Genomic DNA, 57671 nt, shown 5'->3' on the forward strand with positions numbered 1-57671 from the left:
ATCCAGTTCTAGTAACAACTCCTTTGGGCAATGTATATCAAAAAGGTTCGGCACCGACACTTTTGCTAAGATAAGGAATAGACTGCTCAAAGAAATGGATGATCATCCAGAACGATTTGAGGGCTATCAAGAGATACAGTTAGTTCATGTATACCATCACTTACGGCATTCTTTTGGTACGGACATTTTCTACAATTTATGTCGTAGTGAAAATAAGAGCTATGAATCAATTACCACTACATCAAGCGTTTACTTAACAACAGCGGTGCGATTAGGGCATAAGGTTGATGCACGTTCGGCTAATGATGTCACAAAAGAATATATACATAGTTGTGGATTGCGAGAAAAACTATTAAGAGAGTCTGCTAATGAGTAATGAAAGGCATGATTTAATCGGTGATTCTAATTATTTTGAAGATAAAATTACAGAAGAACTGATAAAAAGTAGAAAAGTGAGTAATTTACGATTTCCTTTGACTGCGAAATCACTCATGATTCCAGCTCTGAAATACGAAAAACAGCCAGAACGACATATAGTATTTCTTGATAGTAATAACCCAGATAAGCAGTTGCTCTACAAGGTGGTAATAGCTGCCTATAATTATGCTTTCTTGGATGATAGTGCTCCTCTATCGGCCAAAGGAATAGTCAGTCAGTCGGTTTATAAATTCATTGACTGGCTAAATAGTGCAAAGGTGTCTAATCCCTATAAAATTTTAAAGGAATATGAATCCTATCGCTTTGATTTGTTAAATAATCATGGCGGATATAGTGCGCTGATTTCTTTAAGAACTATTTTCTATTATTCATTAGAGCGAAGTAATGAACTTAGATTAAATATTGCTCCTGAACAACTCCAATATCTTCAAGTTTTGAAAGATACTAAAATAAGCCCTAACCTGAATAAAAAACAAGATTCGTTAGCTAGTTACTTTGGAGGGTTAGACTGGCTTAGAAGAGATGACGTTGGTGTGGGAAATCAGCTATATCAAGTTTTAGCATCACCAAAGTTAACTATGAGTTCATTTAAGATTACAGTATCTACGATTATGACGGAGCTGTATAAAAGCAAGACAATACTAAAGAAATTTTTGCTAGAGAATGACTTCGCAAAGTATTCATATGAACCTGAACTATTTAAAAGGGAAAGTAAGTTTTTTCGAGCTAATTATGTTGGTGAATGTATCTATTACCTTATTTGTAAATATCATGAAAATAATGACAACAGCAGACAACTTCGTAGTGCGCTGGAGATTGTATTACTATCAAATTTGACTAATAAGGATAATTTATTAAAGGTACTTCCAGCACTTGAAAGTAAAGAGAAAATGGAAGAGCTTTTTCACCCAAAGAGAAATAACGGAAATAAGATCAGTACTGATTTTACTTCAAAAGTGTGTGTGCGAAGTAGTTCTGGGTCATTGTTTAGTTTAGATTATTTAATGAGTTTAGTTACTCCAGATTCTGAAATGTCAGTTACGAAGCTTGATGCATTGATGTTCTCATGGCTGATGGCTAGCCTATCTGTCCAGCCTTCTGATATTGGTAAGCTGACAAAAAATTCATTTCGTTTTTTAAAGGTAGGAGGGAGAGTAACTCATATAGAGTGTGAATACTTCAAGTCGCGATCTGGTGCTATACATCATACACGTTCCTTATCTACAAGGAAGAAGGAAGGGAAAGCTCTGTATCTTTATCTTAAACAACACAAAGGGGAAGAACTGGAATCCTTCAAAGGCGGCTCTCCTGTCATTTCAACTGGTTGTTCATCCGTATCTGGATTGTTATTTGAGCTATTAAGTTTAAATTCAGTCAGTGAACGTATTATCTTAGCTCACAGGGGGCAAGGGGGTGTACCGCCTTCTATCTATGCAGTATTAAAAGCTCTTAGCAATGGGAAACATACAGGAAATATAGTTTTCGCCGTAAAAAAAACACCGATTGAAGAGAGAAGAAAGCTGGTTGAGGAGTCTGAAACGCCATGTCCTACAAATTTATTTGGTTTTCAAGCGATCAAAAATTCGTCAGTTCATGCTCATAGTGATCCTTATACATTGCACTTTCTTATTAATAGAAATTCACACACGAACCAAACTGAAAAGCAACATTATTTAAATGCAGATAATGAAGAATGGATTAACGCTTCAGGAAGAATTACTCGCAACGTTATGCTGGATTTAATTAATAATGTGTTTGATTTAGGCTTTGAAAACCTAGGGAAAGGTCGAGCAGATGAACTTAAAGCAGAATTCAATAACGAGTTCACAAGCCTTGCAGATAGCTTATCTTATAAAAGTGGTGAAATGATATCTCGTATCAAAGTAGTCACAGGGCAGAATAAAGGTAAAGTGAATGAAATCGGGGTTTTATCACTTTCAGAACAAGGTGATGACCAATGTTTTTCACCAATTTATGTATTAGACAGCCCAGTAACAGTGTTCAAAATTATGAATTACCAGCATGAATTCAGTAAAAGCTATAAGAAATTATTAAGCAAGAATCCAGATTTTTTGTTTAGGACGGCAATGCCAACAATAGAATGGATGGAACATGTATTGGATAAACTTAGTATTAATTCATTGAAGCAAGGAAAAGCCCTTTTTAATAAAATGAAAGACAATGAGGTTTCCATCAGCGTGTTTCACTCAATATAGCCAAAAGAGAAAATATTATGTCTTTACATGTTTTATCTAATGAGTTTGAGAGTTTTTGGCATGACCAAAACCAAAGGTTGCTAGCCCACCCTGCTTTTATAAGTGAGGGTGGTGATCTGTTTGAAGATACACTTTGCTTTAAGGATACTAAAGGTTATATTTCGCGTTTAGACTTGTCTGCATTCGACTCTCCCCATATACAATTGGTGGGCGTTGCTTTTCTCAATATAAAGGGAAATATTTACCCTTTGTCGTTAAAGGAATACGTTAAGCTATTTATTTTAAGTGCGATGTCCCCTAGAACCCCATACCCCGCAGTCCCTGTATATAAGTTTATGATGCATGTCAGTGCTTTCTTGAATTCTCGAAAGGAATTGAGACTTACGAAGAATAACATGGAAGATTTTCATGTTAGCTTCTTAACTCAGTCTGTGAATAAAGTAGGCTTCCATAGGCAGTTGAGTCCACCTAGTTTTAGGGGTAGTTATGGAGCAGTGAATCTTTCAAGTGTGAGAAATAAGCTTAACAACATTGGAATTACAGGATTTATAGGTGATGATTTAACTCAAAAAAACATTGAAAGTACATTAAGTAATGCTTGCCAGCCTCTGTTAGGTATTGGATTAAACGAATATAAAGATGGGGGGAGTTATAATTTTCTTGGGTTAGAGTTAGGACAGTATTACATCGACTATATGAGGCAAGTATATGAGCAGGATTACTTCTATACATTGGTTTGTCGTAGGACTATAGAGAAAATAACTAATCAATTTGCATTTGAGCGGTCAAATAAATACTGGAATAGAGTGTTTATAGATACCATTCAAGGAACTTATAGTGCGAACAAGCATGATAAGTCAACGCTTGTTAGGACAAGATCTGCGGTACATCATGCGATTGATGCGGAGTTGTTTTCCCAATATAACGCGCATTTAGAGAAAACACTTTCGTTTAATGAAGAATATATTCATGAACTTGTGCAGGAACTAGGGCTTGAAATGAGATTCGATGCTGTAGAAATTGTTCGAATCTTAATGCTTAAAAAGTACTACCCATTAGCTACAAATAAAACAGCGGAACAGGTGTGGCAGAATTATCTCAGTTCACTTGATAGAACATTTATTGATAGTGTTGCAGTTGCGAGCCTGACATCAAAAGATGTATATACGAAAATGACTCAATTAATCTTGAAGAAAAAATTGGATAAAGAGTCATTCATGAAGTCATTGAAGGATTGGGTATTCAAGCTATTAGGTGGCTCACTAGCGGAGAACTTCAGTCATCTATTGGGAGAGATGGAGCGGGTTACTCATGCCATGACTTCCCTTGTCGTGTCTTGGCTCGGCTATCGTAAATCTGAATTTGGGTTTCCTTTACACGCAATTAGTGCAGAACCCAACATGGATATCCTTGATAACTCGCATGTTCCATTCAGGTTTAAGCTAAAGTGGTTCGTTCCTAAAACCAATGGCACAACCAAGTTAGATAGAGAAATAACCTCTCAATGTTATCAATTGGCGGCACAGCTAAATGATTTGTTTCAAGCTACAGGGGACATGCCTTGTTTGTATGAGAGCTTAGGGAGTTCATTGCACAATACCGCTTCAAACTATTCAACTGCGGCAATTGAGTTTCGTGTCAGTGCAAACTGGATTTCATTTGTGAACTTCTATCAACCGTTTGAAGATGTAGCAACATTATATCGGTTATCAAAAGTGGATATGGAAAGACTGTCTTCTACCGAGGTGGTTAATCTGAAGCTGTTGCAGGATAAGTACGATCTAAGCAGCTCTCGTGCTAATCATATTCTTGATGCATGTAATGAAGTTCGAGGGGATCTATTTCGGTTACGTTGTTCCACTATTGTTGGAGGTAGCCGCTCTAAAATACAGAATCAGTTCAAAGCATCGTTGGTTGAGCTTAATGAGACAGGTAGAATTGAAGATAAGAGATATGCAGAGGTCGTAGAGAATTACCTTTCTGTTGAAACCAACGAGTGGCTCATGTCTGGTAATATTAACTTGGACAGGAAGATGATGGCGGATATTTCAAAAGAGTTATTGCAAGGTGTGCGTTATCCTTCACCTCATGCCTTCCGTCATATCTGGGCGGAAGCAGTACTTACCCGCTACCAAGGAGATGTTGGTGCGGTAATTCGTCACCAGTTTTGTCACCTTGATGATTCATTTTTTATGGCATACCTGAAAGGTAAAGAGCCACAACATCTTATGAAGGCAGCACGTATAACAGTTTTGAATTCAATAGTAGACACCTTACTTATTGATTCAAAGTCTATAGGTCAAGCTTACCTTGGTGGTTTTTCTCGCTATGTGAAGAAAGTCTCTCAGCTTACAAAAGCGGTTAGTAGTACCGAACTGCTCGTACTCCGAGAGAAAATATCAGGAAGAGTTATATCAATACAACCCTCTCATTTTGCGACTTGCATACCACGAGAAGGTGCTGAAAGCCGAGCAAAATGTGCTGAGTTTGGAGATATAAACCCTCATAATGCAAGGCCAGAATTCTGTCTTAATTGCACACACGCAATGATTGTAGAAGGTAACCTGAAAGGTATTTGGATGACAATTCAACCCTTTGTAAAAGAAGCTTTAAATGCGGATATTATGGGGTTCATGTTAGAACAACACTTACCGATTCTTCGTTCAGGTTACAAAAGGATTAAAGAGTTAAAGTCGGGTGAAAATTTGGGAAATGTCATGAAAATTTTGCATGTAATTGAAGAGGCAATAGCAAGTATCGAAAGTAAACTACAAGAGGATCCCCCTTATGCCTGTTGATGACTTAGATGAAATGATGTCCGATGATTTCCTTAATGCAATTGACGTTGGTGTTTCAATAAACACAGAACCATGTAATACAGATCGACCAAGTTGGGTTTGCGACGATACTAATCACACCACATTTAAAGCCTGGGATGCCATTGTAAAACTCAAGTTAGAGAAAGAGGATTCTATCAAATCATTTGGTAGAGTTGCGGATAAAAAAACACTTAAAGGTTTGTATCAGATAAAGAAATCTGAAGTGGCAGCTTTAGTTGGGATTAGTTCGCAAAGCATATTTAGAACATCAAATTTTAGCGAAGGTATCTTAATGTTCTTTGATGAAATGAATGTTGAGTTATTGGAAGTACATAGAAAAGAGCAGAAAAAGCAGGAATTACGTTATAGAAAAAGTGGTGTGCGAGTTAAGAAGAAAGATGAGCTTGTAGATGACATTCAATCATTAAGGAAGAGAGTACAAGAGCTTGAGGCTATAAATGTAAAGGAGACATTGGATTTACTCCTTCGAGAAATGCCAATTGATTTAAGGCGTAAGCTTAGGATGTGATCTAATTAGTCAATTGTTAATAATGGTACGCATCTACTCTAGATCCACTAGCTCTCCTATAAAATATTCTGCGATCTTATCCCTAAAAGTACGTCCACCGCCTGTAGCATTTATCCAGAAAGTATTACTGGCATCTTTTTTGAGCGCTTTGGATCTACTCCAATGGGAAGCTCTCTTATCGTAGTCTAATTGTCCTAAAGTTTGGCCAGCGGTAAATAGTTCAGCCTCTGTGAAACCATGATTACACGTAAAATAGTTTGCAACAACACCTAGAGCTTGCCAAATCTGCATAGAGCGATGAAACCCACTACTGTCTTGTTTAAATTTAGTTTCCAAACATGATATCCAACCTTTCATGAGCGGAATCACGGTTTTTAAAGCATCATTGACTAGCTGCTCTGTGATGAGGGTTTTGTTAGGTAGGTGGGTCGGTAATTGCTTTTCAATTCTTGCACTTTTCCCTCCTAAACTAGCTAGTAGGATATGAATAAGTGTATTTCTAGTAGTAACGTAACTATCTGATTTAGTAATCTTGTTAAGTTCAGAAACTCCCCCAAGTGCATTCAGGTTAAGAGCAAGGGCAAGCTTTTCCGCACCAACACTAAGAGGTGACTCATGGATATGTGTATTTATAGTTTGTGAATACACTCTAGAGTCTATTGCATTGATACTAAAAAATAATTTTGACAAAGATTCTTCATCAACTCTTTCATTAGGTCGATAATAAATACTCAAAAGCACATCAATAGAAGCGAGAGCTTGTTTTTGTTTCGTTGTTAAAGCACTGTTATCTGCTTTCTTACCTGTAAATGGATCAACTCGATCCAAAAGTTTACTGAGTGCGCTTAGTACTAGAAAACCATCCACGATTGCCGAATCATTTTTACCAAAGTGTAGATTTGCTAGCTTATTGTGTTGCATCTCGACGTATGCATTTCGATAAGCAACCAAGGAAATTTTAGGGACATCTAGTGGGGTGTCATTGATAACGCTCTCTAGAAAATAATTTTCCAGTTTGCTTAGTCTTTCCTTGTTCACCGAACGTTCGTAGTTTGCGGAAAATTGTTCTAACAACAGATGTTCTTGAGGAAGGGAAGTCAGCAACTCCTCAACACTTATACAGCTTTGAAGTAGTGATAAGCCGCCAAGCAAGTTGGCACTTTGAATTCCATTTATGATCAGCTCGCCTGAATTTCTCATTTATTTTTTATTTTTAACACTTTGATTTTCCTAAATCATAAAGAAAAAATGAAAAAAACTCTTGATTGGGGCGTCGCCCCGATCAATTATGCGCTCTATAAAATAATTTAAAGAGACACTTTTGATGAACAAACCTACTAATGAAAAACGAAGATTTGGAGCGACGACAAAGCAAGTATTTGGTTGTATCACACACACGTCGTTCAATGGTGTATATACAATGTCCACGGTTATGTCTGTGGCCGAGCTTTTACGTGCTTGCTCATTTGATCTAATTCCTGCTCACCTAAAAGTTCTTTATAAAGAGATTCAGCGAGTCGCTAGTCCAAGTAGAAGGCAGGGGTTTGAAGACTATTGCTATAAACATTTAACTGAATCAACTGACATTAGTGGTGTTATCCCGCCTGTTCTAATCGGTTGCATGTCTGAGGTGGATATCGAGTTCAGTGATGATCCGCGATTTAATGACATCTTGGAGATGCAACCAGATGAAAATTTTGTTGTTGATGGTGTTAACAGGCTCTCTACTGCTGCAACGATCTTAGGGGGATATGATCAATCACTTCTCAAAAATATTAAAGAATCGGATGCTCGGCTAAAACGTAGGGTAGAACTTTCTGTTTTACTTCAAGAACTCAGTGTTCAGGTCTTGTTCATTTTCCGTAAAGACAAAGCCCTCTCTGAGGCTGACTTTTCTCAAATTTTCGCAGATGTGAATGGACAAGCTACCCCGATGAGTACCAACAAACTCATGAAATTAGCAAGAACAGATGATGTGGTCATGTTTGCTCGTGAGATTAGCGAGCTACCGATAGTAGCCTCTCATGGTGGTATGAGCTTTGACGCCAACACAGTCACTGTCAAAAGTGAATTTGTACTAACTTTAAATACTGTTACCCGATTCATCCTTGGTGCTTTAGGTGGTGAACGTATGCAAGGTAAAGTACGGGGAGTTCGAGAGATGAATGATGGGGCGATTCTTTCCAAGAAACACCTCGATCCAATTAGAAGTGACTTAGTATTGTTCCTTGAAACATGGATAGATTGCCAAGGTGATGCTTATTCACAAGATAGAACAGGTTTTCAGTTAGTTGCGACACTCATTCAAGGTCTAGGGTTAGTATTTCATAACCTTTGGGTTACGTATGAAAGTCTGGCTCCCGTAGAACGAACCAATCATATTTACCAAGCCGCAAGGAAACTTGGACAGCTTGACTACTCACGTATGGCAGCGCACTGGTCAGATTGTAGCTGCGTCAGTTTAAATGATAACGGAACTTATATTGTTAATACTGGTGGCTCGACGAGCAGAAAGGGGTTTGCAATACACTTGTCGAGCAGGCTTGGTATTCACTATCGATCAAGGTAGTGCTATTCGAAGTTGTGTTTAAATGGTTTTACATTGAGCATGACTATTGATTGAGTTTTTAGAGAACAAATTGCTTATACGAGGGGAGGGGATGAAAAAAGACGATGAGGTGAGAAAAGTTCTTCTTGAGTTGTTTGAGCAAGAAGAGTTGGTGGATGAGTGGCTGAGTAAGCCGAAATGGTTTTTCTATGGTTTAACACCGCTAGAAATGCTCCAGAAGCCAGAAGGAATAGAAGTGGTTCTGAAGATCCTAAACAAAATCCGTTATGGCGATTTTTCATAAAAAATTCGAAAGAACATGAGCAAGATAGAGTGCTAGACAGGTTGAAAAAAACTAAGGATAAGCATGTGTCATCTATTTAAGTTATTTATAAGAGATTTTCGATAAATTTGAATGCGTGATTTTAGGCAGGCATAAAGATGGATATAGAGCCGAAGATAGTACTAATATTGCTAGTAAGTATCATGAATCTACTCATCAAAACTACGGTGGTTTTTATACTCTTTAACTCTTTTTTAAGCGATATAACAGATATGACAATCTCATACACCCAAATGATGGTCATTATGCTTTGTTTTAGCTTGGTAAAATGGCGACCGATAACTCTTTAGCCTTATGTAGATGACTTTTTTGACTAATTTAGGTATATCCCATTTCGTGTAACTAACTTATTGATTATAAATTGAATTGCTAAACGAAAGACGGCATCATAGAAGTATAGAGGGTGAATTATGCAGCATAACCAATGTTAACCCTCTTTTTGATTTCGAGGTAAGAATGAGCTTTGAGTTTGATATAGCTTCTTTATTCATAGGTATTTTACTTACGACTGTGACTGGATGGTTAGGTGCTTTTTTTGCTTTAAGAAAAGATGAAAAATCTGTGCATATCGAGCAGATTACGAAAGAAAGAGCTAAATGGCGTACTGAAATGCGTACCGTGACATAGGAGGTCGTCGCTTTGATTTCAAATGAAAAAACAATTCCCGATCCTGCAAAACTAGCAAGCTTACGGGCTAAGTTAGCTACATCTCTTAATCCCAAATGTAATGAAGATAAAAAGGTTTTATCTGCGTTTGATGAGCTTAAACACAATTCTGAAACCAAGGTATTTTCTATACATATGGCTTTACTCCTAAAGCATGATTGGGAGCGAGTTAAGTGGGAATGTATGCCTATCTATCTTAAAATCTGGTGCTTTATAAAAAGTGTTTTTTTGAAAATCTTTGCAAATTGTTGTGCTAAAGAATTAGAGTGGAAATGTAGCAACTATCGTGAGTTACCAGAGAAAGATAGCATTCGGGTTGATAGTTAACATTAGGCTAAATATGGACTTATTTAAGTTAGAAGTTAAAGAAAAAAGGTTACATCCACTATTCAGAAAGGTAATTTCTGAAGACTCTTATAAATTGACAACTGAAGTTATAAACCTATGGTCTAAAGGTCTTTGTGGAAGAAAAAAAGAATCGAAGAAATTTGTTCAAGATTTTCAAATCTCCTTTAACTCATCGCTATGGGAATTATATCTAAACAGAGCATTTATAGAATTGGGCTTTGATATAGATTATTCAAAAGAAAGCCCAGATTTTAACCTTATACACAAATCAGGCCGAGTTGTTAATGTTGAAGCTGTTACGGCTAACAATAAAGATCACGAGAGTGAAGAATACTACTCATCTGAATCATTTCTAACAGCCCGTGACCTCAATAATTCAAAATTTCTTGATCAATCAACTATTAAATTAGCGGGTAAAATAAAGGATAAAAGAGACTTATTTATTGGTATTAACGATAAAAAATACCCTTATCAAACCTTGGAGCATGTGAAAGGTAACCCATTTGTTATCGCTGTTGCTCCATTTGATAATCACTTATCCTATTTACAAAACAATATGGCAATCAATAGGGTGCTTTATGGAATAAATCCACCAGCCTCTGATGGTAAAGGTGGCATGTGGGTTGAGAGTATCGATCATATTCTAAATCACAATAATCAACCTGTTGAATTAGGTATCTTCACAAATGACAGTTATAAAGAAATTAGCGCAGTAATTTTTTCAACAACAGGCACGTTTGGGAAAGCGGTAGTGCAAGCTGGGATTCCTAATGTGGTTAGAGCAACTCGCTATCGTCAGATGGGCGTTGTTGAATTTATGGCTAAAGAAGGTATTGAGATGCTAGGTCGTTCTCATAAAAAAATTAGAGAGGGTTACGACATCTTTTCAATGAGATTCTTCGACGGAAATCTTGTTTGTGGTTCTGATATGTACCTTTATGAGTCAAACGACCATAAAGAATCTCATCTAGATGGTTTACATATTTATTATAACCCCTACGCTTCTACTCCCTTGGAAGCTGACTTGTTTTCGGCGTATGAAATAACTCAAAATAATTATGATGTTGAATCTAAAAATATGATTTGTAATCATAAAGATGGCTCGTTGGTATCGCGTCAAACCTACACATCATTTAGCTAATCATTAACTGTATCTCTAGTTTCGAGGAAATAATGAATAAAAAACGGCAGAACAAAATAGCAACAGATCGAAGTCTGAGAAGACGGTTGGCTAGAAAACAAAAGGAACATCAGGGAAAACGAACTCGTAAATTTGAAAAAATTGAAGTGCCGATCGTAAAGCATATCACTGATTTTAAACTAGAAACTTTTAAGTCTTACTATTCTCGTTGGCCCAAGGCACTGAAAAACATACCAAAAAATGTGGTAGAGCAATAGGTATATAGGCATAACGAGACTTTTTTGGAAATGTGGGTACAGATGAAACCTGAAAAATGGTCATTCCGACGGAAATCCCTTTCAACAGGTGAGTGTTGCTCGATAACTCATATACCTAAAGAAATTGAGCATTACGAATATGTAGGTAATCGTTATATTAAGTATGAGCATGAGCGAGATTTTGTTGCTAAATATATGCTTGAACAAGGTAGTTTCCCACAGCCTATTGTTATGAAGTGGTCAAGAATAATTGGCCACGATGTCGGAGTTTAACCAGAATAATCGTTCCGATTCATTCGGTGTTAATCCTCCATTATATTGATGGGGCCTAAGCTGGCTGTAATATCCAATAATGTACCGAACAATCGTGAGCGCCCCATAAACCCACAGGCGCATTATTAGTGAAGGAAGTTCCAAGGAAGAAGTGAATCGATATCTGGCTCTGGTTTGGCCAACTCTTTCATGCACTGAACCAGATAATCGTAAAGGATAAGCCCATTCGCTTTCGCAGTTTCGATGATGCTGTAAAGCATCGCGCTAGCACCTGCACCTTTCGGTGTATCGGAGAATAACCAATTTTTTCTCCCAATAACCAGAGACTTAATTGCACGTTCCGCTCGGTTATTATCGATAGATAAGTGGCCATCTTCCACATACCGAACAAGTTTAGGCCACTGACCAACCGTGTATTTTATCGCTTTACCTAACTGGCTCGATTCTATTACCTTTTGCGATGTCAGCCATTTATGTAAGTCATCCAGCATTGGCTTCGCCAACTTTTGCCGCTCAGTTAATCGCTGCTCTGCGGTTTGGCCTTTCAGGCGAGTTTCCAGTGCATACAGCTTTTGGATTTTCGCCAGCGCGATATCCGCTTTGCCCGCCTTTCCTTTGCCTTGCAGTTTTTTGGCATCCATAAATTTGCGACGTGCGTGAGCAAGGCAGCCAAGGTGTTTCACCTTTGGCAGCCCGTCATAAGCTTTGTAGCCATCCGTTTGTAAATAACCATCGTACTCACCAAGGAAGGCGATAGGACATGCCCTTGAACGACCATTTTGATAATCGAACAAGACGATATTTTTGACCCCTTTCAGACTCGCATCGGGTGAATCCGCACCTGATGCGTAAACCCACATGTAGCATTTCTTGTCTTCTTTAAGGACATTGAGCGGCGTTTCATCCGCTTGCACCACTACTTGCTCCAGAAGGTGTTTTTGCAGAGCTTGATAGAGCGGAGTAAAGTGCTCGCTGACCTGCATGACCCAACGTGCCATGGTCGTTCGGGACAGTTCAATGCCTGATTGCTCGAACAGGCTTTCCTGACGATAAAGTGGCAGTGCGTACTGATATTTGCCTAAAATGATGTTGCTTAGCAGGCTTTCTGTGGCAAAGCTTTTTGGGATAAGACTGGCAGGGGCAGGCTTTTGAACGATGCTGACTTTATCTGCGTCTTTTTCGCACTGGCGACAGCCGTACTTAGGGCGAACATATTCCAGCACCTTCAATACCGCAGGGGTAAACTCAAGCTTTTCGCTGCTGTCTTCACCGATTTTATGCAACGGGTGCTGGCAACACGAGCAGACTTTCTCTTTATCATCCAAGTCCAGCACGATTTGCTCACGCGGTAGGTCTTTAGGAAGAGGTTTGCGTTTACCACGCACTTTTTTGATTGTAGTGGTCGTAACCACTTCTTCTTGCTCATCAGCAGGGGCTTCACATTCCACCTCATTGAACAGGTCACCCTGCGCTTCATCATAAGGTTTGAGTGTTTCGGCACGTTTGGCGAACTGGCGGTCGATAGCCAGTTTGAACTGCTCAAGAAGGGATTCTTTTTCAGCCATCAGGGCTTTCACCATCGCTTGAAGCTCGGCGACATCTTGGCTGTCAGGGTTAATATCAGGCGTCTTTTTCATGGCATTTATTATACTAAAAAGACCATAGGAATACCTGATATATCTGACTTTTATCGTGATTAACTCATTGTAAAATCGTGTATTTCAACCGATTTATGGCCGATTATCGTAAAGCCTGCAAGGAGTCTTTCTAACTCAAATTGGCTTAAAGTAAACACTTGGTTTTTCTCCTTGGACGGCCATTTGAACTTGGCTTTTTCAAGGCGTTTGTACCAAAGAGCAAAGCCCGTTTTATCCCAATAGAGCACCTTCATTTTATCGCGCTGCTTATTGGTAAACAGGAAGAGCGCACCAGAGTTCAGGGACAAATCCGTTTCAGACTCAACCAATGCCGCAAGACCGTTAATGGATTTTCTAAAGTCGACGAACTCACGATAAAGGTAAATCGTAGGGGGATTCACTAACCCTTTCATGATTGAAGCGCACAGATGAGTTTTGCCAAATACTGGGTTGGTGTTCCTTGCGGAACGCTCAACTCGACATCATTAAAACTGAGCGTCATATTCGCCAGTTCAGGTTGAGCCACTTGATAACGGGTAGTTTGCTCAACCACTTCTGCGCGAACAAAGCTACTCTGATGGCTTTCACCTGTCAATTGCAGCGAGCGTCGTTTAGTAAAGAAAGTGGAAAGTGCGAGCTTATTCTGTCGGCAAAATTCTTTCTGGGTTAAAGCGCTGCTTTCGTATTGCTGTAAAAGTCCCAACCATTCCTGGTCACTACGTCGATTAACCATGCTCTTATCTCCTTAATTGTTGGAGTTAAGAGCATAAATTGCCAGTCAGCTTATTTGAATGTGGGGTTTATGGGGCGGATACGAACAATCTGTTCTTTAGCTTCAGAAAAAGTACGATAACCATTTTCAGGGATCCATTCACTTTTCAAACTTCTGAAGAAACGTTCCATCGGACTATTATCCCAACAATTTCCTCTGCGTGATAAGCTCTGCTTGATTCGATAACGCCAAAGTAATTGACGATATTTCCTACTTGTATAATGGCTTCCCTGGATGCCCTTCTAAGTGTCAAGAAGTAATTTGGACTGCATTAATCAACATATTTCTCTTTTTAAGAAGATAGTAAATTTCTCTTGCAATATATCTTTTCAAGCATCGCAACGCTTCCATTTTTGATAACCCGTCACCTACGCGCTTTTTAATATATTCTTGTGAACGCTTTTCGATACGAAGTCTGCCAATCGCAATTATATGAAGTGCACTGTTTGCCGCTCTATCTCCACCTCTATTCAATCGGTGTCGGTTAGTTTTACCTGATGAAGCAGGAATAGGGCTAACTCCACAGAGAGCAGCAAAACTCGATTCTGATCGCAGTCTCTCTGGGTTATCACCTAACGTGATCAGTAGCTGCGCCGCCGATTCATATCCCACTGCCGTTTGTTCAATTAATTGTGGTGCTAATGTTTCGACAATTGTTGCAATCATTTTATCTAAATCAGCAATCTCATCATGAAGTTCGATATATCTTCGAGCAAGAGATTTTAAAGTTATTCTATACGCAGTGCTAATGTCTCTGTAATTGGTTAAGTCAGGGCGGGTAGATGCAAGTGTACGGATTAAGCTCATTCGAGTCATATGCCTAAGGGTGTCACGTAACTCATCTGGAGCAGATACAATACTTGTTCTTATCATTTGTAAAGCTACTGTTCGAGCCGATACCGCACTTTTTCGACAACTTTTTAGGACTCTAAGAGATTCTACCATTCCATCTCTTGTTTTTGGTGTAACTGTTCTCAATTTGCTAAAAGCAGCATGTGCCGCATTTTCAGCATCTAATGAGTCATCTTTTCCTCGTTTACGACGGTCAGATTTGTCTGGTGCGGTAACCTCTAACACTTCAATCCCACTGCTTTGCATGTATCGTAGTAAACCAAGGCCATATGTACCTGAGCATTCAATTCCGATCCGTGAAACACGGCCAAATGATGACATCCACATAAGCATTTTTTTATATCCATGCCTAGTTGTTGGAAAGCTTTCGGTAGATAGTACTTGATTTAACTCATTTACAACGGCAGCGACATGTATATCCTTGTGAGTATCGACTCCCCCAACAATACATTCACGATCTATTTTGTTAATTTTATTCATGACTTCTCTCCATTGTTTCATTCGTTATGGACGAGAGCACTGAACCTAACATTTGGACATGACAGTAATGAGGTATTTAGCAGGCCCTTCTTGAGTCACAAATATAGGCGAGGTTGCCCTCACCAAGCAATGATATTAGACAATCGACAGATCCAAGGAATGACACATAATTGGTCGATCAGAGTGAGGGTCAGAAAGCCTAATACATTGTTGGTACCATGTTTCAAGCATGAACCATTAATGAATGATTGCCACCGTGAAACAAAGCAGTGACATTATTACTATCCGAGTGGAACAAAATACCTTCCGGTTGACCTCGTGATTCAAAGGCCATTGAAAGTGCTTTACCTGTTAATTTACTATCAGGTGATAAAGACATCGCCCACCCAATAGGCTTACGTGAAAATAGGTCGATGACTACCGCGAGATATGCCCATCGATTTCCTGTCCACACAAACGTTACATCTCCAACCCAAACTTTGTTTGGAGCCGTCACTGCAAATTGACGATCTAAATAATTAGGGATAGCTATGTGCTCTGAGCCCGATTTTTTATATTTATGTTTTGGTTGTTGGCAACTCACTAACCTTAAGCTCTTCATCAACTTTGAAGCTCGATAACGACTCAATGGTGTACCTTGGTTCGTCACCATATCCGCAATACTCCTCGCCCCCGCTGAGCCATTGCTGGCAGCATGAATTTCTCTAATCAAGCATTGTAATTTAATCTTTTCAGGGTTTACATCGCTGGGCCGATTTCGCCAATATTTATAACTGCTTCGATGAACATTGAACACGTAACATAACGTTTTAACGCTATAGCTCTTCTTGAGTTTCTCGATTATCGAGAATTGTTCAGAGAGTCGGACATCAAGAGAGCGGAAGCCTTTTTTAAAATATCATTGTGTTCTTCAAGACGAGCGAGCTTCTTTTTCAATTCACGGATTTCAATTTGCTCAGGAGTAAGAGGAGCCGCTTGCGGAGCTTTTCCTTCACGCTCTTCCTTTAACTGACGAACCCATTTACCCAAAGCAGATTTACTCACATTCATCGCTTGAGCCGCCTCAACAATCGTATAATTTTGATCGAGAACTAACTGGGCAGCCTCAAGTTTAAATTCGGCACTAAGTAGCCTTCTTTTACGTTTAGTCATAATGTCACCTATTCATTTATGAGGTGATGATATCACCTCTAACTAGGTGGCCAAATTAACTATGCCACTTCAAAGCTCTAGTGCAAGCATCATGTTATCTTTGGATTTTTTTAACAAAGCTTTAGCCAAGCTAGATTTGCATCTATGGCCTAGCTCTTGATAATGCTTACTCTGAGACAAACGCTTTTTGAACTCAATGAAACTCACATCAAGAACGTTTATTGCTTCGTAATTGTTAACTTCAATCTCAGCTAAGAATTGGGTTATCTGGCCTTTTCCATAATATGAATTGAAGGTGCTAGGCTTCCACCCAACATGGTTGATAAGTTCTTCTTTGGTGAAAGTAGAACTTTTTGTTTGATGCATTTGTAGGAATTGGTACAGCAATAACTGCATATCTACTTTTGCCATTTGGGTCTCAATTGTTTACTCGTATTGTTGCAATGTATATTATTGAATACTGGCGAGATAATCAGCGAGCCAAATCATATAATTGGATACGCTTCAAAGTTACCAATGCGTTAGATTTGTCATTTTCTAACTTGCATCTGTCACATTGCGTGCTGGCAACAAGTGAGAGGTGTGCTTACGGGTAGTCTTTATTTTTCATCAGGTTATGATACTTTATGGTAATCGAAAGCCGTCTAAAAAACGAGTGAGATGGTTATTGATAATGTTAACTTGCAATCAGAATACGGAGTTTCAATTGAACGCTAAAGAGACATTAAAAAAACTGCATGAGAATGAGCAAAGTCTTTTTATTGTTCATTACTCATGTCAGAATTTGAATGATAACAATGAGAATTATTCTCCGCGAATAACTTCTATTGCAGTGTTACATGTCGGTAGTTCTACTATGCACAGTTTTTCTATCCACTTAATTGCTGAGGTGAAGAAAATCCCACGTGAGGATATTCACGAGCATTACGATGATTTGGAGAAGGAGATGCTCGCTCAGTTTTTCTCCTTTGTTTCAGAAAATGATGGTGGATTTTGGCTACATTGGAATATGTCTAATATTAACTATGGGTTTGAAGCGTTAATCCATCGTTACAAGGTTCTTTCTGGTGAGGACGGGAAAAGGATTTCAGACTCAAAGAAATTTAATTTGTCTTCACTTATATTGTCCATTTACGGAAAAAACTGTGTAGAACATCCTCGAATGGCTAGTTTCATGAAGCTAAACGATGGCGAGCATCGTGATGGTTTAACTGGTAAAGAAGAAGTTGATGCTTTTGCAGCCAAAGAGTACGTGAAACTTCATAAGTCAACCATGTGCAAAGCTTACTGGTTCCAGCATATGTACTACCTTCTTCAGCGAAATAAAGTGAGTGTTCATAACAGGAACTGGGGAAATAAAGTGAATACGTTTCTTGAGCGTCCAACAGTAAAGGCGCTTGGTTTCGTTGCTGTATTGTTCTCACTTCTTCAGGCTTTGCAATATGGTTATTCTTCAATAGAACTCGAAGAAAAAGGCAAACCTACAACAGCGCATGAGCAAATGAGAAAATCAAGTAACACGGATGGAGAAAACTCCACCAGTTCTTGAAGCATTAGTTTGCTCCGATTAATTTAAACGACTGACAAATCAAAAAATAATCATGGAAGTCCATTATGGTAAGTAGTAATTCAGGTGTAGAGGGTGGGTCTGGGTACTCATTTCAGCGTTGCTGTGTTGTTTCTTTATTATTTGAAGGCTATCAAACAATAAATTTAGAAGATTACTTTATTTGCTTAGAGCACCATGAGGATTTTTTATTTGCATTTTTGGATGAAAATCGCCATCTAAAAAAGATTGATACTTATCAAGCAAAGAAGTCTAGAGATGACTGGAAAACAGACGATGATCTTTGTGAGATAATTGGTAAAATGACGATGGTAGGTAAGGAGTTAACTAATGATCCTTACGAAAAATCTACTGATTATTATCACACATTAAATTTCCTTACCAATCGAAATGTATTATTAACAAGTAAAAGAGTAAACGGTGAAAAACAAGATAAGGTTAAGGTTCAAGTTTCAAATAAACGGAAAAAGTATTCGGATTTGTCATGTGGTATTAAAGAGAACATTGAACCAAGGTTTTGTAAATTTGTTATAGAAAGCACTCAACTAGAAAATGTGTATATTCAATATATTGATTTTGCTCAAAGTTACCAAAGCTGGCTAAGACAATTAAAAGGTTTGTCGATGGAGCACTTTGGTCAAAACGTTAATGACCATGAGGCTGTTATTTCTACTTTAATGCGACTATTAGAAGGTGCAGAGCAAAAGTACAATGATGATAATAAAGTTCTATTGTCTGACCAAAGCAAAAGAGTAAGTAAAAATAAAATAAATGAAACATTCAATATGTTTACTGAAAGCAAGAAATCTTTTGATTTTTGGAGACAGTATTCAGAACAAATTTCAAAAGAACTCAACTTAAAATTACCTATACAGCGAAGAGCAAAAGAGCTGCTAGAGAATTGTTTTGATTACTTTAAAGATATCCAACAAGTTGAGTATCGTAAGATTTACAAATTTGTTGAGATTAGAACAGATATTGATGAGCAGCACACTAATGAAGCGGATTGCATTGTGGATTTGTATGATTGTTATCAAAAGGAATTCCAACCTAGGTTAGAAAGTCACATGGTGTCATTCGCTGTAATTGCGGCATATGTAGAGACAAGAGGAATGTATGTCTAAATTAATTTTAAAAAGTTTATTGGTTTATTCTCCTGATGGCGAGAAAGGCTTTCATACAGAGTTTAGTGATTCAGTAAATATTGTGCATGGACGAAATACTTCTGGGAAAAGTACACTTATTCAATCAATTATCTATGCTATGGGGATAAATGACTCAAAAGATAATTTGAATGACATTAACAGTGGTGATGTTTTTTTTCGGCTTGATTGTACACTCGAAAAGTCTGGCGAAGATTGTAATCTTGTATTTATACGTTCTAATGATACGTTAGTTTTACAAAAAGGACAGGAGCCTCCTGTTAGGTTTGATGGCATTAATAGTAATAATTCTTATGAGTATGCTAGGTATAAAGAGAATTTATCAAAATTAATGGATTTTGATTTGGTTTTACAAAAACAATCAGAACTAATTGGAGCACCATTAGAAGCTGCATTATTGCCATATTATATATCCCAATCTGTAGGGTGGGTATATATACGTGAGTCGATTGGAGATTATAGGTTTTACAAGGACTTTAAGTTTGACTATTTAGATTATTATTGTGGTATCAAAAGTGATAATAGTAGAATCACTAAATACAATCTTGATAAGGAAAAGAAAGAATTAGCTTTTGAATTAAGACAGATTGAATCTTATGAAATTAAAAATGAAGAGTTGAAAATTTCAAAGGTTCTTGATGAGCGCTTTAAAGGTGAGGCTGATAGATATTTAGAAAGTTATCGTTCTTTAAATAAGGAATTATCAGAAAAAGAAGCTGAACATACGAAGCTATGTAATATTATAAGTATGTTGAGAGGCAGGCAAAGGGTATTGTCTCAAGTAATATCAAATATAAAAAATCAAAAGCCAAAAGTTGACCAGTGTCCAACATGTGACCAAAATCTACCTGGTGATTTAAAGGAGTTTTATCAATACAGCCAAGATATCAATGATGCCTTAAAAGAAAAGAGCGCAGTAAAAGAAAAGATAAAGAATAATGCCGCGAAGCTAAACTCAGTTGAAAAATGTATCACTGAATTGAGAGAAAAGGTTCAGGAAGACTATGGGTTTTTACGTCGCTTACAGTCGGATAATATTACATTTGATTCATGGTTGGATCATAATGCGAACTTGAGAGTTTTGAAAAAGATTGGCATTAATAAGTTGGCATGTGAGAAAAGGATTGATGAAATAAATGGTGAAATAGAAAAAATTGGAAATGGTTTTGATATTGACTCCTTGAGAAAAACGAAGGAAAAAGAATTTTTTTCGATATTCAAACGTAAAATGTTGGCGTTAGGTGTTCAGTTACCAAAACAAGCTAAATATCAGGAACTATATTCTTTAAATTCTTTCCCGTACCAAGGTGTAGAGTTACATCAGTTGTTAATGGCTTATAACTTTTCATTCTATGAAATAGTTTTTAACAATACCAGTCTTCATAGCTTTCCATTTCTTCTAGATGCGGTTTTTAAGGAAGATATTGATACAGAGAGTCGAAGTAATATTTTCAAATTTCTTTCTGAAGAAACTAAATCTAGTGGCCAAGTCATTTTTTCTGTCGCTGAATACAAAGGAGATGAAACATCATCTAACCCCCTTTTTAATATTGAAGCAATTAAAAACGAATATTTCACACCAGCGACAAAATTGATCTGCATTGGAGATAGTAAAACCAAGCGATCATTTTTATCCAAGACAACTCTGATAGATAATAGGTTAATTAGCGATACAATGAATTTATTGGAAGTAATCTGATAATTAGTATAAATACGCAGGTTAATCAATAAGGATAGGTGTCGCGTAGTCGATATCTTATTGGGGTATTGAAAATGCCCGAATCCATTCTTTACAATAAATTGCGCGTTGCTTTACCACAACTTTTCCCAAGGTGTGGTAAAGCAACCAATCACAACAATAATTGTCGCAGCCATAACTAGAAGTTTTAGTTGGAAAACTTAAATTAGCCTTTTACTCAAATGGAGTAATAGACTCTTTAGAGTACGAAGGCCTGTGCGTTGTTTAGATTTTCGTTAACTGTTATTATATACAGTAGTTTGGTTTGCTACTTTAGTAGTGAGGCCTGTATTATTTATTAGAAAGTTTAGCCATATGACCAGGAAAATCATACATATAGATCTTGATTGCTACTATGCAGCAGTAGAAGCTCGTGATAATCCACAGTTAAGAGATATTCCATTGGCAATTGGTGGCTCTCAGGATCGTCGAGGTGTGATTTCGACATGTAACTATCCTGCTAGAAAGTACGGTGTGCGTTCAGCAATGGCCACGGCTCATGCCCTCAAGCTTTGTCCGAATCTTACTGTTATTAGTGGAGATATGGAGAAGTATAAGGTTGTATCTAAACAAATTCATGCGATCTTCCATCGTTATACTGATCTTATTGAGCCACTTTCCCTCGATGAAGCTTATTTGGATGTCACGGACTCAAAACTATTCAAGGGATCGGCAACACTCATCGCACAAGATATACGTAAGACAATTGAGGCAGAGTTAAACCTAACGGCTAGCGCTGGTGTTGCTCCTATTAAGTTTGTTGCAAAAGTTGCTTCTGATATTAATAAGCCAAACGGTATTTGTGTCGTAACTCCAGATGAAATAGAAGGTTTCGTTGATAATTTGGAGTTAGGTAAAATTCCTGGAGTTGGAAAGGTCACACTGGGAAAATTGAACAACCTAGGGTTGTACAAAGGTCTTGATGTAAAAAACTATGATCGGCATATGTTACTCAAACAGTTTGGTAAATTTGGCAGCTCTTTATGGGAACGCTGTCAGGGAATTGATAAACGTGAGGTTACATCAACGAGAGAAAGAAAGTCGTTGGGCGTTGAAAGAACGTTCGCTCAAGATATTCTGACAGAAGAAGAGTGCCTTGAAGCTATCGAATTGCTCTATGAAGAATTAGAAAAGAGATTCAGTAAGATTGCTCATGAAAAAAAAATCATACGGCAGGGGCTAAAGCTTAAGTTCGACGATTTTCAACAAACAACGGTTGAGCATAAGCAAATCAGCCTTGATAAAGCCTTTTTTTATGTTTTGTTAAAGGAAGCGTTGGCGCGAGCCAATGGACGTGGAATTCGTCTTATTGGATTGAGTGTAGGGTTAGATAAAAAGGAAACGCAGTTTAATCCCCAGATGACGCTCAAGTGGTAAATGTAGCTAGATTGATGTTGATTAGCCGATATTTTTTGTAAGTTATTTATGTAAGTACTATTTTGTATTTAAGTGGCTATTTTAAATCATTTTAATGATAGTAATACCACCTAGCTTACATAAAGCACCCGTTTCTTTGTTGATGCCGCAGTAGAAATGCGTGATTTCCCTGAGTTTAAAGACGTTGCCTTAGCCGTGGGTGGCAATGAGAGGCAGCGTGGAGTGATCAGTGCTTGTAACTATGAAGCAAGAAAGTTTGGTGTGCGTTCCGCTATGCCCACCGGACAGGCCTTAAAGTTGTGCCCACACCTCACGGTTGTGCCTGGTCGAATGTCAGTTTATAAACAGGTTTCTCAAATTATCCATTCAATTTTTTCCCGATATACCGCTTTGATTGAACCTCTATCTCTTGATGAAGCTTATTTAGATGTTACAGATTGTACAATGCTGCGTGGTTCTGCAACATTGATTGCACAAGCTATTCGGTCGGATATCTGGAATGAACTGCATTTAACGGCATCGGCAGGGGTTGCGCCGTTAAAGTTTCTAGCCAAAGTGGCTTCCGATATGAATAAGCCAAATGGTCAGTTTGTTATTCCACCAGAAGATGTACAGAATGTGGTCGATAAGTTGCCTCTAGAGAAAATTCCGGGGGTTGGAAAAGTCAGCTTAGAAAAACTTCACCAAGCCGGTTTTTTCATTTGCGAAGATATTAAAAATAGCGATTATCGGCAGTTGTTACTCACTTTTGGTAAACTCGGTGCTTCATTGTGGAATCGAAGCCATGGTATCGATAATCGAATGGTCGAGCCGGAAAGGGAAAGAAAATCAGTTGGCGTCGAGCGGACTTTTACGAAAAATATCAAAAGTTATCAACAGTGTTGGGATCTTATTGAAAATAAACTTTATCCCGAATTAGAACAAAGATTACTGAAAGTTACGCCTACTGGTGAAATCACTAAGCAGGGTATAAAACTGAAGTTTGCCGATTTTCAGCAGACGACCATTGAGCATGTGCATAATCAACTTGAGTTGGACTATTTTAAACAATTGCTACAAGAAATTATGCAACGCCAAAATGGTCGAGAAATATGTAATGGTACGATTATCCTGGAGACTAATTAAGCCTTATAATCATATGATAAATGAGGCCAAATTATGAAACGAAAAGAACGAGTAATTATTTCCGACCAACAAAAACTAGAATATGCAAAAATGATGGTTGAAGATGGATATTCTAATCAACAAATACAAGAAATATCGGGGGCATGTTCTTCTGCCGTGGTTAGATGGAAAAGACAATATAAAGCGGAAAAGCAAGGCATTACCCCTCAAAACCAGAAAGCCATAACGCCTGAGCAACAAAAAATACAAGAGCTGGAAAAACAATTAGATAGAGCGAATAGAGACATCGATATATTAAAAAAAGCCAGCGCTTTGTTCATACGAGACAACTAAAACAAGATGCCGTTAGGCAAATGAAGAAAGCGTATCCTAATTATACTGTCTCTGAGTTGTGTCGAGTACTTAAGGTGTCATTGAGCAATTTTTATTACAGAAAGATAAATAAACGGAGTGATATTCAACTTCGTCATCAAATCCGAGTAATATCAAGTGAATCAAATCACACCTATGGTAAACGTAGAATTAGGGAAGAACTTGTAGACAAAGGGATCACAGTAAGCCTGTATAAGGTTGCTAAGTTAATGAAAGAGCAAAACATTTATGTTCGTTATCCGAAAAAGAAACACTATTATCCTGATGCAGGAGTAGAAAAAAGATATGCACCAAACCTGTTAAATCGTCAATTTAATCCAGATACTTACAATACCCATTGGGTCACTGATGTGACTTTTATCCGCTCACACCAAGGATGGAGCTATCTAGCGTGCGTAGTCGATCTAGCAACAAAAGAAGTCGTGGGGCATGCGCTGTCTCGCTCACCTGATACTAAACTAACTCTTGCGGCATTGGATCAGGCGATTATCAGGAAAAAGCCAAATACAACTCAATTAATGGCTCATTCAGATCAAGGATGCCACTACAGTTCCCATGCTTATAGGAATCGTCTAAGTGCTTTAAATATAACGCAAAGTATGAGTCGAAGAGGCAATTGTTGGGATAATTCAATCATGGAGCGATTCTTTAGAACATTAAAGTCGGAGCATTTAAATATGCTGAGCTTTATCAATCACCAAGCGGTGATATCTGAAGTAGAGAGTTATATTGCTTTTTACAATTACAAACGGCGACACAGCGGATTAAACTATATTACTCCGCATGAACAATATGTTCAGATGAAAAAAGCGGCTTAAGAACTCTCCAGTATTAGTGGATCATTACAATACGACTTCTCGGGCTAAATGTGATGTTAAGGCCAGAAGAACAAACAAAACAGCTAAGTTTGGAATTATAGTGGATAAGCAATCACTCATTGATGTCATTATTAAAAAGCTCGAAGCCATACATCAAGTTGCTATTAGCGCTACCCAGAGTGCAATAGAAGCGGCAACCAATGAAGAGACCGTACCGGAAAACAAATATGATACCTTAGCACTGGAGGCGGCTTATCTTGCTCATGGACAAGCTCGTAGAGTACAAGAATGCGAAGCAGATATTCAGCGTTTTAAAGCGTTGCCCACAGTGTCGTTTGATCCAATGTCAGCGGTCGGGCTAACGGCTATTATTCAATTGATAGACGAGAATGATCAAGCGAGTCTTTTTTTTATGGGACCTTGCTCCGGTGGTGTTAAGGTTATCTATCTTAACCAACAAGTGACGATTATTACTCCCGAAGCTCCTTTGGGCAAAGCGATGTTAGGCCAACGAGTGGGGGATGAAATCGTACTAGAGATAGCAGGAAAACAAGTCGGCTATGAAATAACAAGTATAATCTGACTTAATATTGACCCGATAATAATTGTTTTTTGTTATGTTAATGAGCTGTTTAAAGGAATCGAGAAAATGATGAAAAAAGTAGGATTAGCTCTATTGTTCTGTTTTAGTCTGAATGCCCATGCAATCGAACAGTGTAGTGTCGACATAAAAAATGAGGTTCATTTGGATGGTCAACAAGTTGAGATAATGCAAAAAGACACATCCAAAGTGGTAATTGATCAAGATAATAACGTTTATATCAATGGAGAAAAGCTGGATTTAAATGCAATGCAGCAACAAGCGGTAGAAAGTTATAGAGAAAATATGAATAAATACGTTCCGAAAGTGGTAGATATCGCACGGGATGGGCTAGCTTTAGCGCAAAATACTTTAGATGACATTGCTCAGAGTTTTAATAATTCTCAAGCGTTTAATAATGTGAAACAAGCGTTAGAAGAATTTTTTAATAGCATTGAACAACGTTATAAAAAAGATGACCAATTTGTGCTTCAAGAAGCAGCTTTTAGTGATGCAATAAGCACTTGGAGACAAGACTTTTCGGCCGCAAGAGAAACGTTTAATTCTGAATTTTTTTCTAGCGCGTTTACTGCCATATCTGAGCAAATGAAAGCGGAAGATGGTTTAAATCTGACTGAACTAAAAGATAAATTAGGTGAGCTACAAGCCAGTCTTAGAACGAAATTAGAGGCAGAATCCAAAACGATACAACAAGATGCGACTCAGTATTGTGGAGATTTAGAGAAAGTAGCAGAAGAAGAACAAATGCTGCATGAAAAAATTCCTGAACTGAAAGATTATCAAGTGTTTCTAATATAACGTGTTCATAGAGTTTTAATCGTATTTACGTCAAATAAAAAAGGAGCCGTCTAGTTTGAAGTGACCCTTTAAAGGTATACGGTTCCTTTTTTTTCGGTAAGTGAAGCGTGAATGGCTTGCACTTGACCTCAGGGCGTCATTATCTGAATTGTTTTGCTTCAGGTAAAAATTCGAATCCCGCGGTAGCAAGTTTTGTTTCTAATTTTTCACGACTAATATCAAAGAACTTTACTAGTTCATCCAAATCGCCTTCAAAGTCATCACGCAGTTTTAAATTGATGATACTCATTAGCATGATTGTGTCCATGTTTTCAAATTTTGATAGCTCCATAATTAGTCCTCGAAGTCGGAAATAAGTAGGTTGGCAGCGGCAAAAGCTGCTCTTTCTCTTGCTTCTTTAGGCATTGATTCATCTGCCGCAATATCATTAAGAGTTTTAAGTGCGCAAGTAATCGCTTGTGGGATATAACCTTGGTCACCACTACCGATTTGAGCATACAGTTCGCGAACCAGATCGCAACAATCGTATATTTTCATTTTTTATCCAAATTTCATATTAATTTTCATGCTTAACAATATACACAGCAGCACAACAGATGACAAAGGTTGCAGTGGTTTGAGACCGATTATGGTTACATTTTTTGTAGTGTGGTTGACCCGGTCTGAGAGGAGTTAATGGTACTCGTCAATTTATGAGCAATAAAAAGGGCCGCAAACCTTGCAGCCCTTGGTGAGCATCTAATAGTTACTATTAAAATTAGCAGTTACTATTAAAATCAGCAGTTACTATTAAAACCAGCGAACTAGCTCATTTGAGCTTTAATATGTTCGATTATATTATCCATTGTAACGGCAACTTTTTCACCACTACGTCGGTTTTTGTATTCGAAATTGCCTTCATCCATGCTGCGATCGCCAATGACAACGGTATGCGGAATACCGATCAGTTCCATATCTTTAAACATGACACCTGGTCGTTCTTTACGGTCATCAAATAGTACATCAATACCTTGAGCGGTTAAGTCAGCGTAGAGTTTTTCTGCTGCTGCTTTCACTGCTGCTGATTTGTGCATATTCATTGGAACGATAGCGACTTGGTACGGAGCAATAGCATCCGGCCAGATAATGCCAAATTTATCATGGTTTTGTTCGATAGCTGCAGCGACAACACGGGTACAACCAATACCGTAACAACCCATTTCCATTATCTGATTTTTGCCATCAGGTCCAAGCACACCAGCATTCATCGATTTAGAGTAATTGTTGCCGAGTTGGAAAATATGCCCAACTTCGATGCCGCGTTTTAGCAATATTTTACCTTTACCACAAGGGCTTGGGTCACCTTCAACAACGTTACGTAGATCTTCTACTTGTCCAAGTTCGACATCGCGTCCCCAGTTAATGCCAAAGTAATGTTTGTCATCTACATTTGCGCCAGCAGCAAAGTCACTCATAACAGCAACAGTGCGATCAACGATAAATGGCAGCTTGAGGCCTACTGGGCCAAGTGAACCTGGTCCAGCGCCAATTAATGCACGAATTTCCGCTTCTTCAGCAAATTCTAATGGAGAAGCAACTTCGGCTAAATTTTCTGCTTTTACTTCATTTAACTCGTGGTCGCCACGAATTAATAGCGCAACTAAATCGGCGTCAATTTCATCCGATGCTTTTACAAACAGGGTTTTAACGGTTTGTTCTATTGGTAAGTTAAATTGTTCGACAAGCTCGGCAATTGTTTTTGCATTTGGCGTATCTATTAATTCAAGCTCTTGACTGGGTGCAGCAAGTTCTATGTTTGGCGCTAGCGCTTCTGCTTTTTCAATGTTGGCGGCAAAATCTGATCCATCAGAAAAAGCGATGAGATCTTCGCCACTTTCTGCTAATACATGAAATTCGTGTGATCCGCTACCACCAATAGAGCCAGTATCGGCAAGAACTGGACGGAAATTTAAGCCCATACGACTGAATACATTGCAGTAAGCTTTATGCATTTCTGCGTAAGTTTCCACTAAACTTTCTTTATCGATATGGAAAGAATAGGCGTCTTTCATGGTGAATTCGCGCGAACGCATGACACCAAAGCGAGGTCTAACTTCGTCGCGGAATTTAGTTTGAATTTGGAAAAGGTTCAACGGAAGTTGTTTGTAAGACTTCACTTCGTTACGAACCATATCCGTGATGACTTCTTCATGAGTCGGTCCCAATACAAAAGAACGATTATGTCGGTCGGCTATTCTTAGTAATTCTGGGCCAAATTTATCCCAACGTCCGGTCTCTTCCCATAAATCAGCGGGCTGAACCACGGGCATGATCATTTCTACAGAACCGGCATTGTTCATTTCTTCACGAACAATATTTTCGACTTTACGCAGTACACGCAGACCGGTAGGCAGCCAAGTATATAAACCTGAAGCTAGCTTGCGGATCATACCTGCACGTAGCATTAGCTGGTGGCTAACGATTTCAGCGTCGTTTGGAGTTTCCTTCAGAGTTGAAAGAAGCGTTTTACTGGTACGCATTATGGGTATCCGTTCATCATGGTTATCAAAATTAGCTGAATATGATATCAGCCATTTGCTTTTGTCAAAAGCGTTCTATAGCTGTGACCGTCACTAATTGCTCGTTAACCTTAAATTTAACGTTCAAATCGAATAAGTTGACTGCATATTCTTTATTATCAGTACTGTTTTTCTTGTAAGCTGGTCTTGGATCTTGTGCTAGAACTTCGCAAATAACGGCGCGCACTTGCTCTTTGTTGGCATGAAATCGAAGTTGTTGCTCCGCAATAGTAGAAAAGGTGACATCAAGTAGTTTGGGCTCGGTTTGTGCGAAGCCTCCGTTAGCATCAAAGATAGCGTCTGAATACGGAATGTAAGGTTTAATATCAATAATGGGTGTTCCGTCGACTAGATCGACACTGCCTAATTCAAGCCAAACCTGACCTTCGGTTTGCTTTACTTGTTTGAGTTCAACTGCAGACATACCAATTCCATTCGGCCTAAAAGGTGAGCGAGTGGAGAGTACACCGATACGCTCATTACCACCTAGTCTCGGTGGACGAACTGTGGGAGTCCAACCTGCTTGTAGATTTTGGTCGAAAAGAAACAGTAACCAAAGGTGGCTGAATTGTTCAATTCCTCGAATCGCCTCGGGTGAGTTTGCGTTACCAATTAATTGCAGTTTTGCAGTGGCACTAGGCGCTAATCTTGGCTGCCTTGGGACGGCAAACTTCTCTTTGTATGGAGTATGTATCACTCCAATCGGTTCTATCGTGTGATCCATCGGCTTATTATCTAGTGAGTCTGTAGCGTTAAGGTATCACAAATCTGCTCAAATGAGGGAGAGTAGCTATCGTTTGCGTGAGAATAGTTTGACTTAAAATGGCTTGGACTAGAACGATTTTTAAGTAAAAAGGGACGCTTTAATATAGCGTCCCTTTTGCTTCAGTCTAGGTGTTTAGACTTTGCTGCCAAAATGCAATTTCCATTCGAGTGGCCGTTTTAAAAACCTCACATAATTGTTGACCGCGTTGACTATCAATCGTGATATCTGCGAGTAACTCGTTTAAGTAATCACCAGCAGTATTGATCGAGGATTGATATTCTTCTCCGCCGTAAAGTTCTATCCAACTTTGATACGGATTATTTTGCTTAATAGTGGTAGTTGATGCGAGCAAGTTTCGACCTATTTCGGCGTAACCTAAAGCACACGGAGCGAGCGCGGTATAAAGATCGACAAGGTCGCCAGACATACCAGTATCCAGTACATATCGAGTGTATGCGATGGTGCCAAATGCTTCTGGTTCGGCTTCCATGTCGTGTTCACTTAACCCCCATTGTTGGCAATAAGTTAAGTGATGGGATATTTCAGTCGATAGTAACGCTTGTACAGTGGGCAGAGCCATACGCATTTCACTTAACGTTTTGGCCTTATATATCGCCATAGCGTAAGCGCGTGCATACTGTTTTAGAAACAAAAAATCTTGTTTCAAATAATGTAGGTAGGCACTGTTATTCAGTTCGCCAAGAGCCAATTGCTGAACAAATTCATGCTCAGTATAAGTTTGCCACTCTTGCTTGCAGGCATTAATTAGGTCGTTGTAGTTCATTAGGAGTGTTTATTCCATGTTGATTTGCAATGTTTCTTGTGAAAGAGCGCTGTACTTAAAGTGTTGGCACAAAATCAGCTGCTTTTGGTTGTGTAGCGATGATCTTGTTTTTAAACAAAAAGGCACTGAATTCATCGTAACGTTGAAGATCAATGGCTGATGGGCGAAGATCAAATCGAGTAAGTGTATCGTTCCATGCTCGTTGGTTCAGTTCATTGTTTAACGTGTCTGGTGCGTAAGCTACAAATTCTTTCCATGCTTGTTGTGGATGGTTAACAATGTAAGTGGTGGCTTGTTCAATTGCTTTGTTAAAACGTCGAATGGCATCAGCGTCGTAGTTTTCTGCGTTGGCGACGACAACCAATTCATCATACGTTGGGACGCCATGTTCTTCAGGATAAAATGCTTTAGAAGGATAGCCTTCAATCGCGAGTTGATTGGATTCAAAGTTGCGTAATCCACCCCAAATGGCATCGACTTGACCGGAGGCCAGAGAGGCTGATAAGGCCCAACCTACATTAATAATTTCAATGTCAGTAAATTTAAGCCCTGCTGATTTAAGCATGGTACCTATGGTTGCTTCTTCGTTTCCAGCGATAGCAATACCAACTTTTTTTCCTTTCAGGTCGGCTAAGGTGTTTATTTTACCGTTGTCTAAAACCATTAATGTATTTAGCGGGGTTGAGATTAACGTCGACGCTCTAATAAGAGGTAACTTGGCAGCCACATCAATGGTTAAACTGGTTTGGTATGAAATAGCCATGTCTACTTTTCCGGCTGCGACTAATTTAGCAGGTAAACTTGGATCGGCAGGCTCTTGGAGTGTCACATTGAGCCCTTGCCCATTAAAGTAACCTCGTTGATGAGCAATAACAATCGGGCCATGATTTGGGTTGACGAACCAATCCAGCATTAGCGTGATGTTTTTATTTTCAGTGGTATTTTGTTGGGCGAAAGTAGTAACAGAAATAACGCTAAGTACCAGAGCCGTGAGTCCTTTTTTGATGCAACTGTACATTTTTTTTCCTTAAATATAAGTAAGTTTAGGTTTTATCTAGGGTTGAGTTAAAGCGACCAATGAATCGCTCGTTTTAGTAATTTGTCAGTAATGAAATAGAGTGAAATGGAGCACAAGGCTAAAATAAACAGCGCAGCGAACATTTCGTCTATCATCATTCGTGCGTTCGCTTGTAGCATCAAATAGCCTAATCCAGCACTTGAACCAACCCATTCACCCACTACCGCACCTATTGGAGCGACAACAACGGCCACTCGAATACCAGAGGCAAGAGAAGGGAGTGCAGCCGGCAAGCGAATTTTGGTTAAGGTTTGCCATTTGGAAGCGGACATGGTTTTAGCTAAGTCAAGAAAGCCTGTTGGAGTAGAACGAAGACCGTCGTAGCAACAAGTGGTTACTGGGAAAAAGATAATTAGCGCGGCCATGACGATTTTAGATGCGATCCCATAGCCAAGCCAGAGCATTAAAATAGGGGCAATGGCAAAAACAGGGATAGCCTGGCTGGCAATTAAAATCGGCAGTAACCAACGCTTTATTGGTTGAAAAAGTAACATCTGCAGAGCAAAGAATAGTCCCATTGCAAGGCCTAAAATCAGCCCCAATAGGATTTCTTGCATTGTGATCCAACTGTGGAATAACAGTGTATCGGACCGTTTTATTAGAGTGTTAAACACTGCTTGTGGAGAGGGTAAGATAAAAGAAGGTAACTTGAAAATAACAACAATGAAGTGCCATAGTCCTAAGGTAAGCAACACAGTAGTTGCCGCTTGAACTAATTTACTCGTGCTTTTTTTTTGCGCCGATTTGAGCCGCTGATCGTTCGCTGGATTTTGACTCGCTTTATTCTCACTAATTTTACTAGTAACAATATTCATATTAGACATGATCTTTCTCCAATTGCTCGATCAGTTTTTGTTGTAATGCAGCAATTTCGCCATTCAGCATTCGTGGTGGGGGATTACTTGGCGTTGGAAAAGTGCAAGCAGAAGCTGGTTTTCCTTGCATGAGAGCAATGTGATCGCCTAGGCGTAGGGCTTCTTGTGGATCGTGAGTGATGAGCAGAACGGTTTTATTTTTAAGCATATGGGCGGCTAGGTTTTGTAGCTGATAACGAGTGACCGCATCTAATGCTGAAAAGGGCTCGTCCATTAAAACTAATGGTTTGTCTTGCATGAGTGTTCTTGCTAGCGCAACGCGTTGACGCATTCCACCGGAAAGTTGATCAGGAAATTGATGAATATGATCAAGTAAACCGACTTGTTCGATCAGTTTGATGGCTTTTTGTTTGGTTGATTGGCTAAGTTGTCTATTAGCAAATTGAAAACTAAGGCAGACATTATCGACAACATTAAGCCAAGGTAATAGCAAATCTTGTTGCGCCATATAAGCGACATGTTGGCTTATATGGCCTGAAAGGTTGGTGTGCATAGTGCCGGACCAATTAATCTGGTCATCTAGTAATCCTGCTAAAAAACGCAGTAAAGATGTTTTGCCACAGCCACTTTTTCCTAAAATGCAAGTCCATTGGTTTTGTGTAATGGGCATATTCAATTCAGAAAAAACAAGCTGTTGTTCATTTTTATAATTTAGGCTTATGTTGGATAAGTTGATGAGTGTGTTGTCATCCATTTTGCTCTCCTTGTAGCAAGGCAGATGTTATTTGTTGCGAAGATGACGTAATGTGTTTCGAGAAAAAATGGTCTACAGGCCCATGACCCTGGCCAATGTGTAAATTATCAGCATGTAAGATTGCTTGAGTTATGTAATGCTTAGCTAGTGTTACAGCATGCAGTAGCTCGTTGCCTTGTGCTAGATAGCTCGCGATAGCAGAAGATAAAGTGCAGCCGGTACCATGAGTATTGTTGGTTGCTATTCTTGTAGCAGGGATGGCCGTGACGGTATTACTACTGATCAACAGATCGGTGCTGTTTTTGCTGTTGGTTAAATGGCCACCTTTAAGTAAAACCGTGTCAGTATTTAATGCTCTGAGTTTATCGATAAGCGCATTCATTTGTTGCTCTGTGGTGGGAACGGCTTCTCCAGTTAAGGCTGCGGCTTCTGGAAGGTTAGGGGTAATGATATTCGCCAAAGGAAGTAATTGTGATTTAAGCGTGCTAATTGCTGATTTTTCTAATAATAAATCACCACTAGTTGCCACCATTACCGGATCGACAATCAAAAATTTAGGTTGATACTGTTTGAGTTTTGTAACCACTGTTTTGATGACGTTTACGTCACTTAACATGCCGATTTTTACTGCTTGAATATTGAGATCGGTAAATACAGCATCGAGCTGCTGAGCGACAAATTCTGGAGCAATCGGATAAATACCACTTACGCCTTGGGTATTTTGGGCGGTCAGAGCAGTTATAACTGAACAGGCATAGCTACCAGTCGCAGAAATAGCTTTGATATCTGCCTGAATTCCGGCACCGCCGCCACTATCTGATCCGGCAATCGTTAAAACAATAGGCGTTGTATTTTTCGCTGTCATATAGGATTCCTAAACTTGCACGTATAGGAATAACAGCCGCTAACGGAAGGTGGGTATGCGAGCAGAAAATACCAGCATAACATTTCGGTATGGCTACTAGTTCCCTACGGCAGTGTTAACTGCATCAGGTTCAACGGGTCCCATCGAAATGGTCTCAGCTTAGGCCTGTGGCCGTTAGCTCCCCGACTAATATCTAAATTTTATTTGCCGCCAGAGTGTAACAAAACAATGCCTTAAGTCAAAGAAGTTAAAATTGATATAAAAAATGGTCGGGAAAATTGAATGGTATTGGTAATGAAATGGTGAATAGTTAAGGAATATTAAAAATACCAAAGCCGGATGATTTTACTCATCCGGCTTTGGAGTGGTGTTGCTTAGTTAGCGTATCGTTTAAGCTTATTAAGCAATTATGTCGTTAATAACAAGCCTTACCAGCCTTTTACTACGCCACCTTTGAAGATTTCTGAGGCTGCGTTGAATACTTCGTCAGTTTGGTATGCTTTAACAAAGTTTTTCACTTTTTCAGATTCAACATTGTCAGTACGAGCGACGATTAGGTTAACGTATGGAGACTCTTTGTCTTCAACAAAAATTCCGTCTTTTTCTGGAGTAAGATCGATGCTGCTTGCATAAGTTGTATTGATGATAGAAAGCGTTACATCATCTAATGAGCGTGGTAATTGAGCGGCATCAAGTTCGACAATAGTAATGTTTTTAGGGTTTTCTACGATATCACGAACCGTACCTGAAAGACCGACATCTGCACGCAGTTTAAGTAGGCCTTGTTGTTCTAGTAATAGTAGAGAACGGCCGAGGTTTGTTGGGTCATTTGGTACTGCAATACGTGCACCATCGGTAATTTGTTCAACAGAAGTCACTTGTTTTGAATAGCCAGCAATTGGATAAACAAAAGAGTTACCCGCTATTGCTAATTTGTAATCACGATCAGCAATTTGTTGATCAAGATATGGCTTGTGTTGGAAGGCATTGATGTCGACTGAACCATCGTCTAATGCTGCGTTTGGCGTGACATAATCGGTAAACGTAACAAGTTCAACGTCAAGATCATATTTTTCTTTGGCTACTTTTGCTGCAACTTCGGCAACTTGAGCTTCGGCACCAGCCATTACACCAATTTTGATTTTGTTAGCATCGACTTCATTATCACCACAGCCAGCAAGGACAAGTGTAGATGCTGCTGTCGCGGCAATAAGGATATTTTTTAGACTAAATTTCATATTACATCTCCTACAATATTTTGATTTTTTATTATCTATGATCTACTCGGCTAACAAGTGCGTCGCCAATGGATTGAATGATTTGAACCAGTACAATTAGCATCACAACAGTGACAGCCATGATCACTACATCGTAGCGATGGAACCCATAGCGAATAGCAACATCACCCAGTCCGCCACCGCCAACAGTGCCTGCCATGGCCGAATAACTCACCAATGTAACTAATGTAATAGTGACCGCATTAACGATGGTCGGCAGTGCTTCTGGAAGCAGTACTTTAGTAATAATTTGGGTTGGTGTTGCTCCCATTGATTGCGCCGCTTCTACTAAGCCACTCGGTACTTCAAGCAAAGCGCCTTCAATAAGACGAGCAACAAAAGGAATAGCGCCAATGGTTAATGGAACAATAGCGGCTGTGGTGCCGATAAACGTACCGACTAATATTTTCGTAACGGGAATAATAGCAACCATTAGAACTAAAAACGGTACAGAACGACCGATATTGACGATAGCACCAAGGGCTGAATTTAGTTTGGTGTTTTCAGCTAAACCGCCTTTTTTACTGATGTGTAAAATAACGCCCAATGGAATACCAATAGCGAACCCAACGACACCAGAGACGGCAACCATATAGAGAGTGTCCCATGTTGCTCCGATGAGCAGGTTACTATTGAGACTTAACCATTGTGAAATTAAATCAAAGGACATAACCAAGTACCTCTACTTTTACTTTGTGTTCTTTCAGAAATTCGATTGCCGCATTGTCGTTTGCTTCTGAACCATAAAATTCCGCAACCATCATGCCGAACTTAACGCCACCTGCATAATCGAGATCAGAACTTAAAATGCTGACATCAATATTGAATTGGCGTGCAATTTGACTCATCACCGGAGCATCAACGGTTTCACCAGTAAACTCTAAGCGAATCAATGGGTGGCTACCTTGAATGCGGGTTTGGTTTAATCTGGCTTGATAATCTTCCGGAATCGATAAGTCGAGTGTTGAGCGAATGAACTCATGAGCAAGTTCGGTTTTTGGATGAGCGAAAATATCACCAACCGTGCCTTTTTCTACTAACTCACCATCTCCAATAATAGCCACTTGATGACAAATACCTTTCACAACGTCCATTTCGTGGGTGATCAACAACATAGTGATGTTTAACTTGCGATTTATTTCTTTAAGTAACTCTAGAATAGACTGAGTGGTTGCCGGATCTAAAGCACTGGTCGCTTCATCACAGAGCAATACTTTAGGATCAGAAGCCAACGCACGTGCGATAGCAACACGTTGCTTTTGACCACCACTTAAATTGGCAGGGTAGGTGTCACGCTTGTCGGCCAGCCCAACTAATGACAAAAGTTCGGTTACTTTTTGCGAGATTGTCTGTTTGTCCATTCCTGCTAATTCGAGTGGTAATGCAACGTTGTTAAAAACAGAGCGGGACGAAAGCAAGTTAAAATGTTGGAAAATCATACCGATATTACGACGAGCTTTACTGAGCTCCGACTTTGACAACAATGTTAAATCTACACCATCTACGACAACATTACCTTGGGTCGGTGCTTCTAACATGTTTACACAACGTATGAGTGTACTTTTACCGGCACCAGAAGACCCTATAACGCCAAATATGGTTCCTTGCGGGACGGATAAATTGATGTTTTTCAAGGCATGAATCTCTTTTGAGCCTTGGTAGAAAACTTTGTTAACATTGCTGATTTCAATCATTTAATAAAACCTAAGCAGAATAGTTGGAATAAAGTTCTTGTTAACTTTGTATATTGGTTAACTTTATATAATAAGAGACGATGCTATGGTGATCACGTTTTTATGTCAATAGATATTTTTACGTCTAGACGTCTAAAATCTTTTTTTGTCATTTCATTTATTGGTTTGATGATCGATTGCCGCCGTTTTTTACAATCTATTGTGCTGGTTGAGTTATCCATATTAATTGCTAGTAGCACAGAAAAAACCAATAAAGGATAATTAGTGCTTAGCAAGTTAAAGCGTGCAATAATTTCGAAGATATACATTTTGTTTCGATAGATATACATTTTGAGGACGATATTTTGGCTAAACCAGCAGTATTTTTAGATCGCGACGGTGTCATTAATGTGGACCACGGTTATGTTCATGATGAACATGACTTTGAGTTTATCGATGGTGTTTTTGAGGCGACCAAGAAACTGCAACAAATGGGGTACTTGTTGGTTCTTGTGACCAATCAATCTGGTGTTGCCCGTGGTATGTTCAGCGAAGATAGATTTCTTTCGTTAACCGAATGGATGGATTGGAATTTTGTTGATAACGGCGTAGAACTTGATGGTATTTATTATTGCTTGCATCATCCAGAGCATGGCATTGGTGAATATAAACAAGATTGTGATTGCCGTAAGCCTAAGCCTGGAATGTTTATTTCGGCGCGTGATTTCTTGAAAATTGATATGGAAAAATCAATTATGATTGGTGATAAAGCAGAGGATATGATGGCTGCTGAAGCTGCCGGTGTCGGGACTAAAATCTTGGTACGCTCTGGTAAACCGGTGACAGAACAAGGGGAAACGCTTGCAACTACGGTAGTTGACAGTATTAAAGATGTACCCGAGTATTTAGAGGGAAAATAATATCTTGAAGCGCTATTAATGATGGCAACAGCCCCTTAAGTAACAAGCGTGTTTGAATTAGAAATAAGCAAAGACGACAAAAATAAAGGATGATTTGTGAAGATGAAACATTATGGTTTTGGCTTGGTTGTGTTTTTAGTTCTTTGTGGCTGTAGTGCTAAAGATCCTGTAACACCTTGGTATATTTGTGATAACGGCTCCCAATTCAGTTTCTTACAGACTGGTGAACTCTCCGCAGAAATACAGATGTCGAAAAAGCGCATTCCTTTGCAACAAATACCGGCGGCCTCTGGTAGTAAATATGAAAGTACAGATCAAGCATTACAAGTTTGGCTAAAGGGGTCAGATGCTATGCTAACACTTGGCTCGGAAGCCTTTGTTAATTGCACTATGGATTATTAAAAAGCGAGGTCACTCGGTGAGTCGGAACTCGCTTTATTGATCACTTATCTTGAGTCATTATGTAACGTATCTATCAACGATATAAACACATCACTGGCGGTCTTCAATAGTTGATCAGGAAAATCATAATCAGGGTTATGCAGTTCTGGATGGGATTCCCCGCTTCCTATGCAGAATAGAGCCCCGTTCCATTGTTGTAAAAACTCAGCGAAATCTTCCGACCAACGCATGGGTTGTTGTAAATGTTGTACCGACATTCCGATTTTTTTAGCTTGTTGTTCAATAAGTCGTGAATGTCGATTTGAATTAACCGTAGCGTTGAAAGGTTCATCCCAGTTTAAACTTACGTCAATGCCATGATCTTGACTGAGTTCCTTTAGTTTTTTGCTTAGATTTATTTTCATGTTAGCAAAGGTTTGGTTGCAATCACTACGCATGGTCGCCATTACTTTTGCCTCGCCTGGTGATACCCCAAATGCTTGTTCGCCAAGTTGCGCATGTACGATCGTGACTAAAGTGAAAGCTTGAGAATAACTTTCAGGCATTGTTTGTAAATAGTCGATTATTTCCATCATTGCAGCGCATGGGCTGATACCATTTTCTGGCCTTGCTGCGTGTGACGTTTTACCTTCTAGTTTGATTAACACACCAGTAGATGCGCAGGCAAAGGTATTCTCTTTGACTAATATCTGGCCGAGAGGGTAACCAGGAAGATTGTGGTAAGCAAAGACATTATCTACCTTTAAGTTTTTCAGGTTTTTGTCAAGCAGCATTGCTGCTGCTCCCGTGCCAATTTCTTCCGCAGGTTGAAAGAGCAAGATCACTTTGCCTGTTTTTGGTGGATGAGTTGAGAGCTGCTGCGCGACTAAAAGCAGTGAAGTAGTATGACCGTCATGACCACACGCATGCATTACTCCCAAGTTCTGCGATGTGTGATCGTGATGATTATTCTCACAAATTGGTAAAGCATCGAAATCGGCTCGAAATAACGTCGTTTCGCCTTTGGTGCCGCTGTCAATAATACAGATAATACCGTATCCACCGATATGCTCTATTGGTGACAAACCAAATGCTTTTAATTGTGTGGCAATCTGTGTGGATGTTTGCTGTTCTTGTTCAGATAACTCTGGAGTACGATGCAGTTTCTTTCTAAATTCAATCGGATCGAAACAAACAGAGGTTAATACGCTATCCATGCGGTTAATCCTAGTTTATGGCTTGTGGCTATTTACTTTACCTAGAAAAACTAACAGCACAATGATTATTGTGCTGTTGGTTATTTTCAGTATCGTAACTTATATTGTGAGTCGACGGTTCGGTCGTTATTAAATAGAGGTTAATTACCCGTCGAGGACAGACAACCTTAGCTGTAACTCACAATCTTAGTTGTAAGTCACAATCTTAGCTGTAAGTCACAATATAGCGAGAAGGTTTGTGGTTCATACCTAAAACAGAGTTAATGATTATCGCGCCTAATATCGATATGGCAATTATCCATGGTGAGACGAAGAAGAAAGAAGCAAGAACGATAACTAAATCAATAACGACTTGTGTTTTTCCTACTGATATACCCGCTTTATCTTGGATTAATAAGCATAAAATATTAAAGCCGCCAAGACTAGAGCGATGTCTAAATAGCACTAACATGCCTAAACCGATCAGTACACCACCTGCAACCGCACAGTAAATCTCGTTAACGGATTCTATTATCATCACCATATCAAGGTGATCAACAAACACAGAAACCAGCGCACTGGATATCACACTGTTTAGTGCAAATTGGTAACCATAACGCTGCCAAGCTAGCAGGAAAAAGGGAATATTGACGGTAAAATAAAGAAAACCAAATGAAAATGAAGTGACTTGAGATAGCAATAGCGATAATCCGGCAGTTCCTCCTGTAATGAGTTCTGCAGACTGAAGAAAATAAACGCCTTGAGCGGTTAGAAACGTACCAACTAGTATTGCGACCCAGTCTTCCTTGATTGAGTGTTTTTGCATCACTTGCCTATTTAAGTTGTATTAATTAGCTGGAATATTAGATAAAAATTGATCATTTCGGTAGCTTGAAGACAAAATTAATGACTAAAGGGTGTAATCTACAATTTACACACTGTAAATTTTTCTTTTATCTAGCGGTTTTTACTCTTCAGCTTAAGCTAAAAATTTGTTATTAACTTTGTTCAGGTACAATATGAAAAATTTACATGATTATTTTACTTAAGTTACTTTCTGATATAGATCAAATTAGGTAGAATATCGCAACTTAGAATACCAACGAAAACGTTTGCGTTAGTTGGTAGTGTGGTTTTTTTGCAAATTCAGATTATCTGAGTCAGGAGATACAGATGCTAAAGCGTGACATGAACATCGCTGATTATGATGCAGAGTTATATGCTGCAATACAGGAAGAGACTCTTCGTCAAGAAGAGCATATCGAGCTAATCGCTTCAGAAAACTACACCAGCCCACGAGTTATGGAAGCTCAAGGTTCTCAGCTAACGAATAAATATGCCGAAGGTTATCCGGGCAAACGTTACTATGGTGGATGTGAATATGTCGATAAAGCCGAATCACTTGCCATAGATCGTGCATGTCAGCTATTTGAATGTGAATACGCAAACGTGCAACCACACTCTGGCTCTCAAGCAAATAGCGCTGTTTATATGGCCCTACTTAAGCCAGGTGATACAGTTTTAGGTATGAGCTTGGCTCATGGCGGACATCTTACTCACGGTTCACCGGTAAATTTTTCTGGTAAACACTACAACGTTATTCCTTACGGTATTGATGAAGCCGGTCAGATTAATTATGACGAAATGGAACAATTGGCCTTAGAGCATAAACCTAAAATGATTATAGGTGGCTTTTCTGCTTATTCTCAGATCGTTGATTGGGCACGTATGCGTGAAATTGCTGATAAAGCGGATGCTTATTTGTTTGTTGATATGGCTCACGTTGCGGGTCTTATCGCTGCGGGTGTATACCCAACTCCGCTTCCTTATGCGCATGTTGTTACCACAACAACCCATAAAACACTTGCAGGTCCTCGTGGGGGTTTGATTTTATCAAACGCAGGTGAAGACATGTATAAAAAATTAAATTCTGCAGTATTCCCTGGAGGGCAAGGTGGTCCTCTAATGCATGTTATTGCTGGTAAAGCGGTTGCGTTTAAAGAAGCAATGGAACCAGAATTTAAAGAGTACCAAGCACAAGTGGTGGTAAATGCGAAAGCAATGGTGGCTGAATTTATCGCTCGTGGATATAACATTGTTTCTGGTTCAACTGAGAACCATTTATTCCTTGTTGATCTGATTGACAAAGGTATTACAGGTAAAGAAGCCGATGCTGCATTGGGTGCTGCAAATATTACGGTGAATAAAAACTCTGTGCCAAACGATCCTCGCAGCCCATTTGTTACCTCTGGTATTCGTGTCGGTTCACCAGCAATTACTCGTCGTGGCTTCACGCAACAAGATGCGAAGGCATTAGCAGGTTGGATGTGTGATGTTTTAGACGATGTGAATAATGAAGCAACGATTGAAGCGACCAAACAAAAAGTATTAGAAATCTGTAAGCGTTTACCGGTATACGCATAGGTTTTAATTATTATAAAAATAAAAACGCGAACTGAATAAGTTCGCGTTTTTTGTTTTTGTACTTTTTACTATAGCTAATTTGTCGTTCAATTATTTATTAATACTCAGCGTCGTACCTGATTTACATTGAAATGAGTAATAACGACGACTTTCGTTGAACTTAGATAAGCCTTCACCAGTACAATAATCAATATTAATATCGCGCATAATTTCTAGTGTTGCTTCACTGTTCATAGTGAACTTAGAGTCATCTGCGCAGATTATTCTTACACGACCATCATCACTTACAGAATAGGTGCTAACTTCAGTGTTGCACAACTCGAATGAGGCATCCAAATAGTTGTCTTGTTGCGTGTTTTGTGAAGAACAGCCTACAAGGATTAGTGATAACAAACCTAATAAACTTATTTTTTGCATACCGTCATTCCTTTTTCTATTTTCGGTGCTATGTAGTGTTAATAACTAAGCCTAGTATAAAATAGTTCATTTTTACAATGACTTATTCGTAACAACGTTGTTTTGTTTAAGAGCAATGCCTTACCATACCAATGTACTAGGTGAACCTGAAAAAGACCACTCTTTAAGCCAGTCTTTTTCGGAGAATGTCGCAGTTATTTGACTTCTTCACCTTTTGCTTGCATATCTGCATGATATGAAGAACGGACGAATGGTCCGCAGGCTGCATGTGTGAACCCAAGATCTAAGGCAATGTCTTTCAGTTCATCAAACTCTGCTGGTGGCACATAACGTTCAACGGGTAAATGATGACGGCTAGGGGCCAAATATTGACCTAGTGTTAGCATTGTTACGCCGTGAGAGCGAAGATCTTTAAGAACCTCGATGATTTCTTCTTTAGTTTCACCTAGCCCCATCATTACACCCGATTTAGTTGGTATGTCTGGATGTAGCTCTTTGAATTTTTTTAGTAGCGTTAAGGACCATTTATAATTTGCGCCAGGGCGTGCTTTTCTGTACAGACGAGGTGCGGTCTCTAAATTATGGTTAAAAACATCAGGTGGATTGTCTTTTAAGATATCGAGCGCGGTATCCATTCGGCCACGGAAATCAGGAACAAGAGTTTCTATTTTTATTCCTGGATTTTTTTCTCTAATTTCACGAGTACAATCAGCAAAGTGTTGAGCGCCACCATCTCGTAAATCATCGCGATCCACTGACGTAACCACAACATATTTAAGCTTCATATCGCTTATTGTTTGTGCAAGGTGCTGTGGTTCATTACTATCTGGAGTGATAGGCCTACCATGGGCAACATCACAAAACGGGCAACGACGAGTACAAATAGCACCAAGAATCATAAAAGTCGCGGTTCCGTGGTTAAAGCACTCTGCGAGGTTAGGGCAAGAGGCTTCTTCGCATACGGAATGAAGCTTATTTTTACGCATTGCTGATTTTATTTCTTGAATACGCTGGCTATCAGAAGGCAGTTTGATTTTCATCCATTCTGGCTTACGTAAAACTTCTTGTTTCTCAACTGGCATTGTTTTAGTTGGTATCAGTGCCATTTTATCAGCATCTCTATATTTGACGCCTTTTTCCATTTGAATTGGTTTGCTCATGATAGTTTGCTTTCTTTTATTATATCGACATGCTCATAGTTAAGCAGAAGAGTCAGTTCTTCTAGGAGTGAGTTACTAACGGCATTGATACTGCTAGGCCCACCTAATTCACTAACTTGTACCATCTCCATTCCTTGATAGCCACAAGGGTTTATGCGTAAAAATGGTGATAGGTCCATGTTTATATTTAATGCTAGGCCGTGAAAGGAACAGCCTTTACGTATCCTTAAGCCAAGCGAACATATTTTTTTTCCGTCGGTATACACACCAGGGGCATCAGATCGAGCGGAAGATTCGATGTTAAAATTTGATAATGTGTTGATGACTAAATTTTCAATATGAGTAACCAACTCTCGGACGCCGATTTTTTTTCTGCGCAGATTAATCAAAAAGTAGGCAACTAATTGACCAGGACCATGATAAGTAACTTGCCCGCCACGATCGCTTTTTACCACAGGAATGTCTCCTGTATTTAGAAGGTGCTCCGCTTTTCCGGCTTGTCCTTGAGTGAAAACTGGGTTGTGTTCAACTAGCCATATTTCGTCTACTGTATCTGCATCGCGATGGTCAGTAAACGCGTGCATTGCTTTCCATACTGGTTCATAGTCTTGAAGGCCAAGATCTCGTACAACTAATTGATCTTCTATTTTAGACAAACTGGTATCTCGTTAAGCAATTAATAAAGTAAATGGATTATAAACTTCTTTTGTCGCTTCTACTATTATATTTTGCGGTTAGAGGAATGTGCAAACAGCGGCATTCGCCGCTGTTTTAGTATTCATTCTGTTTAAAAGTCATGCTTGTTTTATTACTCAAGCGTTGTTGCTTTTTAGTCGTCCATTTATCTAAATAGCGAGTGTTGAAAATAATCTGTTTTTTTAAAGCACCATACGAACAATCTCTATTTCACCGAGTTCTTTATAGAGCGTTTCTACCTGCTCTATTGATGTTGCAGTAATAGTAATAGAGATAGCGTTATAGGTCCCTTTACCACTCGGTTTTATGCTGGGACTATAATCTCCCGGCGCGTGTTTCTGGATTACTTGTAAAACTAATTCCGGTAGTTCAGGCTTTGCATATCCCATCACTTTATAAGTGAATTGACAAGGAAACTCTAACAGGTCTTTAAGTTTTGGTTGTTCTTGCATGAAATACTCCAGAGGATTTAATTAGGCAGCGCATATTACGCCCAATAACGATCAATCTCAACAAAAACAAAGGCCACATGAGTGGCCTTTGTTTATAAGTTAAATGTATAGGTAATGAATAATACTATTAGTCATCTACACTAATATATTTAGGTAATGCTACTAGATTAGAAAAAGCTCTTAAAGAGTAAAATAAAGTAGTCGACTAAGCGGCTAAATACCCCACCTTCTTGCACATCTTCTAATGCAAGTAGTGGATATTGTGCGATGTCTTCACCATCAATTTGATAGTAAAGAGTACCCACTTCATCACCTTGACTAATTGGTGCTCTTAGCTCTTTTTCAAGTACAAAACTTGCTTTTAGGTTTTTAGCTTGTCCACGAGGAAGGGTTACGTAAGTATCCTGTGCGACTCCGAGTGCTAAATTCTCTTGTGAGCCCATCCAAATACGTTCACTAACGAAGGTTTCACCAGCTTTATGAGGTGCTACCGTTTCGAAGAAACGGAACCCATAGTTTAGTAATTTTTTACTTTCCGCTTTACGTGCATTTTCACTATTGGTTCCCATTACTACCGCAACAAGACGCATTTTCCCTTCGGTTGCGGAGCTAACTAAGCTGTAACCTGCTTTGCTAGTGTGACCGGTTTTAATCCCGTCCACATTCATGCTTTTATCCCACAACAGGCCATTTCGGTTGTACTGAGTTATGCCGTTGTAAGTAAATTGTTTTTCTTGATAAATTGCATATTCATCTGGAACGTCTCTGATAAGAGCTCTACCAAGCAGGGCCATATCATAAGGTGTTGAATAAAGTTCATCATGATCCAAACCATGCACATTGGCAAAATGTGTGCGCGTCATACCGATAGAGTTTGCCCATGCATTCATTAGGTCAACAAAAGCGTCTTCTGAACCCGCGACGTGTTCCGCCATTGCAACACAAGCATCGTTGCCAGATTGAATGATAATGCCTCGGTTTAGGTCTTCAACTTTTACAGTTGTACCAACTTCAATGAACATCTTTGAAGAGTCTGGGTAATTTTTTGCCCAGGCATTTTCACTGATCACAACGTCGTCTTGTAAAGAAATATTGCCGCGTGCCAGTTCTTGACCAATGACATAACTAGTCATCATTTTGGTCAGACTAGCAGGTGAAAGTTTGGTATCTTTTTCTTTCTCAGCAAGAACTTTCCCTGAGTTAAAGTCTATAAGTACATAGCCTTTGGCCGCTATTTGAGGTGCATCAGGAACAACGATAGGTGCCGCATAAGAAAAAGACGCAGAAAGTGCAGCAGTTGAGATAATCAGTGTTCTAAAAATATTGTTTGGCATTTTCATCTATTTTTCAGTTTTATGAGTTATAACTATGTTTACCTCGAAGACAATGCTTAAGTTGAGGGCAATGTTTAACTCGAGGACAGTATAAATCGAAGACAGTAGTTTATGTTATCGATATCGATATCAGTTGTGCAAGCACTATGACAAAAATTCAGCCAAATCGCTAGTGTTGAATGACATACATTAGCGATTGATTTTTCGGATGAAGGCTTGAGGATAACCTTGTTGTTTCAATTGTTGTAATATTTGTTGAGTTTCATTGTAGTCAGTAAATGGTCCAACAAGAATTTTATAAGTATTATCTGACGACTCTACATACGTATCTAGCTGCATGGTTTTACTGATGTTTTCCGCTAGAGATTGACTGCGTTCAGCATGATTAGATGAAGCGGTTTGGATGCTGTAACTAGGCAGTTTTTTTGCCGCATAAGATTGAGATTCTGGTGGTTGTGTTGTGATGTATTCTATTGCGACATTTGCTGTGCCTGTTTTTATTACGTCGAGTTTGTATGCCGCAGCGTAGCTGAGGTCAATAATTCTATTTTCATGAAAGGGTCCACGGTCATTCACTCTTACAATGGTGGTTTTGCCATTGTCTGTGTTAGTCACTTTAACGTAACTTGGAATAGGTAAGGTTTTATGTGCAGCGGTCATTGAATACATGTCATAAATTTCACCGTTCGAAGTGAGGTGGCCATGGAACTTCTGTCCGTACCATGATGCTAAGCCACTTTGTTTAAAGCCTTGTGGATTTTTTATGATTTTATACGAACCTCCTCGTAAGGTGTAATCTCGATTCCCCCCACGGCTGAATGGCTCGTATTTTGGATGTGCGTCTTCGATATGATCAAGTTGAATTGCTTGTTCTGGCCCTACATCGTTTTTAATAGAGTAACGGCTGTCAGAGCTTGAACAGGCAGCAAGTAATAGAACGAAAATTACGCAGATTATATTTTTTTTATTTGTCATCAGGTCGCTTTTGATAGCATGCTTTTATGAGTATGGATTGACATTAAAATGCCAAAACCGGCCATTAGCGTCACCATTGAGGTTCCGCCATAACTGATAAGTGGTAGAGGAACGCCCACTACGGGTAATATGCCACTAACCATTCCAATATTAACGAATATATAAACAAAGAAACTTAACATTACACTGCCGGCCATCATTCGACCAAAAGCAGTATGAGCTTGGCTAGCGAGGTATAACCCTCGTCCAATTATAAATAAGTATAGAGTCAATAATCCAAGTATGCCTAACATTCCCCATTCTTCGGCAATAACGGCAAATATAAAGTCAGTGTGTCTTTCTGGTAGGAATTCTAGTTGAGATTGTGTGCCATGTAACCAGCCTTTACCTGCAATACCGCCAGAGCCTATAGCTATCTTGCTCTGAATGATATGGTAACCTGCACCCAGTGGATCTGACTCGGGATTAAATAGCGTCCTAACTCTGACTTTTTGATATTCCTGCATGAGAAAAAACCAAAGTATTGGAGCGAAAGCACTAATAGCAACGACGGCCGAAAAAATATAGCGCCAACTAATACCCGCTAGAAAAATAACGAAAATACCAGAAGCTGCAATAAGTATTGAGGTGCCTAAATCTGGTTGTTTGGCGATGAGTATGGTTGGCACACACACTAAAAGTAATGAGATGAATAGCGTTTTGAATGTAGGAGGGAGAGGTTGTTTACCAATAAACCTTGCTACAATCAATGGTACGGCCAGTTTCAGTAGTTCTGATGGTTGAAATCGCACTATGCCTAAATTGAGCCAACGTTGAGCTCCTTTTGACACTTCACCAAAAAATAATACACCTAATAGTAAGCCAACGCCGGCAACAAATAAAAATGGCGCAAATGCTTCATAAGTTCGCGGTGATATTTGAGCAAGGCCAATCATAACGCCTATAGCGAGAAGCATGCGCATCGCTTGGCGATCCATCATGGCTAAGTTTTGTCCACTTGCGCTGTACATCACAACCAGCCCGAATAGCATAACGGCAATTAAACCAAGTAATAACGGCAAATCAATATGAAATTTTTCAAAGAAAATACGACTTTTCCCTGTTGATGGATCGACTTTCATTGCTACTCCGTTACATCGTCTTTATTGAGAATAACTTTATCAAATATTTTACGAACCACTGGTGCGCCATTGGTAGACCCACCCCCCGCATTTTCTAATACAATGGTCGCAACTACTTGAGGCGTTTCGAGTGGTGCGAAACCGGTGAATAACGCATGATCGTGTAGGCGTTCATCTAAGTCTTCTGCGTTATATTCTTCATCTTCTTTTAAACCAAAGACTTGGGCGGTACCTGATTTACCACCACTTTGATAGCCAAGATTGTAAAAGGCTCTACGTGCCGTTCCTTTTTTACCATGATTAACTAAATTCATACCTTGTATTGCAATATCCCAGTATTTATCTGGTACTCCGGTAATCGGTGGATAAGCATCAATAGGTTCAGGAGTGATGGTGTTGTCTGGTGAACTATTGTCTATGGTGGCTTTTAGTAAGTGTGGTGGCATTACAACACCTTTGTGGATAAGCACTGAAGTTGCTTTGGCAATTTGCATCGGTGTTGCAGTCCAGTAGCCTTGGCCAATCCCTACAGGGATAGTGTCTCCTTGATACCAAGGTGTTCTATGACGGGCCATTTTCCATTCGCGACTCGGCATGTTTGCCTTGCTTTCTTCGTGAATATCAATACCAGTATAATCACCAAAACCAAATTTCATCATCCAAGTAGATAATCTATCTATTCCTAAATCATAAGCGATTTGGTAGAAAAAGGTATCAACCGACTCTTCGATAGATTGAGTTATATTGACTCGACCATGTCCCCAACGTAACCAATCTCTGAAGGGTTTAGTTTTTGAGTTAGGGATTTTCCAAAAGCCAGGGTCATTTCTGGTTGTGTAAGGTGTTAATACTTCTTCTTGCAAAGCTGCGACAGCAATAAAGGGTTTGACTGTTGACGCAGGAGGATAGATACCTAAGGTTGCTCGGTTGACAAGCGGTCGATCTTTGTTGGTGAGAAGTTTGTTGTAAGCGGTGGTTGATATTCCATGAACAAATGCGTTGGGATCGTAGCTTGGGGTCGATACCATGGCTAAAATTCCGTTATCTTTAGGATCAAGCACAACAGCCGAGCCACGGCGACGGTCTAACAGTTTGTACACATAAAGTTGTAAATCGATATCTAGATTTAGAATCAGATCTTTGCCTGGTATTGGTGCGACGTATTTTAAGGTTCTGATTACTCTACCACGGCTGTTTACTTCAACTTCTTGATAGCCAGCTGTGCCGTGTAATACTTCTTCATAATAACGTTCAATACCTAATTTACCGATATCATGAGTGGCTAGATAATTGCTTTCTTTACCTTCGCGAGCAAGTTTAAGGACGTCTCGATCATTTATTCTTGAAACATAACCTAACACATGCGTGAGCGCAGAGCCATAAGGATAATGACGTTTTAACGTGGCAGAGACTTCTACTCCAGGGAAACGGTATTGATTGACCGAAAAAACGGCTACTTGTTTTTCTGTTAATTGAGTCAGTAATGGGACCGACTTAAAGCGACGTACACGGCGACGTTCTTTTTCAAAATTAGCAATTTTTTCTGCAGGGATCTCCAGAATTTGTTGCAGGCGATGAATTGTCTCATCAATATTATCAATTTTTTCAGGGGTTAATTCTAAATTGAAGACAGGTCGATTTTCGGCTAATAACTTGCCGTTTCGATCATAAATTAGACCTCTGTTAGGTGCAATAGGAACGACTTTAATTCGGTTATCATTGGATCGAGTTTCGTAATCTTGATATTGATTGACTTGAATATGATATAAATTACCAATGAGCAAGCCGATCATTATTATGATGCCTAAAAAAGAGATAATGGCTCTGCTTGTGAATAACCTTGCTTCTAGTTGGTGATCACGAATTTGAGTGCGTCTACGTCTCATGTCGCGTTATTCTCGATGATAAGGATGATTGGTTGTAATACTCCAAGCACGGTATAAACTTTCGGCCATAATTACTCTTACTAACGGGTGTGGAAGTGTTAAAGGAGAGAGGGACCAACTTTGCTCGGCTGCGGATTTACAGGCTGGTGCTAAGCCTTCTGGGCCACCGATTAATATAGAGACATCTCTTGCATCCAGTTTCCAACCTTCTAATTGCTGTGCAAGTTGTTCAGTATTCCAAGGTTTCCCTGGAATATCTAAAGTCACAATTCTATTCCCTTTAGGTACAGCAGCGAGCATAGCTTCGCCTTCTTTTTGCAAAATTCTAGCGATATCAGCGTTTTTGCCTCTTTTACCGGCTGTAATTTCGACTAGCTCTAATGGCATATCATGAGGGAAACGTCGTTTATATTCGTTAAAACCTTCTTCTACCCATTTTGGCATTTTAGTGCCAACAGCAATTAGTTGAATTTTCAACATTAGCTCCAGAGTTTCTCAAGCTGATAAAGTTCGCGATGTTCTTGTTGCATAACATGAACCATTACACTGCCCATATCAACGACAACCCATTCGCCTTCATCTTCGCCATCAACACCTAATGGTGTTAAGCCTATGTTTTTTGCTTCGTTGGCAATATTGTCAGCAATGGAGGATACATGACGTTTTGAGTTACCAGTACAAATAACCATATAATCGGTCACGCTAGATTTGTCGATAACATTAATGGTTACAATGTTTTCGGCTTTCATATCGTCGGCTTTATCGACCAAAAATGCTTTTAACTTGCTGTCTAACAAACTAGTACCTCATTAAATTGTTTGAGTTATTCATGGTTAATTGTACCATTTTTTAGCTTTCAAATGGCAGTTCTGAAAGTGTTGAAGGGCTTGCTGAGCTGAATTCTAAGGCGAGTTGAGCAATCAATGGCCAAATAGAGTGTTCATATTGGGTTTTGCTTGAGATCTCTGCGTTAGCAAGACCTTTATATAACCTTTGAATTTGAGATAAGGTTAATCTTTGTAACGCTGCGTTATAGAGCGGGCGTTTGCTTTGCCATATTCGATGTTTATCAAAAACCGCGCCTATTGGTGTCTGCATTGACTCAGCCTTTAATTGAGCCACTAAATTTAATTCGCGCTGAAAGGTTCTTAATAAAATGACCGGTTCCACTGCTTCTTGCTCTAACTGTTGTAAAATACGCCAAGCTCTTTTGGCTTTACCCGCTAATACCGCATCCATCCAAAGAAACGGTGTAAAATGGTTATGTTTACTTAAAGATTCTTCTAGCCGAACTAAATTTAGCTCTCCATCCGGATACAGTAGTGCAAGCTTTTCAAGGCTTTGAGAAAGGGCAAGTAAGTTTCCTTCATGCCATTGAGCCAGCATTTGCACTGCTTGTGCATCGGCTTTTAAATTGAGCTTTTTACATCGTTGTTGTACGAACTGTGGCAGTCTTTGAATATCAGGAGATAAACAGCTTACCCACACTCCGGTTTGGTTTAATGTTTTAAACCATTTGGCATTTTCTTGTTGTTTGGTTAGTTTGCTGCCAACGATCAGTAATAGCACGTCATTGTGCAGCCCTTGGCTAAGTTGAAGTAACTCTTTTGCTGCCGCTGCATTAACACCTGCTTCGGGGACTTCTAGTTCTATAACTTGACGAGAAGAAAACAGGCTAAGAGCTTGACAGCAGTCGTACACATCATCCCAATTTATATGATTGTCGAGTACAAAATGGTGTTTCTCGTCGAATCCGGCCACTTTCGCAGCTGAGATAATCGCCTGTCTGCTTTCTAGAATAAGCAGAGGCTCATTACCGAAAACCAAGTAACAGTTGTGCAGTTGTCGGCTTAATTGCGGCGATAACTTATCAGCAAATATGCGCATTTAAACATTACTCGTTAAATAGACACGACTCGTTAAATAAACACGACTCGTTAAATAAACACTATTCATTAGACGGTGTAGTTTGCGTGGATATTGGTTCTTCATCATCGAATTGATTGTTTAATCTTGCTAATTGTCTCATGATTTGTTTAGCCGCTTGTAGGCTCATTTCATCTTCAATTAAATCGCGCTCAACCGATTTTGCTAGGGCAGTATTCGAGTTACTTAAATAGCTTCGCGTTACTGAAGTCGAGTAGGTTTGAGATTCTTGGCCAGGAATCGTTACGCGATAAGATGTTTTGTATTGCAACTGCTTTTCTGCTGCTTTGCTGTTTTGGTACAGCGATAATGTTGTTTCGCTGACACTTTCATTAAGCAAATGTAAATTAGGCGCTGTTGCAGAAGGGGAGACTATTTTTATATCGTTAAGTCTTAGTTGGGCATCAACATTTCGAGTTAGCTGGTTGTATTTGTCAAAACTGGTTAAAGACAGCTCAGACACTTCATCTGGAACAGAGTATTCGCCCCTAAGGTGAAAACCGCAGGCAGATAAGACGGTTGTTAGTAACATGACAGTGATGAATTTGATGGATAATGATGAAGTCATTGGATTCACGAGGGTACTCTCTGCGTTTTGGTTATCTAAATTCAAGTTATTTATCTAATCAGAATCTTAAAATTAATTCTGATTAGATAAATAATAGACAGGATGTGGATAGCATCCTGTCTACAGACAATAACGAACTAATTTAGTTCGAGATCATTTTAGTTAGCGACAATATTAAGCAGTTTTCCTGGAACATAAATAACTTTGCGTATCGTTTTGCCGTCGGTGAATTTCGCGACGTGCTCGTTCTCTAGGCCAAGTTTTTCTATTTCATCTTTGCTTATGTCTGCCGGAACGGTTAGTTTTGCTCGCAACTTACCATTTACTTGCACAACGATCAGTTTTTCGTCTTCAATCATTGCTTTTTGGTCAGCTAACGGCCAGCTTGCGGTATCCATACTTGATTCGCCTAATGCTTCCCATAGTTCGTATGAAATATGAGGAGTAATAGGGTAAAGCATAGTAACAACAGCTTTTAATGCTTCATCAAGAATCGCACTGTCTTGCTCTGTTTTTTGAGGCGCTTTAGTTAACTTATTCATCAATTCCATAATTGCGGCGATAGCCGTGTTATAGGTTTGACGACGTTCTATATCATCGGTAACTTTTGCGATAGTTTTGTGCACATCACGACGAAGCGCTTTTTGATCGTTCGTTAGCGAGCTTAGGTCGATTTCAGCAGTTACTTGCTTAGATGTATGCTCTTTAACCAGTTTCCAAACTCTTCTTAGGAAACGGTTTGCACCTTCAACGCCTGATTCTTGCCATTCTAAGGTCATATCGGCAGGTGAGGCGAACATCATAAATAAACGAACCGTGTCGGCACCGAATTTATCGACCATCTCTTGTGGATCAATGCCGTTGTTTTTTGATTTAGACATCTTAGTCATGCCAGTATGGACAACGTCGTTACCTTCGTTGTCTGTGGCTTTAATAATACGACCTTTATCATCACGCTCAACAGTGACATCTGTTGGTGAAACCCATACTTTTGAACCTTTGTCGGATGTGTAGTGATACGCATCCGCCAGTACCATACCTTGACAAAGTAGCTTTTTATACGGCTCGTCGCTGTTTACTAAACCTGCGTCTCTAAGCAGTTTGTGGAAAAAACGCGAGTAAAGTAAGTGCATACAAGCATGTTCTATACCGCCGACATATTGATCAACTGGCAACCAGTAATTTGCTGCTTTAGAGTCGAGCATTTCATCTGCTTGTGGCGAGCAATAGCGAGCGTAATACCAAGAAGATTCCATAAAGGTATCAAAGGTATCTGTTTCACGTAGTGCAGGTTCGCCGTTGAATTGCGTTTCTGCCCAAGATTTATCCGCTTTGATTGGACTTGTGACACCGTCCATTACAACATCTTCAGGCAAGATCACTGGAAGTTGGTCTGATGGAACAGGGTGAACTTCGCCGCCTTCTGTGGTTACCATTGGGATTGGTGTCCCCCAATAACGTTGACGAGATACCCCCCAGTCACGTAATCGGAAGTTAACGGTTTTTTTGCCTTTACCTTCAGATTCAAGCTTGCTAGCGATAGCATCAAAGGCGGCTTTAAAACTTAAACCGTCAAATTCACCAGAGTCGAAAAGAACACCTTTTTCCGTATAAGCCGCTTCTGAAATATTTAGTTCTGAGCCGTCTTCAGGTTTGATGACTGGAATAATGTCTAAACTATATTTTGTTGCAAATTCGTAGTCGCGCTGATCATGTGCTGGTACGGCCATTACTGCGCCAGTCCCGTAGTCCATCAGTACAAAGTTAGCGACAAAGATAGGGACTTCACGACCATTTAGAGGATGGATGGCTTTCAAGCCTGTATCCATGCCTTTTTTCTCCATGGTGGCGAGTTCAGCTTCGGCTACTTTGCTGTTTTTGCATTCATCAATAAATTTGGCCAGTTCAGCATTGCTTTCAGCGGCTTTGGTTGCGAGAGGATGGCCAGCCGCAATTCCTACATAAGTCACACCCATCAGTGTGTCTGGACGAGTGGTATAGACTTCTAAGTCTTGCTCACCGGTTACATTAAATTTGAGCTCAACACCTTCTGAGCGACCAATCCAATTGCGTTGCATGGTTTTTACCATTTCTGGCCAACCATCAAGATTGTCTAAATCATCAAGTAATTCTTGAGCATAAGCAGTGATTTTGATAAACCACTGTGGGATTTCTTTTTGCTCAACAGGCGTATCACAACGCCAACAGCAGCCATCTTCAACTTGCTCGTTGGCTAGGACAGTTAGATCATTTGGACACCAGTTAACAGACGATGTTTTTTTGTAAACCAGTCCTTTATTATAAAGCGCAGTAAAGAATTCTTGTTCCCAACGGTAATACTCTGGAGTACACGTTGCGAACTCACGCGTCCAGTCGTATCCGAACCCGAGTAATTTCAATTGGTTTTTCATGTACTCGATGTTTTCATAAGTCCAAGGTGCTGGAGCGGTTTTGTTTTTAACCGCCGCATTTTCTGCCGGAAGACCAAATGCATCCCAACCAATAGGCTGCATAACATTTTTACCTTGGAGACGTTGGAATCGAGAAACTACGTCACCAATAGTATAGTTACGTACATGCCCCATGTGGAGACGGCCACTAGGATAAGGGAACATGGAAAGACAGTAGAATTTTTCTTTGCTAGGGTCTTCAGTCACGACAAATGTTTTATTGTCATCCCAGTGCTTTTGAACTTTTTGTTCAATCTCTTGCGGTTTGTATTGTTCTTGCATCTGTGAAATCCGGTTATCTTGGAATATGTGAGATCGGTTTGATCAGATCTATATTGATCGGCATAGAATACCTAAAGCAAGCACTTACAACAAGCGACAATAAAGATTAAGATTGTACGGTATGTTTGGAAACTAACGGAGGCACTCCATGTCAAAGCGAAAACTAGGTTATGAAGAGACGTTTGAAGCTGTAGTGAACACACTGAAACATAGCCCTGAGGAGCTGAGTAAAGTATTGGAAAGTTCTGAAGAGGTCGCCAAAGCAGCGACGGATATGACGAAGGATGAAATTGCACTTGTTTCTGCCTACGTAAAATCAGATTTGAAAGAGTTTGCCGAGAGTTACCAAGAGAGTAAAGATAGCCCTTTTTCAATTATGGTTGCAGATTCAATGTGGCAAGCTTTACTTGATATTACTGATAGAACTAAAGTTGAGTGGGTAGAGTTATTTGCCGACCTTGACCATCATGGCGTTTACAATACAGGTGAAATAATTGGTCTAGGTCATTTAGTCTGTGAGAAATGTGGAGATAAGGCTCAATATATACATCCAACGATTATTGAGCCATGTCGCAAGTGTGGTGGTAATCAATTTGCTCGCCTCGCATTAAAACCATAATACCGGAGCAAGATCAGTGTAAATGAAGTTGCTAAGCCATGTTTACTCTTAGGCCGATAGCAACTTTGACTTTAGGGTTACACTCCTTTTAGGTTAGCGATTTTTTCCTAAGCGCAGAGTGTTAATCATTATGCATAACACTGAGAATAAGATAAAGCCTATAACGGGCCAATCACCAACAATCAAATAAGGCGTTTTGCCTTTAGTTGACATCACCTCTGCACGTAGTACTTCGGTGGAAAATTGTGGTACTTGAGCGATTATTTTACCGCGGTAATCGGTGATAGCGGTTACGCCGTTATTGGTGGCTCTAATGACCGGTTTTCCGGTTTCTAACGCTCTCATTTGAGCGATTTCCATATGCTGAAGCGGTCCGATAGAATCACCAAACCAAGCATCATTAGATAAAGTAAGTATGAAGTCAGTGTCGTTATGAATATTCTGCCTGACTTGCCCACCAAAAATAATTTCGTAACACAGTGCTGTTACTAAATGTTTACCTTTAGCAATAATATTGTCCTGTACAAAATCACCACGGTTAAATGATGACATTGGCAAATTAAAAAACGGTGCTATAGGGCGGAGTATGTCGGCAAAAGGAACAAATTCACCGAATGGCAGCAAGTGATGTTTGTTGTAGCGTGGTTGGGTTTGATAGTTATATTCACCAGAGTCGTTATCACCTAAAGTGATAACACTGTTGTAATAATGACCAGATAAGTTTTGCGTGATCACGCCAGTGATAAGTGCGGTTTGGTTGTTACGAGCCGCTTTGTCTACATTGAGTAAAAAAGCAGGCAGTTCTCTTTCTAGAGCGGGTATGGCTGCTTCTGGCCACACAATAATATCTGCGTCCCAGTTGACTCTACTTAAATCCAAAAACTTCATCAATGTTGGCATTCTTTCGCTCGGTAGCCATTTTTTTTCTTGTGCAATATTGCCCTGAATTAACGCGAAAGAGGTAAGGGTAGATTTATCCGGTGTGACCCAATGGGTAGATTTAAGCCCATAAGAACTGATAAAAATAACCAATGGCAAAATAAGCATTATTGGCTTCTTCTGAATGATAGCATAAGTGATGCTAGCAGCAGATAATACCAGCGATAAGGTGATAAGTTGCACGCCACCAATAGGAGCCAGATTGGATAACGGTGATTCAATTTGGCTATAGCCGAGCCAAAGCCAAGGGAAGCCAGTGAAAACCCATCCTCTTGCCCAATCTACTAATAACCATAGAGAAGGGGTAGCGAGCAGATAGCGAATGGCATTGTGTCGTGGGAAAAAACGATTAAGTAGAGTAGCGAAAATTGCTGGATAAAGAGCAAGATAGCTCACCAACAATAGCATTAACAATAGACTAGCAGCTTTTGGCATGCCGCCAAAAGTATCAATACTGATATGCACCCAACTGATACCAACTGCAAATTGGCCAAAGCCCCACATAAAGCCAGTAAAGGCGACTGCTTTATGTGGCTGTTTAGCGATCAGTAGCAGTAATAACAGTGGGCTAATGATGGCAATTGGCCAAAGCTGAAAAGGAGCGAATGCGAGTGTGGTTGAGCCGCCAATAAAAGCGGCCAGTAAAGGCCGCAGTAGGCGATGAGCTTGTTTTGTCATCATTGTTTCTTATGTTTGAAGCTGATTATTCTTGTTCGGTGTCGGCAACGTGTGTTTCATCAGGAATGGTGACTTGTAGCTGTATAATTCTACGATTGTCCGCAGCACTTACTTTGAATATGTAGTTGCCTATTTCGACCGTTTCACCTCTTGACGGTAAATGACCAAAGCTCGTCATCACCATTCCGCCAATGGTGTCCACTTCGTCATCGTTGAAATTAGTGCCAAATAGTTCGTTAAATTGCTCAATAGTCGCTAGTGCTTTAACGGCGAAAGTATGCTTGCTGAGTTGACGAATATCTTCTTCTTCCTCGTCATCAAACTCATCTTCTATTTCACCAACAATTTCTTCTAGAATATCTTCAATGGTCACTAGTCCTGACACACCACCAAATTCATCAACGACAATCGCCATATGATAGCGCTCTTCGCGAAATTCTTTTAATAATCTATCCACTCGCTTACTTTCAGGTACCACGACGGCCTGACGTATTACTTCGCTGATTTCAAATTCTGTGCTACCAGATCCTAAATATTTGAGTAGGTCCTTTGCTAATAGAATGCCTTCGACATGGTCTTTATCTTCACTAATTACAGGATAACGCGAGTGAGAAGCTTCTGTAATTAGAGTGACGAGCTCGTCAAGA

The 57671-nt window shown here is 39.5% G+C and carries 57 protein-coding genes, 4 pseudogenes and 1 riboswitch (2 of these 62 cut by a window edge); of the genes and pseudogenes, 23 read left to right on the forward strand and 38 right to left on the reverse strand.

What is annotated here, in order from left to right; translation table 11 throughout:
* The 4 genes in view from ACLKML_RS15160 to ACLKML_RS15175 are tightly spaced (at most 17 nt apart) and all read left to right on the forward strand, a layout consistent with a single transcriptional unit that may run on beyond the window.
* On the forward strand, positions 1 to 376 hold the final stretch of the coding sequence (locus ACLKML_RS15160; RefSeq protein WP_413283903.1) for a site-specific integrase. The gene continues 848 nt to the left of window position 1, outside the view; 376 of the gene's 1224 nt are visible here — the last part of the coding sequence; its start codon lies off the left edge, out of view; the stop codon is at positions 374 to 376.
* On the forward strand, positions 369 to 2654 hold the full coding sequence (locus tag ACLKML_RS15165) for a hypothetical protein (RefSeq protein ID WP_413283904.1): 2286 nt from the start codon (positions 369 to 371) through the stop codon (positions 2652 to 2654). The genes ACLKML_RS15160 and ACLKML_RS15165 overlap by 8 nt, the downstream gene beginning before the upstream one ends.
* A gap of 17 nt (positions 2655 to 2671) precedes the next feature.
* Positions 2672 to 5452, forward strand: a complete 2781-nt coding sequence (locus ACLKML_RS15170) for a hypothetical protein (RefSeq protein WP_413283905.1) — start codon at positions 2672 to 2674, stop codon at positions 5450 to 5452.
* On the forward strand, positions 5442 to 6002 hold the full coding sequence (locus ACLKML_RS15175) for a hypothetical protein (protein ID WP_413283906.1): 561 nt from the start codon (positions 5442 to 5444) through the stop codon (positions 6000 to 6002). Before ACLKML_RS15170 ends, ACLKML_RS15175 begins: the two co-directional genes overlap by 11 nt.
* Positions 6003 to 6035: 33 nt before the next feature.
* Here ACLKML_RS15175 and ACLKML_RS15180 read toward each other — a convergent pair whose 3' ends face one another.
* Complete coding sequence (locus ACLKML_RS15180; RefSeq protein WP_413283907.1) at positions 6036 to 7202, reverse strand: hypothetical protein; 1167 nt, start codon at positions 7200 to 7202, stop codon at positions 6036 to 6038.
* Between the two features lie 124 nt (positions 7203 to 7326).
* Here ACLKML_RS15180 and ACLKML_RS15185 point away from each other — a divergent pair, with 124 nt between their 5' ends.
* From ACLKML_RS15185 to ACLKML_RS15210, 6 genes are all read left to right on the forward strand, one after another.
* The gene (locus ACLKML_RS15185) at positions 7327 to 8571 is read left to right on the forward strand and encodes a hypothetical protein (protein WP_413283908.1); all 1245 of its coding nucleotides are present in this window, start codon (positions 7327 to 7329) and stop codon (positions 8569 to 8571) included.
* 91 nt (positions 8572 to 8662) lie between these two features.
* On the forward strand, positions 8663 to 8854 hold the full coding sequence (locus tag ACLKML_RS15190) for an antitoxin Xre/MbcA/ParS toxin-binding domain-containing protein (RefSeq protein WP_413283909.1): 192 nt from the start codon (positions 8663 to 8665) through the stop codon (positions 8852 to 8854).
* A 495-nt stretch (positions 8855 to 9349) separates the two neighbouring features.
* Positions 9350 to 9520, forward strand: a complete 171-nt coding sequence (locus ACLKML_RS15195) for a hypothetical protein (RefSeq protein WP_413283910.1) — start codon at positions 9350 to 9352, stop codon at positions 9518 to 9520.
* A gap of 12 nt (positions 9521 to 9532) precedes the next feature.
* Positions 9533 to 9886 carry a hypothetical protein gene (locus tag ACLKML_RS15200; RefSeq protein ID WP_413283911.1) on the forward strand — a complete coding sequence of 118 codons (354 nt, stop codon included), beginning with the start codon at positions 9533 to 9535 and terminating at the stop codon, positions 9884 to 9886.
* Between the two features lie 13 nt (positions 9887 to 9899).
* Complete coding sequence (locus tag ACLKML_RS15205) at positions 9900 to 11048, forward strand: hypothetical protein (RefSeq protein WP_413283912.1); 1149 nt, start codon at positions 9900 to 9902, stop codon at positions 11046 to 11048.
* Positions 11049 to 11347: 299 nt separating this feature from the next.
* Positions 11348 to 11578: a hypothetical protein gene (locus ACLKML_RS15210; RefSeq protein WP_413283913.1), complete on the forward strand. Its 231-nt coding sequence runs from the start codon at positions 11348 to 11350 to the stop codon at positions 11576 to 11578.
* Here ACLKML_RS15210 and ACLKML_RS15215 read toward each other — a convergent pair.
* The 8 genes and pseudogenes from ACLKML_RS15215 to ACLKML_RS15250 form a co-directional block, all read right to left on the reverse strand.
* Positions 11546 to 11671: pseudogene (locus ACLKML_RS15215) on the reverse strand (IS3 family transposase); the annotation flags it as partial. The gene ACLKML_RS15210 and the pseudogene ACLKML_RS15215 sit on opposite strands and share 33 nt — an antisense overlap.
* A 32-nt stretch (positions 11672 to 11703) precedes the next feature.
* Positions 11704 to 13215 (reverse strand): IS66 family transposase, encoded by a 1512-nt coding sequence (gene tnpC / locus ACLKML_RS15220; protein ID WP_413282880.1) that lies wholly within the window; start codon positions 13213 to 13215, stop codon positions 11704 to 11706.
* Positions 13216 to 13274: 59 nt separating this feature from the next.
* Positions 13275 to 13628 carry an IS66 family insertion sequence element accessory protein TnpB gene (gene tnpB, locus ACLKML_RS15225; protein WP_413282881.1) on the reverse strand — a complete coding sequence of 118 codons (354 nt, stop codon included), beginning with the start codon at positions 13626 to 13628 and terminating at the stop codon, positions 13275 to 13277.
* The gene (gene tnpA / locus ACLKML_RS15230) at positions 13625 to 13948 is read right to left on the reverse strand and encodes an IS66 family insertion sequence element accessory protein TnpA (RefSeq protein WP_413282882.1); all 324 of its coding nucleotides are present in this window, start codon (positions 13946 to 13948) and stop codon (positions 13625 to 13627) included. The genes tnpB and tnpA overlap by 4 nt, the downstream gene beginning before the upstream one ends.
* A gap of 83 nt (positions 13949 to 14031) precedes the next feature.
* Positions 14032 to 14220: pseudogene (locus ACLKML_RS15235) on the reverse strand (integrase core domain-containing protein); the annotation flags it as partial.
* A 16-nt stretch (positions 14221 to 14236) separates the two neighbouring features.
* Entirely contained in the window at positions 14237 to 15319 is a 1083-nt protein-coding gene (locus ACLKML_RS15240; RefSeq protein ID WP_413282512.1) for an IS110 family transposase, read from the reverse strand.
* Between the two features lie 274 nt (positions 15320 to 15593).
* Positions 15594 to 16471, reverse strand: a pseudogene (locus ACLKML_RS15245) (IS3 family transposase); the annotation flags it as partial.
* 69 nt (positions 16472 to 16540) lie between these two features.
* Complete coding sequence (locus tag ACLKML_RS15250) at positions 16541 to 16882, reverse strand: hypothetical protein (protein ID WP_413283914.1); 342 nt, start codon at positions 16880 to 16882, stop codon at positions 16541 to 16543.
* A 295-nt stretch (positions 16883 to 17177) separates the two neighbouring features.
* Here ACLKML_RS15250 and ACLKML_RS15255 point away from each other — a divergent pair, with 295 nt between their 5' ends.
* The 8 genes from ACLKML_RS15255 (at position 17178) to ACLKML_RS15290 (ending at position 26030) form a co-directional block, all read left to right on the forward strand.
* On the forward strand, positions 17178 to 18020 hold the full coding sequence (locus tag ACLKML_RS15255) for a hypothetical protein (protein WP_413283915.1): 843 nt from the start codon (positions 17178 to 17180) through the stop codon (positions 18018 to 18020).
* A 65-nt stretch (positions 18021 to 18085) separates the two neighbouring features.
* Positions 18086 to 19162: a hypothetical protein gene (locus ACLKML_RS15260; protein WP_413283916.1), complete on the forward strand. Its 1077-nt coding sequence runs from the start codon at positions 18086 to 18088 to the stop codon at positions 19160 to 19162.
* Complete coding sequence (locus tag ACLKML_RS15265; RefSeq protein ID WP_413283917.1) at positions 19155 to 20900, forward strand: hypothetical protein; 1746 nt, start codon at positions 19155 to 19157, stop codon at positions 20898 to 20900. Before ACLKML_RS15260 ends, ACLKML_RS15265 begins: the two co-directional genes overlap by 8 nt.
* Positions 20901 to 21254: 354 nt before the next feature.
* Positions 21255 to 22316 (forward strand): DNA polymerase IV, encoded by a 1062-nt coding sequence (dinB, locus tag ACLKML_RS15270; RefSeq protein ID WP_413283918.1) that lies wholly within the window; start codon positions 21255 to 21257, stop codon positions 22314 to 22316.
* Positions 22317 to 22472: 156 nt separating this feature from the next.
* Complete coding sequence (gene dinB / locus ACLKML_RS15275; RefSeq protein ID WP_413283919.1) at positions 22473 to 23441, forward strand: DNA polymerase IV; 969 nt, start codon at positions 22473 to 22475, stop codon at positions 23439 to 23441.
* A gap of 33 nt (positions 23442 to 23474) precedes the next feature.
* Positions 23475 to 24631 (forward strand): IS3 family transposase gene (locus ACLKML_RS15280; protein ID WP_413282446.1). Its coding sequence is split into 2 segments (ribosomal slippage): positions 23475 to 23736 and positions 23736 to 24631, totalling 1158 coding nucleotides; the frame shifts between segments, so codons are not numbered across the junction.
* 100 nt (positions 24632 to 24731) lie between these two features.
* Positions 24732 to 25214 (forward strand): GreA/GreB family elongation factor, encoded by a 483-nt coding sequence (locus tag ACLKML_RS15285; protein WP_413283920.1) that lies wholly within the window; start codon positions 24732 to 24734, stop codon positions 25212 to 25214.
* Between the two features lie 66 nt (positions 25215 to 25280).
* The gene (locus ACLKML_RS15290) at positions 25281 to 26030 is read left to right on the forward strand and encodes a DUF2884 family protein (protein ID WP_413283921.1); all 750 of its coding nucleotides are present in this window, start codon (positions 25281 to 25283) and stop codon (positions 26028 to 26030) included.
* Positions 26031 to 26169: 139 nt separating this feature from the next.
* Here the strand turns inward: ACLKML_RS15290 and ACLKML_RS15295 are convergent, their stop codons facing one another.
* The 12 genes and pseudogenes from ACLKML_RS15295 to metN form a co-directional block, all read right to left on the reverse strand.
* Complete coding sequence (locus ACLKML_RS15295) at positions 26170 to 26361, reverse strand: DUF4250 domain-containing protein (RefSeq protein ID WP_413283922.1); 192 nt, start codon at positions 26359 to 26361, stop codon at positions 26170 to 26172.
* A 2-nt stretch (positions 26362 to 26363) separates the two neighbouring features.
* Positions 26364 to 26567: a YaeP family protein gene (locus tag ACLKML_RS15300; protein ID WP_317717195.1), complete on the reverse strand. Its 204-nt coding sequence runs from the start codon at positions 26565 to 26567 to the stop codon at positions 26364 to 26366.
* 266 nt (positions 26568 to 26833) lie between these two features.
* Positions 26834 to 28549 (reverse strand): proline--tRNA ligase, encoded by a 1716-nt coding sequence (locus ACLKML_RS15305; RefSeq protein WP_413283923.1) that lies wholly within the window; start codon positions 28547 to 28549, stop codon positions 26834 to 26836.
* A gap of 64 nt (positions 28550 to 28613) precedes the next feature.
* On the reverse strand, positions 28614 to 29312 hold the full coding sequence (gene tsaA / locus ACLKML_RS15310; RefSeq protein ID WP_413283924.1) for a tRNA (N6-threonylcarbamoyladenosine(37)-N6)-methyltransferase TrmO: 699 nt from the start codon (positions 29310 to 29312) through the stop codon (positions 28614 to 28616).
* A 166-nt stretch (positions 29313 to 29478) separates the two neighbouring features.
* A complete protein-coding gene (tenA, locus tag ACLKML_RS15315; protein WP_413283925.1) occupies positions 29479 to 30138 on the reverse strand; it encodes a thiaminase II in 660 nt (219 codons plus the stop codon).
* 55 nt (positions 30139 to 30193) lie between these two features.
* Positions 30194 to 31156, reverse strand: coding sequence for an ABC transporter substrate-binding protein (locus ACLKML_RS15320; protein ID WP_413283926.1), 963 nt, complete (start codon positions 31154 to 31156; stop codon positions 30194 to 30196).
* A gap of 47 nt (positions 31157 to 31203) precedes the next feature.
* Positions 31204 to 31902 (reverse strand): annotated as a pseudogene (locus tag ACLKML_RS15325) (ABC transporter permease); the annotation flags it as partial.
* A gap of 130 nt (positions 31903 to 32032) precedes the next feature.
* Positions 32033 to 32785: an ABC transporter ATP-binding protein gene (locus tag ACLKML_RS15330; RefSeq protein WP_317717201.1), complete on the reverse strand. Its 753-nt coding sequence runs from the start codon at positions 32783 to 32785 to the stop codon at positions 32033 to 32035.
* The gene (thiD, locus tag ACLKML_RS15335; protein ID WP_413283927.1) at positions 32778 to 33650 is read right to left on the reverse strand and encodes a bifunctional hydroxymethylpyrimidine kinase/phosphomethylpyrimidine kinase; all 873 of its coding nucleotides are present in this window, start codon (positions 33648 to 33650) and stop codon (positions 32778 to 32780) included. Before thiD ends, ACLKML_RS15330 begins: the two co-directional genes overlap by 8 nt.
* Positions 33651 to 33734: 84 nt before the next feature.
* A riboswitch (TPP riboswitch) is annotated at positions 33735 to 33845 on the reverse strand.
* Positions 33846 to 34078: 233 nt separating this feature from the next.
* Complete coding sequence (gene metQ / locus ACLKML_RS15340) at positions 34079 to 34888, reverse strand: methionine ABC transporter substrate-binding lipoprotein MetQ (RefSeq protein ID WP_413283928.1); 810 nt, start codon at positions 34886 to 34888, stop codon at positions 34079 to 34081.
* Positions 34889 to 34919: 31 nt separating this feature from the next.
* Positions 34920 to 35597 (reverse strand): methionine ABC transporter permease, encoded by a 678-nt coding sequence (locus ACLKML_RS15345; protein WP_413283929.1) that lies wholly within the window; start codon positions 35595 to 35597, stop codon positions 34920 to 34922.
* Positions 35587 to 36621, reverse strand: coding sequence for a methionine ABC transporter ATP-binding protein MetN (metN, locus tag ACLKML_RS15350; RefSeq protein WP_413283930.1), 1035 nt, complete (start codon positions 36619 to 36621; stop codon positions 35587 to 35589). The genes ACLKML_RS15345 and metN overlap by 11 nt, the downstream gene beginning before the upstream one ends.
* A 102-nt stretch (positions 36622 to 36723) precedes the next feature.
* Between metN and ACLKML_RS15355 the strand changes: the two genes are divergently transcribed.
* The 3 genes from ACLKML_RS15355 to ACLKML_RS15365 all read left to right on the forward strand — a co-directional run bounded on the left by ACLKML_RS15355 (position 36724) and on the right by ACLKML_RS15365 (position 37922).
* Positions 36724 to 36882: a hypothetical protein gene (locus tag ACLKML_RS15355; protein WP_413283931.1), complete on the forward strand. Its 159-nt coding sequence runs from the start codon at positions 36724 to 36726 to the stop codon at positions 36880 to 36882.
* A gap of 83 nt (positions 36883 to 36965) precedes the next feature.
* A complete protein-coding gene (gmhB, locus tag ACLKML_RS15360; RefSeq protein ID WP_413283932.1) occupies positions 36966 to 37520 on the forward strand; it encodes a D-glycero-beta-D-manno-heptose 1,7-bisphosphate 7-phosphatase in 555 nt (184 codons plus the stop codon).
* A gap of 102 nt (positions 37521 to 37622) precedes the next feature.
* Complete coding sequence (locus tag ACLKML_RS15365; protein WP_413285901.1) at positions 37623 to 37922, forward strand: MliC family protein; 300 nt, start codon at positions 37623 to 37625, stop codon at positions 37920 to 37922.
* A 44-nt stretch (positions 37923 to 37966) separates the two neighbouring features.
* On the opposite strand, the gene ACLKML_RS15370 is transcribed toward ACLKML_RS15365, so the two are convergent.
* Positions 37967 to 39118 (reverse strand): amidohydrolase, encoded by a 1152-nt coding sequence (locus ACLKML_RS15370; RefSeq protein ID WP_413283933.1) that lies wholly within the window; start codon positions 39116 to 39118, stop codon positions 37967 to 37969.
* Between the two features lie 205 nt (positions 39119 to 39323).
* The gene (locus ACLKML_RS15375) at positions 39324 to 39923 is read right to left on the reverse strand and encodes a YitT family protein (protein ID WP_413283934.1); all 600 of its coding nucleotides are present in this window, start codon (positions 39921 to 39923) and stop codon (positions 39324 to 39326) included.
* Between the two features lie 347 nt (positions 39924 to 40270).
* Here ACLKML_RS15375 and glyA point away from each other — a divergent pair, with 347 nt between their 5' ends.
* On the forward strand, positions 40271 to 41521 hold the full coding sequence (glyA, locus tag ACLKML_RS15380; RefSeq protein WP_413283935.1) for a serine hydroxymethyltransferase: 1251 nt from the start codon (positions 40271 to 40273) through the stop codon (positions 41519 to 41521).
* A 90-nt stretch (positions 41522 to 41611) separates the two neighbouring features.
* Here the strand turns inward: glyA and ACLKML_RS15385 are convergent, their stop codons facing one another.
* The 13 genes from ACLKML_RS15385 to leuS all read right to left on the reverse strand — a co-directional run bounded on the left by ACLKML_RS15385 (position 41612) and on the right by leuS (position 54788).
* Positions 41612 to 41938 carry a hypothetical protein gene (locus ACLKML_RS15385; protein WP_413283936.1) on the reverse strand — a complete coding sequence of 109 codons (327 nt, stop codon included), beginning with the start codon at positions 41936 to 41938 and terminating at the stop codon, positions 41612 to 41614.
* Between the two features lie 194 nt (positions 41939 to 42132).
* The gene (gene lipA, locus ACLKML_RS15390) at positions 42133 to 43098 is read right to left on the reverse strand and encodes a lipoyl synthase (protein ID WP_413283937.1); all 966 of its coding nucleotides are present in this window, start codon (positions 43096 to 43098) and stop codon (positions 42133 to 42135) included.
* Positions 43095 to 43745 carry a lipoyl(octanoyl) transferase LipB gene (lipB, locus tag ACLKML_RS15395; RefSeq protein WP_413285902.1) on the reverse strand — a complete coding sequence of 217 codons (651 nt, stop codon included), beginning with the start codon at positions 43743 to 43745 and terminating at the stop codon, positions 43095 to 43097. The genes lipA and lipB overlap by 4 nt, the downstream gene beginning before the upstream one ends.
* A 231-nt stretch (positions 43746 to 43976) precedes the next feature.
* The gene (gene ybeD / locus ACLKML_RS15400) at positions 43977 to 44246 is read right to left on the reverse strand and encodes a DUF493 family protein YbeD (RefSeq protein ID WP_413283938.1); all 270 of its coding nucleotides are present in this window, start codon (positions 44244 to 44246) and stop codon (positions 43977 to 43979) included.
* Between the two features lie 167 nt (positions 44247 to 44413).
* Entirely contained in the window at positions 44414 to 45580 is a 1167-nt protein-coding gene (locus tag ACLKML_RS15405) for a serine hydrolase (RefSeq protein ID WP_413285903.1), read from the reverse strand.
* Positions 45581 to 45769: 189 nt separating this feature from the next.
* On the reverse strand, positions 45770 to 46555 hold the full coding sequence (locus tag ACLKML_RS15410; protein ID WP_413283939.1) for a septal ring lytic transglycosylase RlpA family protein: 786 nt from the start codon (positions 46553 to 46555) through the stop codon (positions 45770 to 45772).
* Positions 46555 to 47676, reverse strand: coding sequence for a rod shape-determining protein RodA (gene rodA / locus ACLKML_RS15415; protein ID WP_413283940.1), 1122 nt, complete (start codon positions 47674 to 47676; stop codon positions 46555 to 46557). The genes ACLKML_RS15410 and rodA overlap by 1 nt, the downstream gene beginning before the upstream one ends.
* Before the next feature lie 2 nt (positions 47677 to 47678).
* Positions 47679 to 49562 (reverse strand): penicillin-binding protein 2, encoded by a 1884-nt coding sequence (gene mrdA, locus ACLKML_RS15420; protein WP_413283941.1) that lies wholly within the window; start codon positions 49560 to 49562, stop codon positions 47679 to 47681.
* Between the two features lie 6 nt (positions 49563 to 49568).
* On the reverse strand, positions 49569 to 50039 hold the full coding sequence (gene rlmH / locus ACLKML_RS15425; protein ID WP_413285904.1) for a 23S rRNA (pseudouridine(1915)-N(3))-methyltransferase RlmH: 471 nt from the start codon (positions 50037 to 50039) through the stop codon (positions 49569 to 49571).
* Between the two features lie 2 nt (positions 50040 to 50041).
* Positions 50042 to 50359 (reverse strand): ribosome silencing factor, encoded by a 318-nt coding sequence (gene rsfS, locus ACLKML_RS15430; RefSeq protein ID WP_413283942.1) that lies wholly within the window; start codon positions 50357 to 50359, stop codon positions 50042 to 50044.
* A gap of 52 nt (positions 50360 to 50411) precedes the next feature.
* Positions 50412 to 51449 carry a DNA polymerase III subunit delta gene (gene holA, locus ACLKML_RS15435; RefSeq protein ID WP_413283943.1) on the reverse strand — a complete coding sequence of 346 codons (1038 nt, stop codon included), beginning with the start codon at positions 51447 to 51449 and terminating at the stop codon, positions 50412 to 50414.
* 61 nt (positions 51450 to 51510) lie between these two features.
* Positions 51511 to 52056, reverse strand: coding sequence for an LPS assembly lipoprotein LptE (gene lptE / locus ACLKML_RS15440; RefSeq protein ID WP_413285905.1), 546 nt, complete (start codon positions 52054 to 52056; stop codon positions 51511 to 51513).
* 158 nt (positions 52057 to 52214) lie between these two features.
* Positions 52215 to 54788 carry a leucine--tRNA ligase gene (gene leuS / locus ACLKML_RS15445; RefSeq protein WP_413283944.1) on the reverse strand — a complete coding sequence of 858 codons (2574 nt, stop codon included), beginning with the start codon at positions 54786 to 54788 and terminating at the stop codon, positions 52215 to 52217.
* 148 nt (positions 54789 to 54936) lie between these two features.
* Between leuS and ACLKML_RS15450 the strand changes: the two genes are divergently transcribed.
* Complete coding sequence (locus tag ACLKML_RS15450) at positions 54937 to 55407, forward strand: zinc ribbon-containing protein (protein WP_413283945.1); 471 nt, start codon at positions 54937 to 54939, stop codon at positions 55405 to 55407.
* Between the two features lie 93 nt (positions 55408 to 55500).
* Here ACLKML_RS15450 and lnt read toward each other — a convergent pair whose 3' ends face one another.
* Both lnt and corC read right to left on the reverse strand, forming a co-directional pair.
* Entirely contained in the window at positions 55501 to 57024 is a 1524-nt protein-coding gene (gene lnt, locus ACLKML_RS15455) for an apolipoprotein N-acyltransferase (RefSeq protein WP_413285906.1), read from the reverse strand.
* Positions 57025 to 57049: 25 nt separating this feature from the next.
* Positions 57050 to 57671: the 3' portion of a CNNM family magnesium/cobalt transport protein CorC gene (gene corC / locus ACLKML_RS15460; RefSeq protein WP_413283946.1), read on the reverse strand. Its footprint extends 275 nt past the window's final position; only the last 622 of its 897 coding nucleotides appear in the window; its start codon lies off the right edge, out of view — the gene reads right to left on this strand; the stop codon is at positions 57050 to 57052.

Source organism: Vibrio sp. MA40-2 (assembly GCF_047302445.1).
Classification (GTDB): domain Bacteria; phylum Pseudomonadota; class Gammaproteobacteria; order Enterobacterales; family Vibrionaceae; genus Vibrio.

Excerpts from the sequence above, each read along its gene's own strand:
- ACLKML_RS15165 (WP_413283904.1), top strand. The coding sequence starts at position 369 with ATGAGTAATGAAAGGCATGATTTAATCGGTGATTCTAATTATTTTGAA.
- ACLKML_RS15170 (WP_413283905.1), top strand. The coding sequence starts at position 2,672 with ATGTCTTTACATGTTTTATCTAATGAGTTTGAGAGTTTTTGGCATGAC.
- ACLKML_RS15175 (WP_413283906.1), top strand. The coding sequence starts at position 5,442 with ATGCCTGTTGATGACTTAGATGAAATGATGTCCGATGATTTCCTTAAT.
- ACLKML_RS15180 (WP_413283907.1), bottom strand. The coding sequence starts at position 7,202 with ATGAGAAATTCAGGCGAGCTGATCATAAATGGAATTCAAAGTGCCAAC.
- ACLKML_RS15185 (WP_413283908.1), top strand. The coding sequence starts at position 7,327 with ATGAACAAACCTACTAATGAAAAACGAAGATTTGGAGCGACGACAAAG.
- ACLKML_RS15190 (WP_413283909.1), top strand. The coding sequence starts at position 8,663 with ATGAAAAAAGACGATGAGGTGAGAAAAGTTCTTCTTGAGTTGTTTGAG.
- ACLKML_RS15195 (WP_413283910.1), top strand. The coding sequence starts at position 9,350 with ATGAGCTTTGAGTTTGATATAGCTTCTTTATTCATAGGTATTTTACTT.
- ACLKML_RS15205 (WP_413283912.1), top strand. The coding sequence starts at position 9,900 with ATGGACTTATTTAAGTTAGAAGTTAAAGAAAAAAGGTTACATCCACTA.
- ACLKML_RS15210 (WP_413283913.1), top strand. The coding sequence starts at position 11,348 with ATGAAACCTGAAAAATGGTCATTCCGACGGAAATCCCTTTCAACAGGT.
- tnpC (WP_413282880.1), bottom strand. The coding sequence starts at position 13,215 with ATGAAAAAGACGCCTGATATTAACCCTGACAGCCAAGATGTCGCCGAG.
- tnpB (WP_413282881.1), bottom strand. The coding sequence starts at position 13,628 with ATGAAAGGGTTAGTGAATCCCCCTACGATTTACCTTTATCGTGAGTTC.
- tnpA (WP_413282882.1), bottom strand. The coding sequence starts at position 13,948 with ATGGTTAATCGACGTAGTGACCAGGAATGGTTGGGACTTTTACAGCAA.
- ACLKML_RS15240 (WP_413282512.1), bottom strand. The coding sequence starts at position 15,319 with ATGAATAAAATTAACAAAATAGATCGTGAATGTATTGTTGGGGGAGTC.
- ACLKML_RS15250 (WP_413283914.1), bottom strand. The coding sequence starts at position 16,882 with ATGGCAAAAGTAGATATGCAGTTATTGCTGTACCAATTCCTACAAATG.
- ACLKML_RS15260 (WP_413283916.1), top strand. The coding sequence starts at position 18,086 with ATGGTAAGTAGTAATTCAGGTGTAGAGGGTGGGTCTGGGTACTCATTT.
- ACLKML_RS15265 (WP_413283917.1), top strand. The coding sequence starts at position 19,155 with ATGTCTAAATTAATTTTAAAAAGTTTATTGGTTTATTCTCCTGATGGC.
- dinB (WP_413283918.1), top strand. The coding sequence starts at position 21,255 with ATGACCAGGAAAATCATACATATAGATCTTGATTGCTACTATGCAGCA.
- dinB (WP_413283919.1), top strand. The coding sequence starts at position 22,473 with ATGCGTGATTTCCCTGAGTTTAAAGACGTTGCCTTAGCCGTGGGTGGC.
- ACLKML_RS15290 (WP_413283921.1), top strand. The coding sequence starts at position 25,281 with ATGATGAAAAAAGTAGGATTAGCTCTATTGTTCTGTTTTAGTCTGAAT.
- ACLKML_RS15295 (WP_413283922.1), bottom strand. The coding sequence starts at position 26,361 with ATGGAGCTATCAAAATTTGAAAACATGGACACAATCATGCTAATGAGT.
- ACLKML_RS15300 (WP_317717195.1), bottom strand. The coding sequence starts at position 26,567 with ATGAAAATATACGATTGTTGCGATCTGGTTCGCGAACTGTATGCTCAA.
- ACLKML_RS15305 (WP_413283923.1), bottom strand. The coding sequence starts at position 28,549 with ATGCGTACCAGTAAAACGCTTCTTTCAACTCTGAAGGAAACTCCAAAC.
- tsaA (WP_413283924.1), bottom strand. The coding sequence starts at position 29,312 with ATGGATCACACGATAGAACCGATTGGAGTGATACATACTCCATACAAA.
- tenA (WP_413283925.1), bottom strand. The coding sequence starts at position 30,138 with ATGAACTACAACGACCTAATTAATGCCTGCAAGCAAGAGTGGCAAACT.
- ACLKML_RS15320 (WP_413283926.1), bottom strand. The coding sequence starts at position 31,156 with ATGTACAGTTGCATCAAAAAAGGACTCACGGCTCTGGTACTTAGCGTT.
- ACLKML_RS15330 (WP_317717201.1), bottom strand. The coding sequence starts at position 32,785 with ATGGATGACAACACACTCATCAACTTATCCAACATAAGCCTAAATTAT.
- thiD (WP_413283927.1), bottom strand. The coding sequence starts at position 33,650 with ATGACAGCGAAAAATACAACGCCTATTGTTTTAACGATTGCCGGATCA.
- metQ (WP_413283928.1), bottom strand. The coding sequence starts at position 34,888 with ATGAAATTTAGTCTAAAAAATATCCTTATTGCCGCGACAGCAGCATCT.
- ACLKML_RS15345 (WP_413283929.1), bottom strand. The coding sequence starts at position 35,597 with ATGTCCTTTGATTTAATTTCACAATGGTTAAGTCTCAATAGTAACCTG.
- metN (WP_413283930.1), bottom strand. The coding sequence starts at position 36,621 with ATGATTGAAATCAGCAATGTTAACAAAGTTTTCTACCAAGGCTCAAAA.
- ACLKML_RS15355 (WP_413283931.1), top strand. The coding sequence starts at position 36,724 with ATGTCAATAGATATTTTTACGTCTAGACGTCTAAAATCTTTTTTTGTC.
- ACLKML_RS15365 (WP_413285901.1), top strand. The coding sequence starts at position 37,623 with ATGAAACATTATGGTTTTGGCTTGGTTGTGTTTTTAGTTCTTTGTGGC.
- ACLKML_RS15370 (WP_413283933.1), bottom strand. The coding sequence starts at position 39,118 with ATGGATAGCGTATTAACCTCTGTTTGTTTCGATCCGATTGAATTTAGA.
- ACLKML_RS15375 (WP_413283934.1), bottom strand. The coding sequence starts at position 39,923 with ATGCAAAAACACTCAATCAAGGAAGACTGGGTCGCAATACTAGTTGGT.
- glyA (WP_413283935.1), top strand. The coding sequence starts at position 40,271 with ATGCTAAAGCGTGACATGAACATCGCTGATTATGATGCAGAGTTATAT.
- ACLKML_RS15385 (WP_413283936.1), bottom strand. The coding sequence starts at position 41,938 with ATGCAAAAAATAAGTTTATTAGGTTTGTTATCACTAATCCTTGTAGGC.
- lipA (WP_413283937.1), bottom strand. The coding sequence starts at position 43,098 with ATGAGCAAACCAATTCAAATGGAAAAAGGCGTCAAATATAGAGATGCT.
- ybeD (WP_413283938.1), bottom strand. The coding sequence starts at position 44,246 with ATGCAAGAACAACCAAAACTTAAAGACCTGTTAGAGTTTCCTTGTCAA.
- ACLKML_RS15405 (WP_413285903.1), bottom strand. The coding sequence starts at position 45,580 with ATGCCAAACAATATTTTTAGAACACTGATTATCTCAACTGCTGCACTT.
- ACLKML_RS15410 (WP_413283939.1), bottom strand. The coding sequence starts at position 46,555 with ATGACAAATAAAAAAAATATAATCTGCGTAATTTTCGTTCTATTACTT.
- rodA (WP_413283940.1), bottom strand. The coding sequence starts at position 47,676 with ATGAAAGTCGATCCATCAACAGGGAAAAGTCGTATTTTCTTTGAAAAA.
- mrdA (WP_413283941.1), bottom strand. The coding sequence starts at position 49,562 with ATGAGACGTAGACGCACTCAAATTCGTGATCACCAACTAGAAGCAAGG.
- holA (WP_413283943.1), bottom strand. The coding sequence starts at position 51,449 with ATGCGCATATTTGCTGATAAGTTATCGCCGCAATTAAGCCGACAACTG.
- lptE (WP_413285905.1), bottom strand. The coding sequence starts at position 52,056 with ATGACTTCATCATTATCCATCAAATTCATCACTGTCATGTTACTAACA.
- leuS (WP_413283944.1), bottom strand. The coding sequence starts at position 54,788 with ATGCAAGAACAATACAAACCGCAAGAGATTGAACAAAAAGTTCAAAAG.
- ACLKML_RS15450 (WP_413283945.1), top strand. The coding sequence starts at position 54,937 with ATGTCAAAGCGAAAACTAGGTTATGAAGAGACGTTTGAAGCTGTAGTG.
- lnt (WP_413285906.1), bottom strand. The coding sequence starts at position 57,024 with ATGACAAAACAAGCTCATCGCCTACTGCGGCCTTTACTGGCCGCTTTT.